Origin of the sequence: Actinocrinis sp. (assembly GCF_035653575.1) — a bacterium.
Classification (GTDB): Bacteria; Actinomycetota; Actinomycetes; order Streptomycetales; family Catenulisporaceae; genus Actinocrinis.
Window position 1 is genome coordinate 1 of record NZ_DASRBQ010000015.1, and the last position, 41,955, is coordinate 41,955.

Annotated in this window: 39 protein-coding genes, 2 tRNA genes and 1 pseudogene; 15 read left to right on the forward strand and 27 right to left on the reverse strand. The window is 69.4% G+C overall.

Annotation, left to right across the window (positions count from 1 at the left end; genetic code table 11):
* Together VFA06_RS02100 and VFA06_RS02105 are read left to right on the forward strand one after the other, a co-directional pair.
* Positions 1-324 (forward strand): SHOCT domain-containing protein (locus VFA06_RS02100; RefSeq protein WP_324838629.1); only part of this gene is annotated, 324 nt, incomplete at its 5' end.
* A 133-nt stretch (positions 325-457) separates the two neighbouring features.
* Positions 458-712: a hypothetical protein gene (locus tag VFA06_RS02105; RefSeq protein ID WP_324838630.1), complete on the forward strand. Its 255-nt coding sequence runs from the start codon at positions 458-460 to the stop codon at positions 710-712.
* 54 nt (positions 713-766) lie between these two features.
* Here VFA06_RS02105 and VFA06_RS02110 read toward each other — a convergent pair whose 3' ends face one another.
* The 4 genes from VFA06_RS02110 to VFA06_RS02125 all read right to left on the reverse strand — a co-directional run bounded on the left by VFA06_RS02110 (position 767) and on the right by VFA06_RS02125 (position 4,635).
* Complete coding sequence (locus VFA06_RS02110; protein ID WP_324838631.1) at positions 767-1,315, reverse strand: YciI family protein; 549 nt, start codon at positions 1,313-1,315, stop codon at positions 767-769.
* 45 nt (positions 1,316-1,360) lie between these two features.
* The gene (locus VFA06_RS02115) at positions 1,361-2,158 is read right to left on the reverse strand and encodes an exodeoxyribonuclease III (protein ID WP_324838632.1); all 798 of its coding nucleotides are present in this window, start codon (positions 2,156-2,158) and stop codon (positions 1,361-1,363) included.
* 92 nt (positions 2,159-2,250) lie between these two features.
* Positions 2,251-2,802: a gluconokinase gene (locus tag VFA06_RS02120; RefSeq protein ID WP_324838633.1), complete on the reverse strand. Its 552-nt coding sequence runs from the start codon at positions 2,800-2,802 to the stop codon at positions 2,251-2,253.
* Between the two features lie 129 nt (positions 2,803-2,931).
* Positions 2,932-4,635 (reverse strand): cellulase family glycosylhydrolase, encoded by a 1,704-nt coding sequence (locus tag VFA06_RS02125; protein ID WP_324838634.1) that lies wholly within the window; start codon positions 4,633-4,635, stop codon positions 2,932-2,934.
* A gap of 227 nt (positions 4,636-4,862) precedes the next feature.
* Between VFA06_RS02125 and VFA06_RS02130 the strand changes: the two genes are divergently transcribed.
* From VFA06_RS02130 to VFA06_RS02145, 4 genes are all read left to right on the forward strand, one after another.
* Positions 4,863-6,977: a cellulose binding domain-containing protein gene (locus tag VFA06_RS02130; RefSeq protein ID WP_414639802.1), complete on the forward strand. Its 2,115-nt coding sequence runs from the start codon at positions 4,863-4,865 to the stop codon at positions 6,975-6,977.
* A gap of 202 nt (positions 6,978-7,179) precedes the next feature.
* Positions 7,180-8,121, forward strand: coding sequence for a hypothetical protein (locus VFA06_RS02135; protein WP_324838636.1), 942 nt, complete (start codon positions 7,180-7,182; stop codon positions 8,119-8,121).
* Between the two features lie 10 nt (positions 8,122-8,131).
* Complete coding sequence (locus VFA06_RS02140; protein WP_324838637.1) at positions 8,132-9,343, forward strand: damage-control phosphatase ARMT1 family protein; 1,212 nt, start codon at positions 8,132-8,134, stop codon at positions 9,341-9,343.
* A gap of 102 nt (positions 9,344-9,445) precedes the next feature.
* Entirely contained in the window at positions 9,446-10,030 is a 585-nt protein-coding gene (locus VFA06_RS02145) for a pyridoxamine 5'-phosphate oxidase family protein (protein ID WP_324838638.1), read from the forward strand.
* A 100-nt stretch (positions 10,031-10,130) separates the two neighbouring features.
* On the opposite strand, the gene VFA06_RS02150 is transcribed toward VFA06_RS02145, so the two are convergent.
* From VFA06_RS02150 to VFA06_RS02225, 16 genes are all read right to left on the reverse strand, one after another.
* Positions 10,131-10,871 (reverse strand): ATP/GTP-binding protein, encoded by a 741-nt coding sequence (locus VFA06_RS02150; protein WP_349260016.1) that lies wholly within the window; start codon positions 10,869-10,871, stop codon positions 10,131-10,133.
* Positions 10,852-11,412, reverse strand: coding sequence for a DUF742 domain-containing protein (locus tag VFA06_RS02155; protein ID WP_324838639.1), 561 nt, complete (start codon positions 11,410-11,412; stop codon positions 10,852-10,854). Before VFA06_RS02155 ends, VFA06_RS02150 begins: the two co-directional genes overlap by 20 nt.
* Before the next feature lie 68 nt (positions 11,413-11,480).
* A complete protein-coding gene (locus VFA06_RS02160; RefSeq protein WP_324838640.1) occupies positions 11,481-11,906 on the reverse strand; it encodes a roadblock/LC7 domain-containing protein in 426 nt (141 codons plus the stop codon).
* Between the two features lie 79 nt (positions 11,907-11,985).
* Positions 11,986-14,784: a nitrate- and nitrite sensing domain-containing protein gene (locus VFA06_RS02165; protein ID WP_324838641.1), complete on the reverse strand. Its 2,799-nt coding sequence runs from the start codon at positions 14,782-14,784 to the stop codon at positions 11,986-11,988.
* 151 nt (positions 14,785-14,935) lie between these two features.
* Positions 14,936-15,763, reverse strand: a complete 828-nt coding sequence (locus VFA06_RS02170) for an MHYT domain-containing protein (RefSeq protein WP_324838642.1) — start codon at positions 15,761-15,763, stop codon at positions 14,936-14,938.
* A 211-nt stretch (positions 15,764-15,974) separates the two neighbouring features.
* Entirely contained in the window at positions 15,975-18,773 is a 2,799-nt protein-coding gene (locus tag VFA06_RS02175) for a cellulose binding domain-containing protein (RefSeq protein ID WP_324838643.1), read from the reverse strand.
* 383 nt (positions 18,774-19,156) lie between these two features.
* Positions 19,157-19,915 (reverse strand): LLM class F420-dependent oxidoreductase, encoded by a 759-nt coding sequence (locus VFA06_RS02180; RefSeq protein WP_324838644.1) that lies wholly within the window; start codon positions 19,913-19,915, stop codon positions 19,157-19,159.
* 120 nt (positions 19,916-20,035) lie between these two features.
* Positions 20,036-21,730 (reverse strand): ABC-F family ATP-binding cassette domain-containing protein, encoded by a 1,695-nt coding sequence (locus VFA06_RS02185; protein WP_324838645.1) that lies wholly within the window; start codon positions 21,728-21,730, stop codon positions 20,036-20,038.
* A 79-nt stretch (positions 21,731-21,809) separates the two neighbouring features.
* Entirely contained in the window at positions 21,810-22,160 is a 351-nt protein-coding gene (locus VFA06_RS02190) for a hypothetical protein (RefSeq protein ID WP_324838646.1), read from the reverse strand.
* A 56-nt stretch (positions 22,161-22,216) separates the two neighbouring features.
* Entirely contained in the window at positions 22,217-22,846 is a 630-nt protein-coding gene (locus tag VFA06_RS02195) for a DUF3887 domain-containing protein (RefSeq protein WP_324838647.1), read from the reverse strand.
* An 88-nt stretch (positions 22,847-22,934) separates the two neighbouring features.
* Positions 22,935-23,267 carry a MazG-like family protein gene (locus tag VFA06_RS02200; protein ID WP_349260017.1) on the reverse strand — a complete coding sequence of 111 codons (333 nt, stop codon included), beginning with the start codon at positions 23,265-23,267 and terminating at the stop codon, positions 22,935-22,937.
* A gap of 55 nt (positions 23,268-23,322) precedes the next feature.
* Positions 23,323-23,676 (reverse strand): VOC family protein, encoded by a 354-nt coding sequence (locus VFA06_RS02205; protein WP_324838649.1) that lies wholly within the window; start codon positions 23,674-23,676, stop codon positions 23,323-23,325.
* A gap of 37 nt (positions 23,677-23,713) precedes the next feature.
* Positions 23,714-25,366: an alpha-amylase family glycosyl hydrolase gene (locus VFA06_RS02210; RefSeq protein WP_349260018.1), complete on the reverse strand. Its 1,653-nt coding sequence runs from the start codon at positions 25,364-25,366 to the stop codon at positions 23,714-23,716.
* 130 nt (positions 25,367-25,496) lie between these two features.
* Positions 25,497-26,390, reverse strand: coding sequence for a carbohydrate ABC transporter permease (locus tag VFA06_RS02215; RefSeq protein WP_324838651.1), 894 nt, complete (start codon positions 26,388-26,390; stop codon positions 25,497-25,499).
* Position 26,391: 1 nt separating this feature from the next.
* The gene (locus tag VFA06_RS02220) at positions 26,392-27,333 is read right to left on the reverse strand and encodes a carbohydrate ABC transporter permease (protein WP_324838652.1); all 942 of its coding nucleotides are present in this window, start codon (positions 27,331-27,333) and stop codon (positions 26,392-26,394) included.
* 136 nt (positions 27,334-27,469) lie between these two features.
* On the reverse strand, positions 27,470-28,915 hold the full coding sequence (locus tag VFA06_RS02225) for an ABC transporter substrate-binding protein (protein WP_324838653.1): 1,446 nt from the start codon (positions 28,913-28,915) through the stop codon (positions 27,470-27,472).
* Between the two features lie 401 nt (positions 28,916-29,316).
* On the opposite strand from VFA06_RS02225, the gene VFA06_RS02230 reads away from it, so the two are divergent.
* From VFA06_RS02230 to VFA06_RS02245, 4 genes are all read left to right on the forward strand, one after another.
* Positions 29,317-30,999: a glycoside hydrolase family 13 protein gene (locus VFA06_RS02230; protein WP_349260020.1), complete on the forward strand. Its 1,683-nt coding sequence runs from the start codon at positions 29,317-29,319 to the stop codon at positions 30,997-30,999.
* Between the two features lie 164 nt (positions 31,000-31,163).
* Positions 31,164-31,520 (forward strand): L-rhamnose mutarotase, encoded by a 357-nt coding sequence (locus tag VFA06_RS02235; protein WP_349260021.1) that lies wholly within the window; start codon positions 31,164-31,166, stop codon positions 31,518-31,520.
* Between the two features lie 151 nt (positions 31,521-31,671).
* A complete protein-coding gene (locus VFA06_RS02240) occupies positions 31,672-32,157 on the forward strand; it encodes a SigE family RNA polymerase sigma factor (protein WP_324838657.1) in 486 nt (161 codons plus the stop codon).
* Positions 32,158-32,256: 99 nt separating this feature from the next.
* Positions 32,257-33,162 (forward strand): hypothetical protein, encoded by a 906-nt coding sequence (locus VFA06_RS02245; protein WP_324838658.1) that lies wholly within the window; start codon positions 32,257-32,259, stop codon positions 33,160-33,162.
* Between the two features lie 225 nt (positions 33,163-33,387).
* On the opposite strand, the gene VFA06_RS02250 is transcribed toward VFA06_RS02245, so the two are convergent.
* Both VFA06_RS02250 and VFA06_RS02255 read right to left on the reverse strand, forming a co-directional pair.
* Entirely contained in the window at positions 33,388-33,762 is a 375-nt protein-coding gene (locus tag VFA06_RS02250; RefSeq protein ID WP_324838659.1) for a hypothetical protein, read from the reverse strand.
* Between the two features lie 88 nt (positions 33,763-33,850).
* Positions 33,851-34,738 carry an AraC family transcriptional regulator gene (locus VFA06_RS02255; protein ID WP_324838660.1) on the reverse strand — a complete coding sequence of 296 codons (888 nt, stop codon included), beginning with the start codon at positions 34,736-34,738 and terminating at the stop codon, positions 33,851-33,853.
* Between the two features lie 84 nt (positions 34,739-34,822).
* Between VFA06_RS02255 and VFA06_RS02260 the strand changes: the two genes are divergently transcribed.
* Both VFA06_RS02260 and VFA06_RS02265 read left to right on the forward strand, forming a co-directional pair.
* Positions 34,823-35,287 (forward strand): DUF2000 domain-containing protein, encoded by a 465-nt coding sequence (locus tag VFA06_RS02260; protein ID WP_324838661.1) that lies wholly within the window; start codon positions 34,823-34,825, stop codon positions 35,285-35,287.
* Positions 35,288-35,373: 86 nt separating this feature from the next.
* Positions 35,374-35,793, forward strand: a complete 420-nt coding sequence (locus VFA06_RS02265; protein WP_324838662.1) for a cupin domain-containing protein — start codon at positions 35,374-35,376, stop codon at positions 35,791-35,793.
* Between the two features lie 5 nt (positions 35,794-35,798).
* On the opposite strand, the gene VFA06_RS02270 is transcribed toward VFA06_RS02265, so the two are convergent.
* Positions 35,799-36,896, reverse strand: coding sequence for a magnesium transporter CorA family protein (locus VFA06_RS02270; protein WP_324838663.1), 1,098 nt, complete (start codon positions 36,894-36,896; stop codon positions 35,799-35,801).
* A gap of 212 nt (positions 36,897-37,108) precedes the next feature.
* Here VFA06_RS02270 and VFA06_RS02275 point away from each other — a divergent pair, with 212 nt between their 5' ends.
* The gene (locus tag VFA06_RS02275; protein WP_324838664.1) at positions 37,109-37,309 is read left to right on the forward strand and encodes a hypothetical protein; all 201 of its coding nucleotides are present in this window, start codon (positions 37,109-37,111) and stop codon (positions 37,307-37,309) included.
* A 123-nt stretch (positions 37,310-37,432) separates the two neighbouring features.
* On the opposite strand, the gene VFA06_RS02280 is transcribed toward VFA06_RS02275, so the two are convergent.
* Positions 37,433-39,217: a glycosyl hydrolase family 18 protein gene (locus VFA06_RS02280; protein WP_324838665.1), complete on the reverse strand. Its 1,785-nt coding sequence runs from the start codon at positions 39,215-39,217 to the stop codon at positions 37,433-37,435.
* Positions 39,218-39,625: 408 nt separating this feature from the next.
* On the opposite strand from VFA06_RS02280, the gene VFA06_RS02285 reads away from it, so the two are divergent.
* A complete protein-coding gene (locus VFA06_RS02285; protein ID WP_324838666.1) occupies positions 39,626-40,066 on the forward strand; it encodes a universal stress protein in 441 nt (146 codons plus the stop codon).
* A gap of 42 nt (positions 40,067-40,108) precedes the next feature.
* Here VFA06_RS02285 and VFA06_RS02290 read toward each other — a convergent pair whose 3' ends face one another.
* From VFA06_RS02290 to VFA06_RS02300, 3 genes are all read right to left on the reverse strand, one after another.
* A complete protein-coding gene (locus VFA06_RS02290; RefSeq protein ID WP_324838667.1) occupies positions 40,109-41,062 on the reverse strand; it encodes a formylglycine-generating enzyme family protein in 954 nt (317 codons plus the stop codon).
* A 195-nt stretch (positions 41,063-41,257) separates the two neighbouring features.
* Positions 41,258-41,328, reverse strand: a tRNA-Cys gene (locus VFA06_RS02295).
* A gap of 50 nt (positions 41,329-41,378) precedes the next feature.
* A tRNA-Gly gene (locus VFA06_RS02300) sits at positions 41,379-41,451 on the reverse strand.
* 292 nt (positions 41,452-41,743) lie between these two features.
* Here VFA06_RS02300 and VFA06_RS02305 point away from each other — a divergent pair.
* A pseudogene (locus tag VFA06_RS02305) lies at positions 41,744-41,955 on the forward strand (hypothetical protein); the annotation flags it as partial.

The following is a 41,955-nucleotide window of genomic DNA, read 5'->3' on the forward strand; positions in this document are numbered from 1 at the left end:
GGCGTGACCATCATCGTGCCCGGTGGCCTGTGGGCCTGGTTCTGGACGTCGTTCGCGTCTCTGCTCCTGCTCGACCTAGCCGTTGTGAGCCTGGTTGTTGTTTCCGTGGCCGCGGCGACTCGGCTGGCCGCGCGTCGCGCCCGACTGGAAGATCAGCAAGGTTCGACGAGGCCTCAGCCCTGGCGTGTCAACCCGATGGCGACGATGGTGGCCGAAGGGGTGCTCGCGGACTTATACGCCCGAGGCGACATCACCGAAGATACTTACCGCGAACGGCTCTCTGTGCTGCGTTCCACCGATCAGCCACCGCCCAACAACCCGTGAGTACCGTCAACGTTGGCCGATCTCTTCTGTGCCAGGGCGGTTCCCTGGCCTCGGCTGCTGTCGGCTGGTGTCGTCCGTTGCCGGGGTTCGCTGACTTTCCGCTGACTACGGAGGATGATGGAGGCGCGCTCTGGTGGATGCCGGATGGGAGGCTGCGGCAATGGGTTCGCCCGGCGTGGAGCTTGTACCGATCTTCATTGCGCTGCTGCTGGCTGCAAGCAGTCTTTGGGTCTATCAGGACGACTCTCGACGCGTGCGGCAGGGCAGGGGTGTCTACTTCTCGGTCGGCTCGCTGGAGCTGAGCACGCCTGGTGTGTGGGCCGCGTGTTGCCTGGTGCTGTGGGTGCTAGCCATGCCGTTGTACCTCACGTGCCGGAAGGCCGGTTGAGCCTCCCTGCGCCGCTGAGCCGCGCCGACGGGCGTCGCGGCACCCGGCGAGCGGTTACTGCCGTCCGCCGAACTGCCAGTTGTGGACCTCGATGTCGGCGTACCGATCCGCCGTCAGGACGGCGCGAGCGGCGTCCTTGTCCGCTGCCCGCAGGAGCGCGGCCGTGCCGAGCCAGGTCGCGCCGTCGTCGGCGAGCAGCGGGCCGTAGGCGATCAGCTCGGCGCGGTCCTCGGGCGCCGCCAGGTCGGCGGGCTCGCCCGCGCCGAGGCCGATCACCAGGTAGCGGTTGCCGCCGGTGCGGCCGCCGGGGAAGTCCCACATCGTGCGGCCCAGCGTGTTGCGCCAGCGGCGGATCAGCACGTCGCGGTACACGCCGGCCTGGTAGTTCGGCTCGTCGAAGGCGAACGCACGGGCGGCGGCCGGGTCCGGCAGGTCGAGGATGTGCACGCTGCCGGTCGCGGCCTCGCGGTCGTCGGTGAAAGTCGGGCCGCGCGCGATCATCTGCTCGGCGAACCGGTCCATGTAGGACCAGTGCTCTTCCACCAGCTCGTCGCGCAGGGCGCCGGAGCCGGGGCGGTCCCGGTGGTAGCAGAAGAACTCCATGCGTACGGTCTTTCGCGCTCGGGTCGGCGGACAGGCTCTGCCGGCTCAGATGTCGTAGGTGATCGTCACCGGAGCGTGGTCGGACCAGCGGGCGGCGTGCTCGACGGCGCGCTCGATCTTCGCGCTGACCGCGAGCTTGGCCAGTCCCGGCGTCGCGATCTGGTAGTCGATGCGCCAGCCGGCGTCGTTGTCAAAGGCGCGGCCGCGGTACGACCACCACGAGTACGGGCCGGGGCCCTCCGGGTGCAGCTGGCGCACCACGTCGACGTAGCCGGCCTCGTCGAAGACCCGGCTCATCCAGGCGCGCTCGTGCGGCAGGAAGCCGGAGGCGTTCTGGTTCGTCTTCCAGTTCTTGATGTCGATCTCGCGGTGCGCGATGTTCCAGTCGCCGCAGACGACCAGCTCGCGGTTGTGCGCCTCGGCCCGGGACCTGGCCGCCTTCAGGTACTCGAGGAACTCGGCCATGAAGCGCTCCTTCTCGACCTGCCGCTCGGTCTCCACCTCGCCGGAGGGCAGGTACAGGCTGGCCACGGTCACGTTCGGCAGGTCCACCTCGGCGTAGCGGCCGGAGGTGTCGAACTCCGAGGACGCGAAGCCGATGCGGGTGGCGACCGGCTCGAGCCGGCTGTAGATCGCCACGCCGGAGCGGCCCTTGGCGGCCGACGGCGCGAACAGCGGGTGCCAGCCCTGGGCCTCGCGCAGTGCGACCGGGATCTCGTGCGGCTCGGCCCGCACCTCCTGGAGGCAGACCACGTCCGCCGTGGTCTGGCCGAGCCAGCTGTCGAAGCCCTTGCGTGATGCGGCGCGGATGCCATTTACGTTGGCGGTCGAGATGGTGAGCATTGAGGCATTCTCCGGGACGGGCGGACTCGGCTGCGCCCATTCTTGCGCGCGGCACCGACACTGCGGCGCGGGACTCGCGATTCGCTGGCCGATCAGTCGCAGATCCTGGATTCCACGAGGTGCTCGACGATGTCGTCCGGCTGGCTCTCGGCGGTGACTGGCACACGGTACGGACGCTCGTCGTCGGTCGGCGGCTCCAAGTCGGCGAACTGGCTGTCGAGCAGCGAGGCCGGAAAGAAGTGGCCGCGACGCGAGGACAGCCGGGCACGGATCGTCTGCTTATCAGCGTCGAGGTACACGAGCCGGACGTTCGGGCGGCCTTCGCGCAGCACGTCCCGGTACGAGCGCTTAAGCGCGGAACAGCTGACGACAGCCGGCCGACCGGCAGCCGTCGATGCGTCGATCCATGCCGCGATGTTGGCCAGCCACCGGCGCCGGTCGTCATCGTTCAGCGGATGCCCGGCGACCATCTTCGCCAGGTTCGCGTCCGGGTGGAAATCGTCGGCTTCCGCGTACTGCCAGCCAAGACGCTGTGCGAGCAGCGAGCCGATGGTGCTCTTGCCGCTTCCGGAGACCCCTGCGATCAGCACGATGCACGGGTTCGCCGCGGCGGGGGAGGGGGCGCCGGAGGGCTGCGTCGTCACGCGGCTGATCTTAAGGCGTGGTGCTGCGCGCTGAGCGACATGGTCCGGCCACGGGCACGAGGTGCTGCCCCGTGGCCGGACTCATGACGGTGTAAGGAACCCTGGTTGCACTCTGGGAATCGTCGGCGGTTAGTGGCAGGCGACTCCGTTGACGGTGAACGATGTCGGGTTGGCGTTGCTGCTCGTGTACGTACCGGTGAAGCCGATCGTCACCGATGCGTTCGCGGCGAGCGTCGCGTTATACGGCTCGTTCGTTGCAGTAACCGCCTCGCCGGTCTGCGTGTACGTCGCGGTCCACATCTGGTTGATCTTCTGGTCGCCGGGGAACGTCCAGGCGAGCGTCCAGCCGTTGAGCGGCGAGGTGCCGGTGTTCGTCAGTGCCACTTGACCCTGGAAGCCCCCGGACCAGCTGTTGGTCAGCGAGTACACCGCGTGGCAGGAGACCGAGGACGACGAGGGCGAACTGGACGCGGAAGCGCTCGGGGAGGCCGATCGCGAACCCGAGGCCGACGCGCTCGGGCTGCCGCTGCCGGTGCCCCCGCCGGAGAGCGGGAACTGGATCCCGGCCAGCAGCGACTGCTTGGCCGCGCTGACCGGCGTCGGGTCGTAGCTGCCGTCCAGCAGGGCGAACGAGTCCTCGCCGTTGAGCGCCCAGTAGGTCCAGCTCAGCTTGTTCGCGCCGATGTACGAGACCAGCGACGAGAACCACTGGCCCTGCGAACCCGGGGTCGAGTCGGACACGTCGGTGGCCCCGTTCCCGGTGCCGAACTCGCCGACCCACAGCGGCGCGATGTTCTGCTGCGGGATGTAGCCCCAGTACTGGTTCCACACCGCGTCCAGGCTCGCCGAGGTCGTGGAGGAGTTGAACCAGGCCTGCTGGAACAGGGTCGGCCCGTAGTCGTGCGCCGAGTAGACCACGTGGCCGGGGGAGTTGAGCACGACCGGGTACTTGGCCACGCCCTCCAGGTTGCCGCCCCACCAGGTGGTGTCGAAGCCGCCGCTGGCGCTGCTGTTCGGGTAGTTGCTGATGCCCTCGCAGAAGATCAGCGCGTTCGGGTTCACCGCGAGGATCGCGTTGCCCGCGTTCTGGTAGGCGAGCCGGATGTCGGTGTTCGGGTCGCCGGTGCCCCACGTCGCAGCGTTCGCATACGCGACGCCGGTGGGCGTGTGCGGCTCGTTGCGCAGGTCGAAGCCGATGACCGTGGAGTTGCCCGCGTACCGCTTGGCCAGCGTCACCCAGTCGTTGATCCAGGCGGAGTTCGGATACGCGCTGGTGTACCACAGGCCGTTGGACTCGGCGGTCTCGCCGGCCTCGGAGCGGTGGTTGTCGATGATGACCTTCAGCCCGTCCTGCCCCGCGTAGTTGACGATCTTGTCCAGGATCTGCAGGTCGTTGAGGCCCACCAGGTCGGTGTTGATCGGGCCGCTGTTGTACTGGCTGAAGTTCTGCGGGATGACCGGCGTCTCGACCGCCTGGTTGGAGATCGGGATGCGGATCGTGTTGTATCCCAGCCGCTTGATGTCGTCGATCACGGCGTGGTAGTCCTGCGCCCACAGGCCGTGCGCGATCTCGTCCGGGGTCTCGAAGCCGTACCAGTTCACGCCCGCGATCTTGACCACGTTGCCGTTCGAGTCGAGGATCTGGCTGCCCGAGGTGTGCCAGTACCCCGCTCCCACCGTTCCCGCCGCGCCGGCCGGGCGGGCCAGCGGGCCGAAGGCGAGCAGCAGCGCCGAGAGCGCGGCCAGCACCGCGCCCACGGCCACCGCGGACAGCGCGGCCGGACGCCGCCGCAGTGCGCCCGTCATCGCGACGGGCCTCATCGTTGTGTGCATCGAACCGCTCCTAGGTGCCTCTTCCTGACCCGACGGCCAGCGCACTGACGCTACGAACCAGCCGCGGTTACTCCAAGGGAACGGAAAGGTGCGTATACGGTCTCTGACGTCTTTGTGCGTTGTGAGCAGGGCGTTCGACGAAGTTCGATGCGGTGTCCTCGTGTAAGTTTCACAGGACATTGACGCTCTTGGCGAGGCGGCGCGACCATTCCGAGAACTGTGCTCAAATGTGGCGGAGGGAGTCGCGCGTGAGTTCGGAATGGAGGCGATCGCGCCGGTTACGGCGGGTCGCGGGGGGAGCCGCGCTGGTGCTCGCCGGCGCGCTGGCGCCCGGGGCGAGCGCGCTCGCCGCGACGGGGACCGGCGCCGGCGCGGCGGTGAACGTCACGGTGAACGCGACCGAGGGGCTGGGCACCATCCCGGCGACCGGCTACGGGCTCAACAGCGCGGTCTGGGACAGCCAGATGAACGTCCCGGCCGTGCAGAACCTGCTCGGCCAGGCGGGTGTCGGCATGCTGCGATACCCGGGTGGCTCATACGGCGACATCTACCACTGGCAGGACAACACTGCGCCCGGCGGCTATGTCGCACCCGGCACGGACTTCGACTCCTTCATGGGCACGGTGAAGAAGATCGGCGCGCAGCCGATCCTGATCGCCAACTACGGCTCGGGCACGCCGGCCGAGGCGGCCGGCTGGGTCCAGTACGCCAACGTGACCAAGGGCTACGGCGACAAGTACTGGGAGATCGGCAACGAGCTCTACGGCAACGGCTACTACGGCGCCGACTGGGAGACCGACAACCACTCGAGTAAGAGCCCGACGACGTACGCGAACAACGTGCTGCAATACGTCTCGGCGATGAAGGCGGTCGACCCGACCATCAAGATCGGCGCGGTGCTGACCATGCCGGGCAACTGGCCGGACGGCGCGGTGGCCAGCGGCGACAGCTACGACTGGAACCGCACCGTGCTCCAGATCGCCGGATCAGCCATCGACTTCGTGATCGTGCACTGGTACCCGAGCGGCAAGGACGCCGCGACGGCGCTGTCCGAGCCGCAGCAGCTGCCCGGCGAACTGGATCAGCTGCGCAGCGAGATCAACAAGTACGCCGGCGCCAACGGCCCGAACCTCGGCATCGCGCTGACCGAGATGAACTCGAGCGTCGACACCACGACCCAGCCCGACGCGCTGTTCGGCGCGGACGCCTACATGACAGCCCTCGAAGACGGCGTGTTCACGGTCGACTGGTGGGACACCCACAACGGCCCCGGCACGATCAGCACCGCGCCGGACGGCGCGACCGACTTCAACGACTGGGGCGTGCTCTCCAGCGGCACCTGCGTGGGAACGACCTGCGAACCGGCGATCAACACCCCGTTCCCGCCGTACTTCGCGATCAGCATGCTGAGCAAGCTCGGCCGGCCCGGCGACCAGATGGTCAAGGCCGGGACGGACCAGCCGCTGGTCAGCGCGCACGCGGTGCGGCAGGCGAACGGCGATCTGGCGGTGCAGCTGGTCAACAAGGACGTGAACAACTCCTACCCGATCAACCTGCACTACACCGGTTACTCCCCGAGCAGCGCGACTCCGACCGTCTACACCTACGGCGACGAGGCCGGCTCGATCACCAGCGCGGCCCAGGGCACGAGCAGCAGCCAGACGATCGCCCCGTACTCCATCGAGACGATCGTGCTCACGCCCTCGGGCAGCGGAGTCAGTGCCCTGACGGCGCCGGGCTCGCCGAGCGCGTCCAACATCACCGGCTCGCAGGCCACGATCAGCTGGACGCCGTCCGGCGGCGGCCAGGTGTACCGGTACGAGGTGATCCAGCAGGTCGGCACGGTCACCAACGTGCTGGCCGAGTCGACCTCGACCTCCGCGACGCTCTACAACCTGGTGCCCGGCACCGGCTACACGATCAACGTGCTGGCGACCGACCAGAAGGGCTACCTCTCGCGGCCCTCCGACCCGGTGACGTTCACCACGAGCACTCCGGCGAACAGCACCTGCGCCGTCGACTACGAGGTCAGCCAGTCCTGGGGCAGCGGCTTCGTGGCCAACCTGTCGATCACGAACACCGGCCCGGCGGCGATCAACGGCTGGACCCTGACGTTCACCTTCCCCGCCTCCACCGAGTCGTTCAACAGCGGCTGGAACGCGAACTGGACGAACATCGGTCAGTTCATGCACGCCACGAACGTCGACTGGAACGCGAACCTGGCGCCCAACGGCGGCAACTCGGTGAGCATCGGCTTCGTCGGCAACGAGTCCGGGGCGTACCCGTCGCCCGCGGCGATCAGCCTCAACGGCACGGTATGCACGACCACGTACTCGTCATGAGGTAAGTCTGACCACGACGAATCACGGCTGACTAGATAACCGTTCCACTGCGGGGCGCACTCCGATAGGGTGCGCCCCACAGGCGTTATTGGGGGGCTGGGGGCGAGCGATGTCGACGGACGACGCTTGGGCGATCAGGCAGCCAGTCGCGGGCGAGTACATCACCACAGGCGCGCCACGGGGTCAGCGTGAAAACAATCGAGTGGCGTGGTTAACCGCGGCAGTGCTGTTCATCGCCGCCGGCTTGGCGGAGCTCGCGGCCCTCTTGGCGCGCACGCAGCTCGGTCCTACGACTCAGCCCCTTTATGAATCGGCCGGTACCATCGTCGGGCAGGGCATAAAGGCGGCGGTTCTCGTCGGCTGCGGCGCGCTGCTGCGCAATCGGAAAACCCGCGACGCGGCGTGCGGGCTGGCGCTGGGCCTCGTGCTCATCGTGGACACCAATTACTTCTGGAAGCTGCGCCCGTCCCGGTTGTCCAGGGAATACGACGCACTCGGCATCTGGCTGTCGCTCGCCGTCCTCGTCTTGCAGACCGCGGGCGCGCTCGTCGTGCTCGTCTTGGTGGTCCGGCAGCGGGCGCATCGCCGCGGGCGCCAGCGCAGGGTGGACCGCGTCGTGGCGGTGCTGCTCGGGTTCATCGGCGCCGTCCTGTGGGTCGCCAGCAACGTGCTGGCCTCGTACCGCCTTGGCGTGGGCACGATATTCGGCGGCGTGCAGCATTCGGAGACTTGCTGTTCGTGGGCGCAGAACGATGGCTGGAACCACCTCGCCGTCGTTCTCGGCGGTATCGCGATGATCGCCCTCGCACTCGTCGCCGCGACCGTTCGGGCGAAGGCGCGGGCGGCGGGTTTCCTTTTCGGCATGGCGCTGGTGGCCTTCGCCGACGTGGCCGTGAGCGTCGTGAGCAGCCTCGCCCCCGAGCCGACCTTCCTCGGATTCCACCATCGGCAGCTCGTCGGCCCGTCCGTGATCGTCACCTTCACCCCGACGGCCGGATTCTGGGTCGAACTGTTCGCCATGCTGCTGCTCGGCGCGGCCGGCGCCTTCCGGTTGCTGCTCGGGCCGCGCATGGACCGCTACCGCGTCTCCGAGCTGACCGGTTCGGCGCCCCTCAGCCGACGTCCCGGGATGCCGGGCACATAAAATGCCTGGCATGTCGCACGAGCTGCCGCCGCCGATCCTGATCAGCCCGGAGGGCTCGTTCGCGTGGGACGTGTTCCACCGCCGGCATCCCGTCCTGATCGAGAACCTGATCGCGGCACTGCCCTACGGCCCCGACCAGATCCGCGCGCTTCGGGCCCTGCTCGACGAGCCGCGCACCGGCCCGATAAGGCCGCTGCCCGACAGCGCGCCGGACGCCGAACGGTGGCGCGGGGAATGGGACCGCGGCCACTACGGCAAACCGTGGGCGGACGCGCCGTTCCTGTGGGCCGAGAGTTACTTCTTCAGGCGCATCCTCGACGCGACCGGATACTTCGGGCCGCCCGGTTCGGCCTGGTCCGGGGTCGATCCGTACGAGCCGATGAAGGACGCCGAACTGTCCGATCCGCAGCTCGAAGCGGCCTTCTCCTGGTACGCCGCGCTCGACGGGCTGCCGCCGGCCCGCCGGTTCGCCGCGCTGACCGAGGCGGCCGTGCTCGGCAACCGCGCCGACCTGGTCTTCCAGGTGACCGAGGTCGTCGAGGGCTACACCGCCGTCAATCCGCCGCTCGCCGACGACACCGAACTGCTCCGGGAACGCCTGCTCGGCGCCGGCGCGGAGCCCGGATCTGAGGGCACGTCGAAGACTGTCGCGATCATCTGCGACAACGGCGGCCGGGAACTGATCGCGGACCTGCTACTCGCCGACGAACTGCTCGCCCTCGACCCGCGCACCGAAACACCCCTGGCCGCGATGGTCGAACTGCACGTCAAACCAGCGCCGTACTACATCTCCGACGCCACGGCGGCCGACGTCGGCAAGGGCCTGCGGCGCCTGCGCGGCATGTCCGGGCCACTCGGCGCCGCCGGGGCCAGGCTGTTCGAGCACGCCGCCGCCGATCGACTGCGGATCGCGACGCACCCGTTCTGGTGCTCGCCGCTCTCCTTCCACGAGCTGCCCGAAGACCTGCGTGCCCGGCTGGAGGGCCGATTCCTGCTGGTCAAGGGCGATCTGAACTACCGTCGCCTGGTCGGGGACAGCTGGTGGGACGCGACGACGCCGTTCGCCGACGCGGTGCGGTACCTCGGCCTGCCGGTCGCGGCGTTGCGCGCGGCGAAGTCGGACGTCGTCGTCGGGGTCTCGCGCGAGCAGGTCGAGCGGCTCGACGCGGCCGAACCGGACTGGCGCCTCAACGGACGCCACAGCCTGATCCAGACCGCGTGACCGAACTCACCAGGCGACGCCGCAAAACAACTTGATCTACGCGGTTACAGTGAAATCGAAGGCAGGCCGAAGGCATCAGCGGGATCGAACGGGAGGGCCGCCGTGTCGAACGTGTTCGACGGGATCGACGAGAGCATCCGCGAGTTCATCGAGGCGCAGCCGATGTTCTTCGTGGGCACCGCGCCCAGCGGGCCGGACGGCCTGGTCAACATCTCGCCCAAGGGATACCGCGACTGCTTCGCGGTCCTCGACGAGCACACCGTGGCGTACCTCGACCTGTTCGGCTCCGGCGCCGAGACGATCGCGCACCTGCGCCAGAACGGCCGGATCGTGGTCATGTTCTGCTCGTTCACCCGCAACTCGCGCATCCTGCGCCTGCACGGCCACGGCAGGGTGCTGCGAGCCGACGATCCCGAGTTCGCTGCGCTCGCCCCGCGCTTCAACCTCGCGCACCCGGGCCTGCGCTCGATCATCCTCATCGACGTCGAGCGGGTATCAGACTCCTGTGGATTCGCGGTTCCCTACATGGACCTCGTCGACGAGCGGCCGGTGCTCGACAAGCTCCACGCCAAGCGCACCCCGGACGAGTGGGCGCAGCGCGTCAACGGCGCGAACGCGAAGAGCCTGGACGGCCTGCCCGCGCTCGAACCGGACCACCCGCTGCCGACCTCCGTGCCCAGGGGCTGAACGCGCCGATCCGAGCGCGGCCGGCCACAGCTGATGACGCTGTTCGCGGCCGATCACGCCGCCCGCGGCTGATCGCGATGCGGCGGCGCCGCGCTTCGGCTCAGGCGATCGCGCCCTGACCGCCAGGCCGGGGCCGGCGCGAGGAGTGCACCCGCCCCGCGTGCTCCACCAGCGCGATCAGCACCTCCTTGGCCGAGGCGCGCTCGCGGGCGTCGCACAGCAGCACCGGCGTGTTCGACTCCAGATCCAGCGCCTCGCCGATCTCCTGCGGAGTGAACGGCCGCGCCTCGTCGAAGCAGTTCACCGCGACGAGGAACGGGATGGCGCGGCGCTCGAAGAAGTCGACCGCCGGAAAGCAGTCGGTGAGCCGCCGGGTGTCGGCCAGCACCACCGCGCCCAGCGCGCCTTGCGCCAATTCATCCCACAGGAACCAGAAGCGGTCCTGTCCCGGCGTGCCGAACAGATACAGCGCCAGGTCGTCGCGCACCGTGATCCGGCCGAAGTCCATCGCGACCGTCGTCGTGGTCTTGCGCTCGACGCCGTGCGTGAAGTCCACGCCTCGGCCGGCCTCGGTCATCGATTCCTCGGTGCGCAGCGGGCGGATCTCGCTGACCGAGCCGACCAGCGTGGTCTTGCCCACGCCGAAGCCGCCGGCGATCAGGATCTTGAGAGCGAGGAAGGGTTCTTCGTTCTCCGGTTCGGCCCGGCGTTCCGCGCGTTCCCGGGCCGCCGCGCGATACGCGGCCGATCCGACACTGGCGCTTGAGACGGGGGCTGCCTCGTCGGCGCGCGTGCCGGCGCCTGAGACCCGGAAACCGCGATCAGAGCGCGCGGAGCCCATTGATCACCTCCTGCAGGATGTGTTCGTCGAACAGCGCGGCCGGCGGCTTCGGCTGCCGGACCCTGACATGCCCGATTTCGAGCAGGTCGCCGAGCAGTACCCGCGCGACGCCCAGCGGCAGGTCGCAGCCAGCCGCGACCTCGGCCACGGACTGCGGCGCGCGGCAGCACAACTCCAGCACTCGCACCTGCTCCGGGCTGAGCGTTGGATCGTCGTAGGGTCCGCTCTCCGCGATCACCAGCGCCAGCAGGTTGAACACGCGGGCGTCGGAGCGGGCGCGGCCCCTGGTCAGCGCGTAGAGCCGGACCAGCGGGCCGGCCTCGTCGTCATACCAGAACGCCGGCTCAGCCGCGCGGGCGCTGCCGGGATCCGGTTCGGGCGCGTACTCGCGCTGGTACCCGGGTTCGTACAGGGAATCGCGACCCGATTCGTGCGCGGGTTCGTACCCGTACTCGTAGCCGTTGTCGTACCCGTAGGCGCGATCGTGCGGGATCCCGTTCTCGTATCCGTACCCGTATTCGGCTCCAGTCGCGCCGCCCATGGCGCGATCGGCGTCGTCGCTCGGCCTGCTGCCGGCCGCGCCGCCCGCCGCCGGTGGCCGCGCGCCGGTCACGACGCGGCCGCGCCCGCGCCGCTGCCGGCCCGCGGCGCGGCGAACAGGTGCTCGCCGACCCGGCGCACCAGCCGGGCCATCTCGTAAGCCACCAGGCCGATGTCGCACTCAGGCCCGCTGAACACGGCCAGGCAGGTGCCGCCGCCGGCCGCCACGACGAACAGGTAGCCGCCGTCGAGCTCGACCATGGTCTGCCGCACCGACCCGGCCTTGAAGTGCCGCCCGGCCCCCTTGGCCAGGCTGTGGAATCCGGACGCGACGGCCGCCATGTGCTCGCCGTCCTCGCGGGTGAGCCCCGCCGACGAGGCCACCGCGAGGCCGTCGGTGGAAAGCAACACCGCGTGCCGGACCGCCGGGACGGCGGCCACCGTCTCGTCGAGCAGCCAGCCGAGTTCGCCGCCGGCGTTGGTACTGGGGGGCATCGGGCCTCCTGGCCTTCAGCGGGCTTTGTCAGCCCCGGTGATCGATCGTTCCGTGGTATGGGTTGCGGGGGTGTGCGTCTCAGCCCTCTGCCGGCGGCGCGGCGGTCCCGGATCCGGTGCCGGAGCGGCCACGCGACCAGCCCTGCTGGTACGCGGCCATGGTCGCGCGGGCCTGCTCGGGCGTGCGCTGGGCCAGGTCCGCGTCCGAGTCGAGCGCGGCGCCGGCCTGCTCCGGGTCCGTCCGCAGTCCCGGCGCGAGGCTGGCCTGCTTCACCCGGCGCGGCAGCCCGCCGGGCGTCTCAGGACCCGCCGACGCGCGCAGCAGCGCGGGTTCGGTCGTGACGGCGACGGTCTCGGCGTTCGGGTCGCCCGGCGCGGCCGGAGGCGCATCAGGACTCTCCAGGTCCGGTCGACTCGGCACGCGGCGTGGCAGCACGTCGTGCGGCGGCGTCGCCTCGTGGGGCGCCTGCGGGGAGGCGGACGCCGGCGTGGCGACCGGAACCGGCCCGGCGTGCGGCGCTTTCGTTCCCGCCGGTCCGGAGCGCGCCACCGGCGCCGCCGTGTGCGGTGATTCCGCCGCGGAGGACGCTGCGCCACCGGCCGCGGCCGGGCCGGAGCCGACCAGCGCACCGGTACGTCGCGCCGCCGATGACGTCGTGCGACCTGCCGCCGCGTCCCGGCCGTCATCAGAGGCCTGACGCGCGCCGATCGCGGCGGGACGCGATCCGGCCGGCAGCTCCGGGTCGACCAGCAGCGCCTTCGGCAGCAGCACCACGGCCGTCGTGCCGCCATACGCCGACTGCCTCAGCGCGACCTTGATTCCGTGCCGGCGCGCCAGCCGGCTGACCACGAACAGCCCGAGCCGGTCGCTGTCGAGCAGGTCGTCCGGATTGTCGCGCTCGATCCGCAGGTTTGCCTCGGCCAGCGCCTCCGCGCCCATGCCGAGCCCGCGGTCCTCGACCTCCAGCGCGTACCCCGCCGCCACTTGCGAGCCCTGCACTTGCACGCGTGTATGCGGCGGCGAGAACGAGGTGGCGTTCTCGACCAGCTCTGCGACCAGGTGCGTCAGGTCCGCGACCGCCGCCCCGGCGACGCGCGCGTCAGGCATCTGACGCACATCGACCCGCGCGAAGTCCTCTACCTCGGCGACCGCGGCGCGCACCACGTCCATCAGCGACACCGGCCTGCGCCAGCCGCGTCCTGGCGCCGCGCCGGAAAGGATGATCAGCCCCTCGGCGTGCCGGCGCATCCTGGTGGCCAGGTGGTCGAGGCGGAACAGGTCCTCGAGGTCGGCCGGGTCCTCGATCCGCCGCTCCATCAGGTCCAGCAGCGCGAGCTGCCGGTGCAGCAGCACCTGGCTGCGCCGGGCGAGGTTGAGGAAGATCCCCGCGACGCCGTTGACCGCCTCGGCGCGGTCCAGCGTGGCCCGCAGCGCGGCGCGGTGTACCGTCGCCAGCGCCATGGCGACCTGCCCGACCTCGTCACCGCCGTCCTCCGCGCCCGCGGCGGCCGCGCCGCCGAGCGAGGAACGGCTCAGGGTGCTTACTCCGAGCGTCCCCTGCCCGACCTCGGCCTCGAGATCGATCTCCTGCCCGGATCGCAGCTTCGCGATCGCGCCGGGCAGCCGCCGCCGGGCCAGGTCCAGCGCCGAGTCGCGCAGCCCGACCAGTTCGACGACCAGCCCCCTGCCGATCCACACCGACACCAGCAGCGAGACCGTCACCGCGAACAGGCCGAGCAGCACCCCGGCGCCGGCCTTCGTCGCCAGCGCCCGGCCGTACGGACTGACCTGTGCGATCGCGGCCACGCCCGCGCCGGACACCACATCGCCGAGCCGATCCAGCTCCCCGGGGGCCAGCGTCGACCACGCGGTCTCCGCCTGCGTGATGGCGCCTCTGTTCGTGCCCAGATCTCCGGCGTCCAGGAGCGTTTGCTGCGCGCCTTGCAGCCGCTGATAGGAGTCCGAGGACGTCACCCGCTGGTATGCCGCCACGTCGACGTCACGCAGCTGTGCGAGCGCGCCCTGTTCCAGCTCGTGCTGACTGTAGTAGGCCCCTGCGAACTGGCGATAGGCGTCCGCGCTGAGCGGCGCGCCGCTCGACTGTGCCTGGGCCTGCGCGACGATCGCGGCCTGCCGCGCCAGCATCTCCCGCGAGCGCGCCAACTCGGTGACCGCCCAGGCATCCGAGGCGATCTGCCCGTTCTGGCCGACCTTGGTCAGTGTCGCGCTCAGGCCGTTGCCCAGCTCCAGCGCGTCGCTGATCGCCTTGGTGTACCCCGCGTTCGCGGTCGTCCACGTCACCTGCCTGCGAGACACCTCCCCGCGCAGCCCCGGCAGACCGGACAGGTCGGTCAGCAGGGCCGCCATCGGGCCGCTGACCTGCGCGCCCAGCCCGGTGGTCGCCGCCGCGGCCGTTCCCGCGCCGTCGCGCAGCGCGTTGGCGGCCGCATCAGTGCCCGCGTAGTCCGCGGTCAGCCCCGAGCCCGACTGGCCGCCGAGGAACCGCGCGGCGTCGATCCGCTCGCGTTGCAGAGTGCTGATCAAGTCGTCGTTGGGCACGCTGACCGCCGCGTCGAGCTGCTTGAGCTGGGTCAGCGCGTACACCGTCTGCGCGGTCTGCACGGCCGCCAGGCCCCACAGCGTCATCAGCGAGACGATCGGCACCACCAGCAGGCAGACCACCTTGGCCCGGATGGTGCGGGGCCTGGGGATCCGCGCGATCGCGTCCGAGTCCCGGATCGTGGGGAACAGCGCGCCGCCGCTCCCGCGGCCGAGGGCGGCCGCCGCTCCGGCGCCGCGTGCCGTTCCCGGTGTGACCGTGCTGAACATCGAGATCGCGCGCTGTCCGCGCCACGCGGCACGCTCCGCTCTGGCCAACGACCGCTGCGAAAGCGTCGAGCGCGGCGCCTGCTGCTCGGGTTGCTGATGTTGGCGCGGCGGCCGGGGTACCGGAATGGATATCCGGCCCGACATGCCGCTCGGTCTCGCGTGCGAACCGCGGCGGCCGCGCGGCGCGGGCGGGCGGCTCTCATGCATGGGAACCCTGCCTCTCCGCCGTCGGGCGCAGTCTGCCGGGCGGCGGAACGTCGTCATCGTCCGGCTCGTCCGCGTCGCGCGCTTGGCGGCCGGTGGGGGAGAGGGCGACGAAGGCGGAGGTGAGGAAGAGCGTTGATCCGAGGCACACGATCATCGGCAGGATGAACGCCATCGCGGTCGCTCCGCCGCTCGGTACGCGCCCTGATGCCACCGTCTGCGCCGCCACGGATACCTCGGCGGCGCGCATCCCGGTGTAGTGCATCGCCGTCACCGCGACGCCCATGATCATGGACGCGCCGATCGCGGCGACCGGCCCGCGGATGGTCAGTCCCGCCCACAGCGCCGCGGTCGCCGCCGCCACCGCGATCAGCACCGAGAGCGCGACGGTTCCGAGGTTGTAGTTCAGGCTGGCGTTCAAGCGCATCGCGGCCATGCCGGTGTAGTGCATCGCCACGACGCCGAACCCGGTGACCGTGCCGCCCAGACTCAGCGACACGGTCCGCGAGCGCCCGTAGCCGACGATCAGCATCCCGGCCCAGGTGAACAGGATCGGGATCACCAGGCTGAGCAGGGTGAGGGAGACCGCGTAGCGGATCTCGGTGCCCGTCACCGCGAATCCGAGCATCGCGATGAAGTGCATCGTCCAGATCCCGGCGCCGATCGACACCGCCGCGGTCAGCAGCCAGTTGCGCTTCGAACGCCCGCTCGCATCCAGCGCGCGCACCGTGCAGCGCAGCCCGAGCGCCGAGCCCACACAGGCCATCGCATAGGACAGCACGGGTGTGGCCCACCCGAATCCGGTCTCCGTCGTCGCGCCCATCGGCCCCATCACTGCCGGCTCCCTGTGCATCTGCAATCGCGAGTGACTGGTCAACCGACCATTGCACGAGAATGTTCGCGCTGCGGGGTTTTACGCTGACTCACCGCAATCACGCAGCTGACAAGCGGCGGACTTTTAGCGGACGCACGCCACCCCTGCGCCGCCGGACGCGGCGCAGGGGTGGCGTGTGAGGCAGGGGACCTCAGAGCCCTCAGTTACATGTGGTGCCGTTCACGCTGAACGAGGTCGGTGATGAGTCGTTGGACGTCCACGTTCCCTGGAATCCGAACGACGCGTTACCGCCGGGACTGATCGAACCGTTATACGAGGCGTTGGTCGCGGTGACCGTCTCCCCGCTCTGCGTCAGCGAGCCGACGTTCCACGAGCTGGTGACCTTCTGGTCGCCGGGGAAAGTGAACTTCACCGTCCAGCTGCTGATCGCGCTGTTGCCGGTGTTGTTGATCGTCACTCCCGCGGTGAATCCGCCGGGCCACTCGCTGTTCTTCGTGTACGCCACGTGGCAGCTGGAACCGCCGCCGGAGCTCGCGCTCGCCGAGGGCGAAGCAGAGGACGAACTCGACGGCGACGGGCTCGCCGACGCGCTCGGGCTCGCGCCCGCACTTGATGAACTCTGACTCGGCGACGCGCTGGCGCTCGCGCTCGGGCTGCTGGTCACGCCGCCGGCCTGGTCGCCGTACATGATGCCGCGCCCGTTCGTGCCGACGTACACGCGTCCCGCGATGCGCGGGTCGCCGGTGATCGCGGCGCCGATGTTGCCCCACTGGTGCTTGTCGTCGTTGATCCGGGTCCAGGTCGCGCCGGTGTCGTCGGAGCGGAAGATGCCTTGCACGCCGTTGACGGTCGCGATCGCGTAGATCGCCGGGTAGGTGCCCGAGATCGACTTGCCGAAGCCGAGGTTGATCGCCGCCGACACGCTGGACAGCTTCGTGAAGCTGGCCCCCTGGTTGGTCGAGTGCCAGATCCCTGACACGCCGGAGGAGTCGCCGCCGGTCAGCCAGACGTCGCCGGCCGTACCTGCGACCGCCTTGATGTAGAGCGTCCCGGTGGCCGGCAGGCCGGTGGCCGCGGAAGCGGTGAAGCTGGCGCCGCCGTTGGTGCTGACGTAGAACGTCCCGGCCGAGTAACCGTAGTAAACCTTCGGATTCACCCGGTCGGAGGCGATCACCGCGCCGGCCGGAATGCCCGTGGACGCCGTCCAGGAGCTGCCGTAGGTGGTCGTGTAGTAGACGCCGGTACCCTTCGGGCTCCACAGCGCCGAACTCGCGTCCGCCGCGATTGCCCCCTGGCCGCCGCCAGTGACTCCAGGCGGCTCCGCCGACGCCTGGAACCAGCTGCTGCCGCCGTTGGTGCTGAACGCGAACCGGTAGACGTTCGCGTTGCTGCTCTGCGTCTTGTCGACGTCACCGGTTCGGATGATTGTGGCCGGCTGCAGCTCGGCGTAGTCGACGCTGTCGCCGCTGGAGAGGTTGGGCGAGGTGAACATCGAGGACGGCACCGAGGTCAGCGAGGTGTGCACGAAGCCGTCCAGGTCGCCGAGCGCCGAGATCAGCGGCGCCGAACCGGTCGGCGGGCTGATCAGACCATTGACTGCGGTCTCCTCGAGCCCGCTGACGAAGGGCTTGATGGTGAAGCTGGTGCCCGAGTCCCAGTTGGTCAAGTTCGTGGTGCCGAACAGGGTCGCACCGGTGCCGTAGAACATCCGGTTGGAGTTGAACGGGTCGATCGCCAGGCCCTCGGTCATCCAGCCCAGCTTCGGCGACTCGACCGGCTCCTGCGTGGTCGTGCCGAAAGTCAGCCACGGCGTCGCGGAGGTGTCCAGAGTGTAGGCGTCGGCGCGGTTCGGGTAGCTGGTGTAGCTCCAGGCCTGCTTCCACGTCGTGCCGCCGTCGGTGCTACGCCAGATGAACGTGTCCGGCCACCACGAGCTGTACCCGGTCACCATGATCGTGCCCGGATGCTGCGCGTCGATCGACAGGCCGCTGTAACCGAACCAGTCGTTACTGGTATCCGAGGACTTCACCGGGCTGATCTGCGTCCACGTGCCGGTCGCCAGCGCGTACTTCCACACGTCACCCGACGAGCCATCATACGGCCCGCCCTTGTTGCTGGTGGCGATGTAGAGGATGCCGTTGGTCGCGTCCACGACGCCCTTGTGCGCCATGAACCCGGTCGGCTGCCCGGCCACGCGGGACCAGGTCGCGCCGCCGTCAGTGCTCTCATACACGGTGTTCTGCAGGTCGGCGACCCCGACGAAGATGGTCTTGGTCGGGCTGCCCGAGGTGCCGGTCGCCTTGTCGAACGCCACCCAGGTGACGCCCTGGTTGTCGCTGAGGTACCCGGTCGTGTCGGTGGAGTCCTGCACGTAGTTGCCCACGTTCGGGAAATTCGCAACCTGCGACCAAGTCACCCCGGAGTCAGTGGACTTCCACAGCCCCTTGCCGCTGGGCGCGCCGAAGTACAGCACGTTGTCGTCGTTCGGGTCCACGGCGAGGCGCTCGCCCATGCCGCGGCCGGGCATGTTGCCGCCGAGCTTGAAGGGCAGCGCGGTCGCGGTCCAGGTGTTGCCCTGGTCCGCGGAGCGCAGGATGGAGCCGTTGTTCGGGTCCCAGGAGTTGGTGTACATCCCGACCGCGGCCCAGACCTTGTTGGTGTTGATCGGGTCGGCGGCCACGGACACCGCGCCCATGTCGCCCCAGTTGGACTGGCCGACCCAGTCCATCAGCGGGGTCCACGAGCTCGAACTCTGATTCCACCGGTACACGCCGCCGATGTCGGTGCGGGCGTAGATGATGTTCGCGGCGCCGGTGTTGAACACGATGTCCGGGATGAAGCCGCCGCCGCCGATCGCCACGCTGTTCCAGTTGTACGCGGTGGTGGCCGGGGTGGCCGCCAGCGCCGGCGCGGCCGCGGCCTGCACCAGGATCGGGCTGATCGCCGCGGCGGCCGCCGTGGCCGCGGCGAGCGCGGCTTGGACGAACCTTCTTCGCATGAGTGTTGAAGCCTCCGCCTTCTCGGTTCGAGCGCGCTCGGGCGGAGGGCCGTGCGGGAGGAGAGTCACCTCCGGTCTGCGGGCTGGTCCGTCGAAGCGCTTCGATTGCTGTAGCGCCCGGGAGCGTAGAATCGAAGCAGGCCGGAGGCAATATCGTCGAAGCGCTTGCCCAGCTCGGCCCCGCCCCATGCCGCAGGCCCGGCCCCGGCCCGCCGTCCCGCCACGGCGGCGGTGAGCTGAAACTTTCGCTTCGGGCCTCGCCCCACGCCGCCGCCGTCAGCCGCCGTATAACAACGAAGCGCCCTGCGACCCGGCGTCAGAACCGGTTCGCAGGGCGCTAGAGCGATCTACCCGCGTGTCAGTGCGCGGACACGCCCGCTAGATCACCCGCGGGCGTGCTGGAGCAGCCGCTCCACCGCCTTGAGCTCGAAGGGGACGTCCGAGCCGACGATGAGGTGCGTCGCCCCGGCGTCGAGGTACTCCTGGAAGTTGTCCACCTCGTCCGGATCGATCATCACGGTGCGGTCGATCTGCGCGGGGTCGCGGCCCAGCTTCTCGCACCACTCGTTGAGCACCGAGTTCTTGTGCGCGAAGTTGGCCGCCGGCCCGAAGGAGTTCCACAGGTCGGCCCGCTCGGCCACGATCCGCAGCGTGACCTTCTCGCCCGACCCGCCGATCATCAGCGGGATGTTCTCGCCGGACGGGTTGAGCTTCGCCAGGCGCGCCTCGATCCGCGGCAGCGTCTCACGCAGCGCCCGCAGCCGCTCCGGCGCGGTACCGAACTCGTACCCGTACTCCTTGTAGTCGCGCTCGAACCAGCCGGAGCCGAGGCCGAGGATGAGCCGTCCGCCGCTGATCTGGTCCACGGTGCGGGCCATGTCGGCGAGCAGGTCGGGGTTGCGGTAGCTGTTGCAGGTCACCAGCGCGCCGAACTGCGCGTGCGAGGTGTCCGCGGCGATCGCGGCGAGCATGGTCCAGCACTCGTAGTGCGCGCCGGCCGGGTCGCCGTAGAGGGGATAGAAGTGGTCCCAGGTCCAGATCGTGTCGACGCCGAGCGCGTCGGCTTCCTTCCACGCCGCGCGCAGCTGCGCCATCTCGCAGTGCTGCGGCCGCAGCTGCACGCCTACTTTGAACCGTGCCATGAATGAACGCCTCCAGGGCGGTTGCTCGATGATCTGATCCTCATCCCACCACGCTTCGGCGCGTCCCCGCCACCCGGCCGTCCCGGCCGGCTCAGTCCTCGGTGGCGGTCCCGCACCGCCTTAGTCCCAGACCGGCTCGGGCACCTCGGCCACCTTCCCGTCGCCGCTCAGGTGCAGGAACCGGTCGAAGGAGCGGGTGAACCAGCGGTCGTGCGTGACCGCGACCACCGTTCCTTCGAACCCTGACAGTCCGGCCTCCAGGGCCTCCGCGCTGGCCAGGTCCAGGTTGTCGGTGGGCTCGTCGAGCAGCAGCAGCGTGGCCCCGGACAGCTCAAGCAGGAGGATCAGGAACCGGGCCTGCTGGCCGCCGGAGAGGGTGTCGAACCGCTGGTCGCCCTGCGCCGCCAACTCGTAGCGGTTCAGCGCGCTCATCGCGGCGTCGCGCGGCAGGCTCGGCCGGCGCGCGTCGCCTTGCCAGAGGATCTCGGCGAGCGTGAGCCCGGTCAGCTCCGGCCGGTCGTGCGTCTGCGAGAAGTGCCCCGGCACCACGCGGGCCCCGAGCCGCGCCGTCCCGTGGTGCGCCACCGCCGCCAGTCCGGCGCCCTGGTTCGCGGCGTCCGCCTCGGGACGGTCGCCCGCCGCGTCGAGCCGAAGCATCGCAGGGTCCGGATCCGTCCCGCCGCGCCCGAGCAGCCGCAGCAGATGCGACTTGCCGGTGCCGTTCGCGCCGAGCACCGCGACCCGGTCGCCGTACCAGACCTCGAAGTCGAACGCGCTGGTCAGCCCGTCCAGCTCCAGCTGTTCGCAGATGACGGCGCGCTTGCCGGTGCGCCCGCCGTCCAGCCGCATCCGGATGTTTTGCTCGCGCGGCGGAATCGGCGGCGGCCCCGCCTGCTCGAACTTCGCCAGCCTGGTGCGTGCCGCCTGCAGCCGGGTGGCCATGTCAGAGTTATGCGACGCCTTGCTCTGGTACATCCGCACCAGGTCCTTGAGCTTGGCGTGCTCCTCATCCCAGCGCCGCCGCTGCTCGTCCAGCTGCTCGTGCCGCGCCGCCCGCGCCTCGTGCCAGGAGGCGAACGACCCGGCGTGCGTCCAAGCCGAGCCGCCCTCGACCGCGACCACCCGGTCAGCGGTGTTCGCCAGCAGCTCGCGGTCGTGCGAGACGTACAGCACAGTCTTCGGCGACTCGAGCAGACGGCGCTCCAGCCAGCGCTTGCCCGGCACGTCGAGGAAGTTGTCCGGCTCGTCGAGCAGCAGCACCTCGTCCGTCCCGCGCAGCAGCATCTCCAGCGCGAAGCGTTTCTGCTGCCCGCCGGAGAGGGTGCGCACCGGCCGGTGTCGGGCCTCGTCCCAGGGCAGGCCGAGTACCGCGACCGAGACGGTGTCGAACACGACCTCCAGCTCGTAGCCGCCGGCGTCGCCCCACGCAGTCAAGGCGTTGGCATATCGCATCTGCTCGCGCTCGCCGGCGGCGGAGCCGAGAGAGCCCAACGCGTCCTCGGCGCGGGCCAGGCGCTCGCCGACCTCCCGCAGCGGCGGCGGCGCGAGCGAGAGGGCAAGCTGCGCGAGTGTGGTCTCGTCGCCGATCATGCCGATGAACTGGCGCATCACGCCGAGCCCGCCGACCCGCGCGATGGTCCCCGACCGGACCGGCAGGTCCCCGCAGATCAGCCGCAGCAGGGTGGTCTTCCCGGCGCCGTTGGGCCCGACGAGCGCTACCTTCGCGCCCTCGCCGACCCGGAACGAGACGTCCGCGAACAGCACCCGGCCGTCCGGAAGCACGTGTCGCAGCCCGGCGACGTCCACATAGCCCATGAACGCGGATTCTCACCCGCGGCGTGGAGCGGTGTCATCCGCTTTTCCGCCGCGTGTCGCCCGGGCGAGCCGTGCGCCGTCAGGCCCGGGATCCGCTCCCCGCGGTGTGCTCGGCGAGGATGCGCTCGACCGCGTCCGGGTCGTCGGGGGTGATCGTGGGGCGCACGGTGTGGCCGACGTCGAGCACGAGAGCGACGTCCTTCCGCGGGCGCCGCACGTCGAGGTTCCACCAGTGCACGAAGTCGCCCGAACCCCAGATCCTCCACTTGCGCACCTTGTTCGCGCCGGTCAGGGGAAGCCGCTCAACGCCTCTGATCGAGCTGTAGCGGATCCGCTTGCTGCCCCACGGGTAGTAGCGGCGAATGGTCACCGCCTTGTCGTCGCAGCGAATCCGGCCGTCCTCGTATGCGGGCGTCCTGGCCTGGCTCATCGTCTGCACCTCCTGGTGTCAGTGCTCTCAGAGTTGTCTGCTTTCACGGGGTCATTTCACGGGGTCTGCGGCGTGAGGATGAACAGCCCGGCGACCTTTTCCTCCGCGTCGAACGCGACGCGCGCCTTCATGGCGCCGGCCTCGTAACGCAGCGGGATGTCGACAACCGTGTGATCGCCGATCCGCCGCACGAACGGCTCGCCCTCGCCGAAGCCTTCGAACGCGCCGACCATGCCCGCGACGGTGGCCAGCGCGTCGCCGCGCACCTTGTCGGTGAAGGCGGCCAGAACCTGCGCGTCGAATGACGCTCTGGCTTCGTCCATGCGGCCTTCCAGGACGTCCGTGACGATCTTGACCGCGCGCTCCGCGGCATCGGTCATGCGCACTGTCTTGTCCATGGGCTCTCCCGTGCGGGGATCGATGGGCTTGCCGAACCGCTGGAACGCGGCTTGGCGGGTGACTCCGAGCAGGTCGCCGATCTCCTGCCAGGTGTGGCCGGCGTCCCGGGACTGCTGCACGCAGAGCTTGAGCACCTGCTCCGCCAGTTCATAGGCGCGCCGGGCGTCTCGAACCAGGTCGAGGTAGGGCGGCGGCGACAACGGACTGCTGACCGCCTGCGCCAGCGCCGAGGACTGCTCGGCCAGCAAGGCGCTCGACGAGATCAGGCTCGCGGAAGAACCGTCCACGTGTAAAGAATAGCTTTACAGCTTCGGCGCGTAAAGGCATCCTTTACAACGCAACTCGAAGCGCCGGCGACCAGCCCCGAGAGAACAACTAGCCGAGCGATCGAGTCGCGACGTGCTCGAGCCGCTCAGTGAACACCATGCGCGCGTCCGGGTTCAGCGTCGTCAGGGCGACCATCGCCGTGATGATCACATCGCAGAGCTCGTGCTCGACGTCGCTCCACTTGTGCGTCGTGCCCTTGCGCGGGTTCGCGCCAAGCGCGCCGATCACCGCCTGCGTGGTCTCGCCGACCTCTTCGGACAGCTTCAGCACGCGCAGTAGCCGGATCACCTCCGGCGCCAGGTCGTTGTCGCGGTGATGACCGTCAAGCCAGTCCACGAGCCGGGCCGTTGTCTCCCACGCGCGATCATCCACGGTCGCCATTAAATCGCGGGCCGAGACCTCGTGGCCGGAGGCCCGTAAGCCGGCATGGTGCGGATCAGCCCTCGGACGGACCGGGTTCGACGCAGAACTCGTTGCCCTCCGGGTCCGCCATGTTGGTGATGTGCTCGTCGCGGCGTAGCACGGTGGCACCGAGCCGTTCGAGCCGGCGGACCTCGTCCTCCATGGCGCCCGGGGCGCGCAGGTCGAAGTGCACCCGGTTCTTCGCGCTCTTGGGCTCGGGCACCCGGCTGAACCAGATGTTCGGGCCGCCCCAGCCGGCCGCCTCCACGAACGCCTTCTCGGCCGTCGAGTCCTCGTCGACGTCGGTTCCGAGGGCCGCGGCCCAGAACGTCGCCAGCTTCAGCGCGTCCTGGGCGTCGAACGAGACGTTCTTGATGACACTCGCCATGTCCGCATGGTACGTGCCGCGCACGCGGGGCTGCGGGTCAGCGCACGAGCCAGGCCGCCGTGTCGTTCGGCAGCATCCCCGACTCCAGCGCACCGCTGCACAGAGCGATCGTGCCACCCACCGGAAGGTCGACCGCGCCTCCCGAGAGGTTCACCACGCAGATGAAGGAGCGATCGCCCGTGACACCGCGGGCGAAGGCGAGCACGCCGTCCGGCGCGGGCAGCCAGGTGAGTGGCCCGTCGCCGAGCTGCGCAGACTTGCGGCGCAGGGCCAAGGCCGCGCGGTACAGCTCCAGCATCGAGTCCGGATCGCCGGTCTGCGTCTCCACCGACAGGTCCTTCCACGCCTTCGGCTGTGGAAGCCAGGGCTCAACCTTCATCGCATCGCTCACCGCGGTGCTGAAGCCGAACGGCGGTTCCTGGCCCGACCATGGCAGCGGCACGCGACATCCGTCCCGGCCGAGGTTCGCGCCCGCGGTGCGGAAGAACATCGGGTCCTGACGTACCGAGTCCGGCAGGTCTTCGACCTCTTCGAGGCCCAGCTCCTCGCCTTGGTAGATGTACGCCGAACCCGGCAGCGCGAGCGAGAGCAGGATCGCCGCCCGCGCCCGCCTCGTGCCGACGGTGAGGTCGGTGGGCGCGCCGAGCTGCCGGAACTCCAGGTTGAACGAGGTGTCCGCGCGACCGTACCGGGTCACGTGCCGCGGCACGTCGTGGTTGGACAGCACCCAGGTCGCGGGGGCGCCGACCGGGGCGTGGATCGTGAGCGTCTCGTCGATGACCCGCTGCAGCTCGCCGGCCTGCCAGGGCGAGCCGAGGAACGCGAAGTTGAACGCGGTGTGCAGCTCGTCAGGGCGCAGATAGTTCGCGAACCGCTGCGCGTCCGGAAGCCAGACCTCCCCGATCAGTGCCCGCTTGTCAGGGTACGAATCAGCGATCGCGCGCCACGACCGGTAGATGTCGTGCACGTCGTCGCGATCGGTGTAAGGATGCGGATAGGGCGGGTCCTCCGGGTCGAAGTCCGTCAGCGCCCGGTCCTTGGTCAGCAGCGCGGCCGAGTCGATGCGCACCCCGTCGGCGCCGCGGTCCAGCCAGAACCGCAGCACGTCCTCGAACTCCTGGCGCACCCGCGGATGCTCCCAGTTCAGGTCCGGCTGCTCGGCCGCGAACAGGTGCAGGTACCAGTCACCCGGCGTACCGTCGGGGTCGCTCGTGCGGGTCCAGGCCGGCCCGCCGAAGATCGACTGCCAGTCGTTCGGCGGAAGGTCGCCGCCGGGGCCGCGGCCGGGCCGGAACCAGAACAGCTCCCGCTCGGGTGAGTCAGGGCCCTTCGCCAGCGCCTGCTGGAACCACACGTGCCGGTCCGAGCAGTGGTTCGGCACCACGTCCACGATGATCCGGATGCCGAGCGCGTGCGCCTCCCGGATCAGCTCCTCGGCCTCGGCCAGCGTGCCGAACACCGGGTCGATCGCCCGGTAGTCGGCCACGTCGTAGCCCGCGTCGGCCTGCGGCGAGGCATACCACGGGCTGAACCAGAGCGCGTCGACGCCCAGCCGCGCGAGATACGGCAGTCTGGCCCGGACCCCCGCCAGATCGCCGACGCCGTCGCCGTTTCCGTCGGCGAAGCTGCGCGGGTAGATCTGGTAGATCACGGCCGACCGCCACCATTCGGCCGCCTCGTGGGAACGCACGTCAGGCACGGATCGCTACCCGCTCTCTTGTCGCGTTGAGGTGTGGGGATGCCCGGTGATCGACGCTGATCGCCCGTGAATCAGAACTCTTCGTCTGCTTCTGCTGCTCCGGCTGATGCCGCCGCGCCGGTCAGCCCTTCATCGCGCCGCTGGTCAGGCCGGACATGATGTTGCGCTGGAACAGCAGGAAGAAGCCGATGGTCGGCAGCGAGGCCATGGCCAGGCCCGCGATCAGCACGTTCTCCTGCATGTTCGCCGCGGCGCTGTTGACGCCCACGTTCAGCGTCATCCTGCCCGGGTCGGTGAGCGTGAGCAGCGGCCAGAGGAAGTCCTTCCACACGGCGATCACCGTGAAGATCGAGACCACCCCGAGGATCGGCCGGGACATCGGCAGCACGATCGAGCGCAGGGTCCGGAGGGAGCTGGCGCCGTCGATCGCCGCGGCCGCGAGGATGTCCTCGGGTATCGAGTCGAAGAACCGCTTGAGCAGGAAGATGTTGAAGGCGTTGGCCACCGACGGCAGCCAGATCACCCACGGGGTGTTCACCAGGTTCCAGTGCACCAGCGGCAGGTCCAGCACCGTGAGGTACTGCGGGATGATCAGGATCGCGGCCGGGATCATCATGGTGGCCAGCATCATCCCGAGGATCAGGTTGCCGAGCACCGGCCGCAGCTTCGAGAGCGAATACGCCGCCGCGACGCAGAAGGTCAGCTGCAGCGCCAGCGCGCCGCCCGCGTAAATCAGAGTATTGAGCAGCAGTCGGCCCATGTGCAGCTCGTCCCACGCGGTGCGGTAGGGCGCGAGCTGCGGATGCGTGGGCACGAAGCTCGGCGGGTTTCGCACCAGCTCCGAGGTCGGCTTGAACCCGCCGGTGATCATCCAGTACAGCGGGAAAAGGAAGACCAGGGTGAACAGCAGCACGACGGCGCACAGCGAGACCCAGTACACCCGGCGCCCGCTCCTGCGGCTCAGCTGCGCCCGCGAGATCAGGGTTCTGGATTGGGTGGCGAAGGCAGCAGCCATGTCAGGCCTCGTTCCCGCGTCGCTCGAGCCAGACGTACAGCACGGAGAAGACGCCCAGGACGATGAACATGATCACGCCGAGGGCCTCGGCGGTGTTGAAGTTGCTGAACTGGAAGGCGTAGTTGTACGCGAGGTACACGATCGTGACCGTCGAGCTCTCCGGCCCGCCCCCGGTGGTCACGAAGGACTCGGTGAACATCTGCATCGTCGCGACGATCTGCAGCATCAGCAGCAGCGAGAGGATCGTGCGGGTCTGCGGGATGGTCACGTGCCACACCCGCTTGAGCAGCCCGGCCCCGTCGATCTCGGCCGCCTCGTACAGCTCGCCCGGGATGCCCTGCAGCGCCGCCAGGTAGATGAGCACCGCGCTGCCCATGTTCGTCCACGTGGAGATGATCACCAGGGACGGCATCGCGCTCGGTGCCGCGCCCCACCACTGCGAGGTCGGCAGGTGCACCGCGTGCAGCAGCTGGTTGAGCAGTCCCGCGTTGGTCGGGTCCATGAAGTAGTTGCGAAAGAGCAGGATCCCGGCCACCGGCGGCAGCATCACCGGCAGGTATACCAGGATGCGCAGATACGCCTGCGCGTGCCGGAACTCGTTGATCACCACGGCGACGACGAACGGCAGCGCGAAGCCGAACAGCAGCGCGAGACCGGTGAACTGGAGGGTGTTGCGCCAGGCCTGCCAGAAGAACGGGTCCGCGGTGATCTGCCGGTAGTTGCGCAGCCCGGAGAAGGTGGTGTTGCCGAGGTGCAGCCGCTGGAAGGACTCGATGACCTCGCGGATCATCGGATACCAGGTGAACAGCGCGAAGCAGAGCACTGAGCCGATCAGGAACCCGTGCGCCCGCGCGTTCCGGTTGATTTCGCGCAGGAACCTGGCCTGCTGGCGCCGGGCCGGCGCCGTGGTCTTCGTCCTGCCCGGCGAGATGACGATCGCCACCCGCTACTCCCGTCTGGCTGATGCCGTGTGTCCGTGTGTCCGTGCCCTGCGGTCGGTCGGCCTCGGCGCGCGGGTCCGGCAGTGCGGACCGGACCCGCGCGCCGCGCCTGGTTTCGGTGCGGCGCCGCCGCCGGTCCTACTGGTTGGCCAGGATCTGGTTGACCTTGCTCTCGGCGTCGCCGAGCAGCAGCTGGATGTTCGCGTTCCGGTTGGTCATCACCGCGGACATCGCGTTGTCCAGCACCGCGTAGATCTGCTGCGCGGCGATCGGCGGCTCGCCGACGCCCGGAACCGGGTTGTTCAGGTACGGGGCGTAGTTGGCCACCGGCATGTTCGCGTTGGCCGCCTTCAGCGCCGCGGCGTCCGCCTGGGCCATCGCGGTGTTCGGCGCCCACAGCTGCGGCTCGGGCAGGCCGACGGCGATGAACTTGTTGGTGCCCGGGTCCCCGGAGAGGGCGACGTTGCGCGCGTAGTTGAACTGGCCCTGGCCCGGGGTCATGTACTCGTAGTTGATCCAGGCGATCGCGGCCTTGATCTGGTTCGGGGTGTCGGACTTCTTGAAGTAGAACAGGTCGCCGCCGTCCTGGGTGGCCGGCGCCGGGCCGTTCTCGCCGGGCATCGGGCCAAGGCCCCACTGCTGCGGGGTGGCGCCCAGCGAGTTGGTCAGGTGCGAGATGACGTCCGGCGCGCCGATGATCATGCCGACCTTGCCGGAGGCCAGCGGCGGGAAGGCGTCGGCCCACTGGGTCACCGGGGTCGCGCCGATGCCGCCGGACTGCCAGCGCATGTTGTACAGGTTCTGCAGCACCTGCCGCCCCTGCGCGTTGTTGAACGCGGCCTTCGTGCCGTCGGGGGTGGTCAGGCTGCCGCCGAGGCTGTCGATCTCGTCGCCGAAGTGCCAGCCGCCGGTGTTGCCGCCGCTGTAGTCCTCGTAACCGGTGATCCCGCCGCCGAGCGCGGAGATCTTCGCCGCGTCGGCGGCCAGGTCGGCCCAGGTTGTCGGGGGCTTGTCCGGGTCGAGCCCGGCCCGCTTGAACAGGTCGCGGTTGTAGACCAGGCCGGTGGTGTAGTAGATCCGCGGCAGCGCGTAGATCTTGCCGCCGTTGCTGATCTCCTTGGTCACCGTGGGCAGCAGGTCCTTGATGCCGGGCACGGTCTGCGGGTTGACGTACGCGGTGATGTCCGCCGCGTCGCCTGAGTTGAGCACCTGGTTCTGGTCGGTGAAGTAGGCGTAGAAGGCGTTCGTCTCGGTGTGGCCCTTCAGCATCGCGGTGAACGACGCGGGGTCCTCGCACTTGGTCTTCGGCAGCGGGTTGATCGTGACGTGCGGGTACTTGACCTTGAACGTGGCCAGGTCGTCGTTGTACTGGGCCTGAAGGCCGGGCTGGTCGGAGGCCGGCGCGCAGTCGATGCTGACCGTGACGGTGGCGTTCGGATCCAGCGGCTTGCCGTCCAAGGTGCCGTCGGTGCTGTTGCCGCCGCCTGAGCCGCCGCTGCTCGAAGAGCAGGCGGCCGCGCCGAATGCCACGGCCGCGGCGAACGCGAACGCCGCGACCTTCTTTCGCTTGTGCCTTGCGGACATCTGTGTCCTCCCTGAGCGGAACCTGGGCACCGAGCCCTGCCCTCGGTCGAGTGAGGTCACTGTAGCGATGGCGACAACTGCCTGCAAGATATTGATGGAACTACGCAAAGACACGACTTGATTAAGATTCTGAGCGGAAGCTCGGCAGGGCTAAGCGGTGCAACCGAAACGTCGCGACAAAGGAATGGCTAGGGTCGTCATCGCCTTGCGATGCGCGACCGCAGGCGACACGGCACGGTCGCGCACTGTCAAAAAATTGCACGATCAGATCGCATTATTGCTGCGCAGTGCTACGCTCAGTACATTGAGCGCAGCCGCCCGCCTTCTCGAAGCAGCAAGGAGTGCCGAACGTGAGCGACCCGTCTTCAATAGGGACTGTGGCCCAGGACGGCGCTGCACACCTGGCCGGCATCGCGCAGTGGTGGCGCGACGCCGCGATCTATCAGGTCTACCTGCGCAGCTTCGCGGACGGCGACGGCGACGGAATCGGCGACCTGCGCGGCGTGCGCGACCGCCTGGACTACCTCGCCGACCTCGGCATCGACGCGATCTGGCTGACCCCCTGGTACCCCTCGCCGATGGCCGACGCAGGGTACGACATCGCCGACTACCGCGACATCGATCCCGTGTTCGGCTCCCTCGCCGACGCGGACGCGCTGATCGCCGAGGCTCACCAGCGCGGCATCCGCATCATCATCGACGTGGTGCCCAACCACTGCTCGGACCAGCACCCCTGGTTCCAGGCCGCACTGGCCGCCGCGCCGCGCTCGCCCGAACGCTCCCGCTTCTGGTTCCGCCCCGGCCGCGGACCGGGCGGCGACCTGCCGCCGAACAACTGGGTCTCGCACTTCGGCGGCCCCGCCTGGACCCGGGTCACCGAGCCGGACGGCCGCCCCGGCCAGTGGTACCTGCACCTGTTCGCCCCGCAGCAGCCCGACTTCAACTGGGACAACACCGAGGTGCGCGAGGAGCTCCTCAGCGTGCTGCGGTTCTGGCTGGACCGCGGCGTGGACGGCGTTCGCATCGACTCGGCCGCGATCCTGGTCAAAGACCCGTTCCTGGCAGACGTCGAGCAGGAACTGCCACCGCAGAACGTCCACGCACCGGCACAGCAGACCCCGGACACCCAGCCGCTGCACCCGTACATCGACCGCGACGGCATCCACGAGATCTACCGCGAGTGGCGGCGCATCGCCGATTCGTACCCCGGCGGCAGAGCCCTGATCGGCGAGATCTGGCTGCCCGAACCGCGCCGCTTCGCGCTCTACCTGCGGCCCAACGAGATGCACAGCGCGTTCAACTTCGAGTTCCTGCGCTGCGCCTGGGACGCCGTGGCCCTTCGCCGCACCATCGACGACACCCTCGCCGCGCACGCCCCGGTCGGCGCCCCGGCCAGCTGGGTGCTCTCCAACCACGACGTCACCCGGCACGTCACCCGATACGGCCGCGCCGACACCACCTTCGACTTCGCCGAGCGTCACCACGGCGACCCGCTCGACCTCGAGCTGGGCACCCGCCGCGCCCGCGCCGCCGCCCTGCTCACGCTCGCGCTGCCGGGAAGCGTCTACGTGTACCAGGGCGAAGAGCTGGGCCTGTGGGAGGTCGAGGATCTGCCCGACGCGGTACGTCAGGACCCGATGTTCCATCGCACCCGCGGCGCCGACCCCGGCCGTGACGGCTGCCGCGTGCCGCTGCCCTGGTCCGGCACGAGTGCCCCGTTCGGCTTCAGCCCGGCCGGCGCGGCGGCGCAGCCCTGGCTTCCGCAACCCGCGACCTGGAGCGACTGCACGGTCGAGGCGCAGTCCGAGGACCCGACCTCGATGCTGGAGCTGTACCGCGCCGCGCTACGGCTGCGCCGGGACCAGCCCGCGCTGCGCAGCGAACGCGAGCCGCTACGCTGGATCGCCGCCGAACCGGGTGTGCTGGCGTTCCGCCGCGGCGACGAGTTCGCCTGCGTGATCAACCTGTCCGACGCTCCCGTCGAGCTGCCCGAGCATGACAGCGTGCTGCTGAGCAGCGACCCGCTTCAGGGTGACCTGCTGGCCCCCGACGCCGCCGTCTGGCTACGGTTGCGCGGACGCTGACACCGCTGCTTAACGGCGCGGCGACGGCGACCCGGGCAGCGCAGCAGTGCTTGGGGCAGTACTAGCCGACCCAGGCTCAGCCGGGATAGCGTCGGCCGGTGACTGATGCCGACGCCCGCGCCGCCGATCCCGCCGTGTCTGATCCGGCTGTGTCTGATCCCGCCGTGTCCGAGCCTCCGGGCGCCGTATCGCGCCGCCCCGAGCGCCGCGCCCAAGTCATCCGGCTGCGCCCGGAGCACCGGGAGGAGTACCTGCGGCTGCATCGCGACGTCTGGCCCGAGGTACTGGCCACGATCCGCGCGTGCAACATCCGCAACTACTCGATCTACCTCCACGGCGACCTGCTCATCAGCTATTACGAATACATCGGCGAGGACCACGCGGCCGACATGGCGCGCATGGCCGCCGACCCCGCGACGCAACGCTGGTGGCAGCTGACCGACCCGTGCCAGGAACAGGTCCCGGGCGCGCAGCCGGGGGAGTGGTGGACCGCCCTGCCCGAGGTCTTCCACACGGACTGAACCCGGTCGGCCAGCGCGCCGCCGGTGTGAACCGCCGCAGCGCCCACCGCGTGCTGCCTGCCGTGCTACCTCTCGTGCTCCAGAGGCGTCTGTACTTCATGACGTCGTCAAGTTTGGAGCCACCGTGGGTGATCGGGAATCCACTGGTCTCTTGCAATACCAGGAGTTCGCGACGGCGAGGGCTGGTCAGCTCTTTCGCATCGCGTACCTCATGTGCGGGGACTGGCACGAGGCGCAGGACCTGGTGCAGACCTGTCTGGCCAAGCTCTACTCCTCGTGGCACCGCATCCAGAAGAGCGAGTCCGTGGACGCGTACGCCCGCAAGGCGTTGCTGCACACGTACCTCTCGCACCGACGGCTGCGGCGCAGCGGAGAGATCCCGATCGCCGAGTTCGCCGAGGGTCGCGCCCCCGGTGACAACCCGGAGCTGCGGCTGGTCCTGATGGAGGCGCTGAGCACCCTGCCGCCGCGCAACCGCGCGGTGATGGTCCTGCGGTACCTCGACGACCTGAGCGTCGAGGACGTCGCGGGTCTGCTCGGCACGACCCCGGCCGCGATCAAGAGCATCTGCAACCGATCGCTCAAGCAGCTGCGCGCTCTGCTCGGCGACGACCGGGAGTTGTTATTTCAGGACTGACGACGCCGCAGCACCCGCCGCACCGCACGACCGAACAGCCTCCGAGCACACCCCACGCAAATCCCGACCTCGGACCATCCATCCACCCAAGGGAACGCGATGAACGCCGCCGAAGACCGGCTCTCCGAACTCATGGACGCCGCGACCTGCGCGCTGGACCCACCGATCGATGACATCCTCGCCGCGGGCGAGCGCCTCGGCCGCGCCCGCAAACGCCGCCGCCATATCGCCGTCGCAGCAGGCACCGCGGTCGTGGTGCTGCTCGCCGGCGCGGGTGTCGCGGTCGGCATGGGCGATCCGGATTTCGGAGGTGACTACGACGCGGCCGGCCATGTGAACGGCCCGTCGCACCCTGCCATGCCGATTCCGGACCCGCTGGCGCCGAGCGGTACCACCTCACCGGTTCCGAGCCCGACCAGCACGGGCCCGTTCGGCTTCGACAAGCTGAAGCCCGGGCCCGGCGAGACCCCGATCAACGCCACGGCCGCGGTGAACATCCTGCGCAAGCTCGTCGCCGCGAACTGGAAGTTCGGCGACTACAAGCCCGCGTCCCGCGGTTCGCTGCTGCGGGTCGACGTCGATGACGGCAGAGGCATCTCCCAGATCTTCGTGGGCATCGCCCCGGTCGGGAGCTCGAGTATGGACCCGGTGGATTGCTCGCTGCAGGGTCTCGGGCTGCCGCGGGCCACGCCGTCCAGCGGCGCCAAGCTCGGCCTGACCGGGTTGAGGCCGATCTCCGAGTGCTACGTCGAGAGCAACACCGTCACCGGCGACACGGCCATGTTGGAGGTCATCGCGCCTTCGGCGTCCAACGTCGTCACCTACCGGGTCATCGTGAACCGGCGGGATGGGGTCGCGGTCGAGATCACCGCGCAGAACGGTGATCCGGGAAGCGCCGCCACCGAGGTGACCCGCGCATTGCCCCCGCTGAACGTGGAGCAATGGGGATTCATCGCCTCCAGTCCGATGTGGCAGCCCTATGTACCGGTCTCTTTTGCCGAGTAGGCGAACCGGTGACGGTGCTCGGCCACACACGGGCGTGCCCGCGTTCGAAAAAAGCGCAGCATACAAGCGCGCATTGCGTCATGATGCAGACGGGCGCGCCTGCCCCACGCAGGCGCGCCCATGCGTCGAGTTTCCTTGCCATCCGTCGCGCTCCGCAAACCCGGCGTAGCGTTTTGATCACGCGAACCGACCCAAGGCGCCCGGCCGAGGACGTGAAAGCCCAGGTCAGCGCTCGCGGAAGCCGCCCAGAAAACGCCGGAAGACGCCACCCTCGCGCGGCAGCGGCGCGGCCGGGGGCGGCGCGGCGGCGCGCTGCCGGGCGATCGGCCGGTCATAGTCGGTGCGCGCGATCGCGTCCACCGTCTGCGCCTCGTCGAAGTTCTCGGACCCCTCGATCACGGGCACGAAGCCGACCAGCATCCCGTCGCGCATCACCTGCGCCTCGAGTCCCGGGGTGTCGTCGGTGTCCCAGACCGCCTCGCGCCCGTCCGGCAGCGAGATCCGCACACCGATCTGGTACACGCCCTCGCGCGCCACATGTGCGTTGATGCCCCGATCACGCAGGGCGTCCACGACGCGCAGTGCTCTGTTCTCGTCCACCCTCGCCAGCCTATCGGTCGGTCTGCGTACCTTGCGGTTCCGGCCCTGAGTCGATGACCGGAGCACGGCCGCCTGATCTCAGGCGTACCTATGCAGGTAACGCACGTGAACGCCCGGCCGGTTCCGATGCCTGACCGAAGACCGCGGCCCGATAACGTGCCGGGGTGATGCCGTAGCAGCGGCCGAACCACCGGGTGAGATGCGCCTGGTCGGTGAACCCGGTCTCCGCGGCCGCCTCGGCTGGGCTCAGCCCGTCCGCGAGCAACGCGCGTGCCGCCCGCAATCGCAACTGGCGCTGATAGTCGCCGGGCGACATGCCGAACTCCGCGACAAAGGCGCGGTACAACGCGAACCGGCTACACCCCGCCAACACCGAAAGCTCGTCAGCGCCGATCTCGCGCGCGTACTCCGCTCGCAGCAGATCGCGAACGCGCAGCACACCTGAGTCGTGCCGACCCACTTCGGGCTGTGCGTCCACGCCGAACGCCATGCTGGTACGCAGCGGCGTGCGACGCACGAGCGTGCGGATGGCGGCGTCCCGGGTCTCCTCCACCACGAGCCGTTGGCCGCCGGCCACAGCAGCGCTGAGTCTGCGCAGAGCGTCTGCAGCCGCTCGGTCATGCATCACGGGCTCGGCGAACAGCGGAGAACCGGTGCTGCGGCCGCGCTGATCTCCAAGGATCTCGATCACTTCCGCGTCCGGGATGTACACGATCGAGTAGGTGAACCCCAACGCGTCCGTCGCATGTCCGTCGTGCGGCTCGTCCGGGTTGAACGCCATCACCATGCCCGCCGCGCTCGTCCGTTTCGCGCCGCGGCAGTTGAAGGTCTGCGCGCCCGACTCCGTGACGCCGAACGAGTAAGTGTCGTGGCTGTGCCGGTGGTAGCGGTGCGTCTCGAAGTGCGCCCGCATCAGCTCGATCGAGCTGCCGGGCGCACGCCAATACCTGGCCCAGTCTCGCGCCCTCTCCTCCACCCTTCGATTCTGCAACAGCCGCACCACACCGCGGCGCACGAGCGTCCAAGACCGGCCCGCGTCGAACGGCAGACGATCAATCCCATGAGCGAGAACGCAAGCAGCGAGAGCGGCACCGCGCGGGCCGCTGAAACCAGGATCGCCGCCGCCACCAAGATCGCGGTCGTCGTGCGGGAGGACCTGGCCACCTGGCAGAAGCTCAACGTCACCGCCTTCGCGGTCAGCGGCATCGCGGCCACCGCGGCACACACCATCGGCGAGCCCTACTTCGACGCCTCGGACGTGCAATACCTGCCGATGTTCGGGCAGCCGGTCCTCGTCTTCGCCGCCACCGCCGCGCAACTGCGTAAGGCACACCGCCGTGCGTTGGAGCGGGAGCTGAGCATCGCCGTGTACCCGGAGGAACTGTTCGGTACGTTCAACGACGAGGACAACCGGGCCGTGGTGCGTAAGATCACGACGGAAGACCTCTCCCTTGCCGGACTATCCGTTTACGGACAGCGCGCGCACGTCGACGCGGCGCTCAAGGGCCTCTCTCTTCATCGATGACCGGCCCAGGCAGGCGCCGCTCACAGGGCATCCACCCGCCCGGTTTCACCGCGTACCTCGCCCGACGAACCGTCAGGAGAAGACCGATGACAGACGCAGGTGCCGCTCCCAACCCCGTCGACCTATCCAGCGCCTATGCCTCCTTCGCCGCCGAGATCTGGGCACCGCGCATCGCCGCGACCGTCAACGACTACGACGTGAAGATCGCCAACGGCCAGGGGGAGTACGTCTGGCACGCCCACCCGGAGACCGACGAATTCTTCCTCGTCATCGAGGGCCGGCTGACCATCGAGCTGGAGGACCGCGACCCGGTCGTGCTGGGCCCGCTGCAGCTGTTCACCGTTCCGCGCGGGGTGCGGCACAAGCCGTCCGCCGAGCCCGGAACCCGGCTGCTGTTCTTCGAGCCGCGCGGCACCGTCAACTCCGGCGACGCGGACCTGAGCAGCGATCCCTGGATCTTCTCCACGACCGGCCTCGCCCTCGGCGGCGGCACCGACCCGGCCTGAACGCCTCAGAGCCAGTCGCGCAGCCGGAACGCAACGTAAAGGGTGACCGACAGCGCGATCATGATCCCGGTCGAGGTCCAGAACCCGGCCGTGGAGCTGAACCCCGGATAAGGCACGTTCTGCCCGTAGAAGCCGGTCACCGCGGTCGGCACTGCGATGATCGCCGCCCAGCTGGTCACCTTCTTCATGATCAGGTTCATCCGGTTGCCCTGGATGGTCAGCTGGGTCTCGCGAATGGTGCCGATCAGGTCGCGCAGGTTCTCGGTCCAGTCCGCGGCGCGGATCGCGTGGTCGTAGACGTCCTGGTAGTACGGTGTGAGCTCGGAGCTCGACAGGCCCAGGTCCTGCCGCAAATGAATCAGCGAGTTGATGACCTCGCGCATCGGGCCGATCACCCGGCGGGCCGTGAGCAGCGACCGGCGCAGGTCGTACAGCCGCCGCACTTCGTCACCGGCCGGCCCGCCGTCCCAGTCGAAGACCTGGTCGCTCAGCTCCTCCGCCTCGTCGTCGAAGACCTGAAGCGCGGTGAAGTAGCTGTCCACGACGTAGTCCAGCAGCCCGTAGATCAGGAAGCCGCAGCCGTGGCAGGCCAAGTCGGGCGAGTTGTCCCAACGCGCCACCACATCGTCGATGTCGAACTGCCCGGCCCGGTGCACGGTGATCAGCGCGCGCTTGGTGATGAACGCGGTGATCGCCACCGTCTGCAGGTGCACGCCGTCGGCCACCCGGACGGCGTAGGCGTTGAAAAGCTGATGACCGTCATAGCGGTCGACCTTGGGGCGCTGCCTGCCGTTGATCACGTCCTCGACGGCCAGCGCGTGCAGCCCGAGCTCCTCGGCCAGCTCCTGCAGCTGTTGCGGCGAGGGGTCGGGCAGATCGAACCATACGTTCGCGTCGTCGTGTTCGAGCCAGTCCGACAGGTCCGGCAACGGGAAGTTCTCGGCGACGAGTTCGCCGTTGCGGTACGCGCGACTGTGATGTTTCGGCTGAGGCTGCGTTTCAGTCCGCGTCTGAGTAGCGGTTGAGGCAGAGCCGGTTGCGGCGTCCGGGACGCCTGAGAGCGAACCGGTCGGGCCGTCGGAATCGGGGTCGGTTGTCGACACGAAGCCGAGAATAGCGACTCGCCTCCCGAGGGCTGTCCGCTTTGGGCGCTAAGCTCGGATTCGGGCGATCTGATGACCGATCGGGGCGGCCGTGACCGCGCCCGCTACCGTCCGCCTGTCCGCGTCGTCGTCACTGCCGTCCCTACTGTCGCCATCACTGTGGAGATAACCCTCGGGGGAGTCCGTCTGGCCCGCCGCCGGAAGGAGGCTCCGTGCGCCTGTCCCTCCCGATCACGCTCGTGCTCGGCCTGACCGTGCTGTTGTTCGTCCGCAAGGACGACCTGAAGGCCTCGCACGCGCTCGCCGCGATCCTGCTCGGCTTCCTGCTGTCCACCACCGCCCTGGCCGGGCGGATCGGCCAAGTAGACAGCATGATCGCCGGCCTGCTCGGCGGCACCCTCTCGCAACGCTGAAGCCTGCCCTACCGACTCCCGGCACGCATTCGCCGCCCCGCCTCTCACGAAGTGCGGTCGCGAGAGACGAGGCGGCGAGACCTGACGCCCTTGCGGGCGCGGCAGGCGGCTTCTGCTTACCCGTCAGCTGACGGAGAAGTCGTCCGCATACACGTTGCCCTGGCTGTACCAACCGTGCACGAATACGGTGACCGTCCCCGAGGAACCGGTCGTGAACGAGACCGTGAGCTTCGTCCACGAACTCGACGAGGTCCACGTGCTGGCGCTCGCCCCGCCGCTGACACCGATGAACGCGTAGTTACCCTGCACCCAGCCGGTCAGCGTGTAGCTCGTGTTCGCCTTGAGCGTCACCGTCTGGTCCAGCTCGCCGGTCTGGCTGGCGGTTGGCGCGATCACGGCCGCGTGGCTGCCCGAGTGCACCGGGCTGGACACCACCGCGTCGCCGGATTGACCCGTCCACGGGCTCAGGCTTCCGCTCTCGAACCCGCCGTTCGTCAGCGACCCTCCGCCGCCGGTACCCGAGCCGTTGACCGTGAGTGAGTACGTGGCCGTGTGGCTACCGGAGGCCGCCGTGCCCTTCACCGTGATGGCGTACGTACCCGGAGCCGCCGACGAGGAGGTCGCAAAGGTCACGGTGGACGACCCGCCGGCCGTCACCGAAGCCGGGTTGAACGAGACGGTCACGCCCGAGGGCGCCCCGGAGGCCGACAGGCTCACCGACTGCGCCGAGCCCGAAGTCACCGCGGTGCTGACCTGCGCCGTCGTCGACGAGCCCGGATTCACCGAGGCCGAACTCGGCGAAAGCGACAGCGAGAAGTCGTTGCCCGGGTTCGTGGTGCCGCCGGAGAACGGCTCGAAAGTGTGACTGAAGTACCACTGGCTCTGCGAGATCCCGGAGCAGTTGTCCTGGCCGCCGGTGCCCGGGCAGTTGCCGTTGTCGCGCTGCAACGCCCAGAACGACAGCTCGTTGATGCCCTTACTGACCGCCCAGTTGTACACCGTCGGCGCGTCGGCCGTGGTGAAGGTCTCCGCCGCACCGTAGTCGTCGATGCCCGGCATCTCGGTCACGCCGATCATCGCCCACTTCTGCGCCGAGGTCTTCGACGGGTACAGCGAGCTGAGCTGGTTGTACAGGCCGTTCGCGGCGTTCTCGGTGTCAGTCGCCATCTCATGCGTAGCGCCGTCGTAGTAGTCGAAGGTCATGATGTTCACGACGTCGACGCGCGCGTTGTTCGAGACGGCGTTCTGCAGCACGGCCAGCCCGGAGGAGTCCAGCCCCGAGGTGGTCGTCGGCAGCGTGTACGAGAACTGCACCGTGCGGCCGGTGCTCGCCGCCCAGCTCTCCACCTGCGCGATCGCCTTGTTGCGCCGGTCGATTCCGGCGCTGTTGGTCAGCGAGTTGGCCTCGGTGTCCAGGTCGATCCGGGTCACGTTGTAGGTCGTGACCAGGCTCTCGTAGGCGGCGGCGATCGACGAGACGTTGGTGCAGCTGTCCGCGATCTCGGTGTTCGTGGTGTCCGCGGTGTAGCCGCCGAAGGACGGGATGACGTTGCCGCCGTTGGCCTGGATCGTGCTGATCGAGCTGCCGAAGGTCGAGGAGGAGACCGACATGCTCGTGCTGCCGTTCCAGTCGACCGTGCAGGACCCGGCGGAGGCGGTCTGCAGGAAGGCCATGGTGAGGTATTTCGCGCCCGACTGGGAGGAGAGGGTGGCCGGGTCGTCGCCGGTCCAGGCCTCGAAGTACGGGGCGAACACGTGCGCGGGCACCGGCGTGGCGGCCTGCGCCCCGCTGGCGCCGCCGATGACTACGAACCCGGCGGCAGCGGCGGTGGTGGCGAGCGCGGTGATGGTCAGGCGGGTTTTGCCGGTAAGGCGCCGGGCAGATGCCCGAGTGGCGGTCAAGCGCATGAAATCTCCAGCGGAGGCAACGGCTGAGGTACCGGACTGTTGGCCAGCAACCGGACGGCGCCCGAACTGCTCAAGTACTGCTGGGCGCGCACCGGTCTTGCCGCGCCGGCCAGGCGTCGCCGTAGCCGCACCAGGCGCGTGAGCACGAGTTAACCGAGGGTCGGTCCACGACACCGCGCCGACCAGCGGAAGCTTCGGGCTTCGAGCCGCTCGGGCGCCTGTGGTATGGACCACTGCACGCCCATGATTGGACTAGACCACGACTCTGTCAAGGACTCTGCCCAGAACCCCGGCCCGACGACTTGCCCGGCTTTCGGAACCCGCCCGGACTGCCGCTACGCTCACCCCCAGCGCAGCAGCAAGCAGACGCAGTGAACCAATGCAGTGGACAGATACAGGGGCGCCGTGATGTTCGAGCTCGGAACCGACGGACCGCTGGTGATCCTGGCGGGCATCGACGGGTCGGAGTCCTCCATGCGAGCCGCCGCCTACGCCGGCGGCCTGGCCCGGCGGCAAGGCGCCAAGCTCGTGCTCGCCTACTTCCGCCCGCTCGGTACGGGCAGCCCGCAGGCGGGAGCGGCCCTGGCGCAGCTCGGCCTGGAGAACGCCGCGGACCTTGAGCGGCAGATCCGCGAAGGCGTCGAGCGCGTGCCGCCCGGGCAGCAGATGCGCTGGGAGTTCTATACCGCCGAGGGCGACCCGTATCGCGGCCTGAGCGAGCTGGCCGACCGCATCCGGGCCGACGCGGTCGTCATCGGTGCCTCCGAGTCGGCCGGGCACCGGTTCGTCGGGTCAGTCGCGGTACGCCTGGTCAAAGCCGGCCGCTGGCCCGTCACCGTCGTCCCCTGACGGCCAGCACCGCGGCCCGCCTCACCCTCGCCACTCACCCCGCTAGTCCCGCACCACGCATCTGAATCCCAGATGGCACGTGGCCGTATCCTCCGTCTGCCCTTGGCGCGCCGCAGGACGGTAACGCAGCGAGTAGTTGGGCGCGCAGAGATGCGAACCGCCCTTCGTCACGCGCCGCGGATACCGCTCCAGGGCCTCCTCAGGCGGCAGGCCGTCATATGACGTGCCGTTTGACGGGTAAGGCAGTCCGGGCAACGCGCCGCTGTGGTCCTCGGTGAAGTAGTCGGCTGTCCACTCCCACACGTTGCCGGTCATGTCGTACAGGCCGTGCCCGTTCGGCGGGTACATGCACACCGGCGTCGTGCCCGGCTGGTGATGGCCGCCGACATCGGGGGAGTAGTGCCACGGGAACTCGCCGTGCCAGGTGTTAGCCATCCGCTGTTCCCGTGGCATGAAGTCATCGCCCCACGCGAACACCGCGCCCTCCAAGCCCCCTCGCGCCGCGTACTCCCACTCGGCCTCGGTCGGCAGGCTCTTGCCGGCCCACGCCGCGTACGTGGCCGCGTCTTCATAAGCGATCTGGGTTACTGGGTGCATCTCCCGGCCTTCCACGGTGCTTTGCGGACCAAGCGGATGCCGCCAGTCCGCGCCCGGCACGAAGGACCACCACTCGCGCCAGTCCTCCAGACCGACCGGCTGCGGCGGCATCCGGAACACCAGCGCTCCGGGCACCAGGGCCTCCGCGGCGACGTCCGGGTAGTCGGCCGGATCCGGCGTCCGCTCGGCGACCGTGACGTACCCCGTCGCGTTCACGAAGCGCCGATACTCGGCCACCGTGACCAGGTGACGGTCCATCCAGAACCCGCCCACCGACGCGGCGTGCACCGGCCGCTCCTCCGGATAGAACTCGGCGCTGCCCATGAGGAAAGTGCCGCCTTCGATCCGCACCATGCCGCGGTAGCCCTGCGCCGTGCGCCGGGTAATCAGCTCCTGCATATGCCAACCTTGCCGCAGCAGTCGCGTCCCCGCCGCTCGCGCCGACCCGCCGGGCTCCGAACGAGTGAGAAACGCAGCACGGGCGGCGTACCCCGCGAACCCCGAATTCCCCGCGCTCTCCCTCTCCCGAAGAGCACAAAACACCGAGACTCAGAGTCTCGGTGTCAGTACCGCCAAGCGAAAACTACTGTTCGGAGGTGGCGGCGGGATTTGAACCCGCGTACACGGCTTTGCAGGCCGTTGCCTCGCCTCTCGGCCACGCCACCGCGCTGCGACGCGCCACCCGACCTTTCGGCCGCGCGACGGAATCCACGCGAGCGGACGACGGGATTCGAACCCGCGACCCTCACCTTGGCAAGGTGATGCTCTACCAACTGAGCCACGTCCGCGTGAGCCTGCCAGGCCGGGTCCTGGCGAACCCTGCCCTGATCAGCAGCTCTGTTGCTGAGTGACCCGGTCAAACCCGGCCGCCTGCAACGAGATGAACTGTATCGGATTCAAGCGGCGGATCAAATTCGATTGGACACAAGCGTGTCCTTCGGCCCGGGCGACCCGGTGCCGTCAGCCGTTCGGGTGAGTCGTCTCGACGCCGCCGAGCGACCACGCCCGCGCCCCGCGACGATAGGACACACAGCCCAGACACACAGCCCCGAGAGTAACCCGCCCCGTCCGGAAGGCGCCATGCCCGCCCACGCGCTCGCCGTACGCTGCCGCCCCCGCTCACCGCTGACGGCGGCTGCCATAGCGCTTTCCTCCCTCGCGGCGATCGTGGCACACCCGGCGCCCGCTCACGCCGTCGTCGGCGGGACTACCGCATACGACGGTGCGTACCCGTTCATGGTGTCGCTCAGGGAGAACGGCTACCCCTACTGCGGCGGCACGTTGATCGAGGC

Bases quoted from the DNA above. Each gene is read 5' to 3' on its own strand.
- VFA06_RS02125 (WP_324838634.1), bottom strand. From the start codon at position 4,635: ATGCACACAACGATGAGGCCCGTCGCGATGACGGGCGCACTGCGGCGG.
- VFA06_RS02110 (WP_324838631.1), bottom strand. From the start codon at position 1,315: ATGGAGTTCTTCTGCTACCACCGGGACCGCCCCGGCTCCGGCGCCCTG.
- VFA06_RS02290 (WP_324838667.1), bottom strand. From the start codon at position 41,062: ATGCAGGAGCTGATTACCCGGCGCACGGCGCAGGGCTACCGCGGCATG.
- VFA06_RS02245 (WP_324838658.1), top strand. From the start codon at position 32,257: ATGAACGCCGCCGAAGACCGGCTCTCCGAACTCATGGACGCCGCGACC.
- VFA06_RS02185 (WP_324838645.1), bottom strand. From the start codon at position 21,730: ATGGGCTATGTGGACGTCGCCGGGCTGCGACACGTGCTTCCGGACGGC.
- VFA06_RS02225 (WP_324838653.1), bottom strand. From the start codon at position 28,915: ATGTCCGCAAGGCACAAGCGAAAGAAGGTCGCGGCGTTCGCGTTCGCC.
- VFA06_RS02280 (WP_324838665.1), bottom strand. From the start codon at position 39,217: ATGCGCTTGACCGCCACTCGGGCATCTGCCCGGCGCCTTACCGGCAAA.
- VFA06_RS02140 (WP_324838637.1), top strand. From the start codon at position 8,132: ATGTCGCACGAGCTGCCGCCGCCGATCCTGATCAGCCCGGAGGGCTCG.
- VFA06_RS02260 (WP_324838661.1), top strand. From the start codon at position 34,823: ATGAGCGAGAACGCAAGCAGCGAGAGCGGCACCGCGCGGGCCGCTGAA.
- VFA06_RS02130 (WP_414639802.1), top strand. From the start codon at position 4,863: ATGTGGCGGAGGGAGTCGCGCGTGAGTTCGGAATGGAGGCGATCGCGC.
- VFA06_RS02205 (WP_324838649.1), bottom strand. From the start codon at position 23,676: ATGGCGAGTGTCATCAAGAACGTCTCGTTCGACGCCCAGGACGCGCTG.
- VFA06_RS02180 (WP_324838644.1), bottom strand. From the start codon at position 19,915: ATGGCACGGTTCAAAGTAGGCGTGCAGCTGCGGCCGCAGCACTGCGAG.
- VFA06_RS02215 (WP_324838651.1), bottom strand. From the start codon at position 26,390: ATGGCTGCTGCCTTCGCCACCCAATCCAGAACCCTGATCTCGCGGGCG.
- VFA06_RS02175 (WP_324838643.1), bottom strand. From the start codon at position 18,773: ATGCGAAGAAGGTTCGTCCAAGCCGCGCTCGCCGCGGCCACGGCGGCC.
- VFA06_RS02160 (WP_324838640.1), bottom strand. From the start codon at position 11,906: ATGCCCCCCAGTACCAACGCCGGCGGCGAACTCGGCTGGCTGCTCGAC.
- VFA06_RS02150 (WP_349260016.1), bottom strand. From the start codon at position 10,871: ATGGGCTCCGCGCGCTCTGATCGCGGTTTCCGGGTCTCAGGCGCCGGC.
- VFA06_RS02115 (WP_324838632.1), bottom strand. From the start codon at position 2,158: ATGCTCACCATCTCGACCGCCAACGTAAATGGCATCCGCGCCGCATCA.
- VFA06_RS02200 (WP_349260017.1), bottom strand. From the start codon at position 23,267: ATGGCGACCGTGGATGATCGCGCGTGGGAGACAACGGCCCGGCTCGTG.
- VFA06_RS02285 (WP_324838666.1), top strand. From the start codon at position 39,626: ATGTTCGAGCTCGGAACCGACGGACCGCTGGTGATCCTGGCGGGCATC.
- VFA06_RS02265 (WP_324838662.1), top strand. From the start codon at position 35,374: ATGACAGACGCAGGTGCCGCTCCCAACCCCGTCGACCTATCCAGCGCC.
- VFA06_RS02155 (WP_324838639.1), bottom strand. From the start codon at position 11,412: ATGGGCGGCGCGACTGGAGCCGAATACGGGTACGGATACGAGAACGGG.
- VFA06_RS02170 (WP_324838642.1), bottom strand. From the start codon at position 15,763: ATGGGCGCGACGACGGAGACCGGATTCGGGTGGGCCACACCCGTGCTG.
- VFA06_RS02190 (WP_324838646.1), bottom strand. From the start codon at position 22,160: ATGAGCCAGGCCAGGACGCCCGCATACGAGGACGGCCGGATTCGCTGC.